Source organism: Streptomyces sp. CA-142005 (genome assembly GCF_050942335.1).
Lineage (GTDB): Bacteria > Actinomycetota > Actinomycetes > Streptomycetales > Streptomycetaceae > Streptomyces.
Window position 1 is genome coordinate 1,460,392 of record NZ_CP192078.1, and the last position, 56,559, is coordinate 1,516,950.

Annotated in this window: 48 protein-coding genes (2 of these 48 cut by a window edge); 10 read left to right on the top strand and 38 right to left on the bottom strand. The window is 73.6% G+C overall.

Annotated elements, in window-relative coordinates:
• The 7 genes from ACQPXS_RS07170 to ACQPXS_RS07200 form a co-directional block, all read right to left on the bottom strand.
• Positions 1–1,246, bottom strand: partial view of an extracellular catalytic domain type 1 short-chain-length polyhydroxyalkanoate depolymerase gene (locus ACQPXS_RS07170; protein WP_433448036.1) — the 5' portion only. It extends 11 nt beyond the left edge of the window; the window shows 1,246 of its 1,257 coding nt (coding positions 1–1,246); it begins with the start codon at positions 1,244–1,246; the stop codon falls past the left edge of the window.
• Between the two features lie 206 nt (positions 1,247–1,452).
• Positions 1,453–2,355 (bottom strand): universal stress protein, encoded by a 903-nt coding sequence (locus ACQPXS_RS07175; protein ID WP_433448038.1) that lies wholly within the window; start codon positions 2,353–2,355, stop codon positions 1,453–1,455.
• 162 nt (positions 2,356–2,517) lie between these two features.
• Positions 2,518–2,760 (bottom strand): DUF397 domain-containing protein, encoded by a 243-nt coding sequence (locus ACQPXS_RS07180; protein WP_433448041.1) that lies wholly within the window; start codon positions 2,758–2,760, stop codon positions 2,518–2,520.
• A gap of 82 nt (positions 2,761–2,842) precedes the next feature.
• Positions 2,843–4,009: a thiolase domain-containing protein gene (locus ACQPXS_RS07185; RefSeq protein WP_433448043.1), complete on the bottom strand. Its 1,167-nt coding sequence runs from the start codon at positions 4,007–4,009 to the stop codon at positions 2,843–2,845.
• On the bottom strand, positions 4,006–5,055 hold the full coding sequence (locus ACQPXS_RS07190; protein WP_433448046.1) for a thiolase domain-containing protein: 1,050 nt from the start codon (positions 5,053–5,055) through the stop codon (positions 4,006–4,008). Before ACQPXS_RS07190 ends, ACQPXS_RS07185 begins: the two co-directional genes overlap by 4 nt.
• The gene (locus tag ACQPXS_RS07195) at positions 5,052–5,993 is read right to left on the bottom strand and encodes a Zn-ribbon domain-containing OB-fold protein (protein ID WP_433448049.1); all 942 of its coding nucleotides are present in this window, start codon (positions 5,991–5,993) and stop codon (positions 5,052–5,054) included. The genes ACQPXS_RS07190 and ACQPXS_RS07195 overlap by 4 nt, the downstream gene beginning before the upstream one ends.
• A gap of 44 nt (positions 5,994–6,037) precedes the next feature.
• Complete coding sequence (locus ACQPXS_RS07200) at positions 6,038–6,838, bottom strand: crotonase/enoyl-CoA hydratase family protein (RefSeq protein WP_433448051.1); 801 nt, start codon at positions 6,836–6,838, stop codon at positions 6,038–6,040.
• Between the two features lie 199 nt (positions 6,839–7,037).
• Here ACQPXS_RS07200 and ACQPXS_RS07205 point away from each other — a divergent pair, with 199 nt between their 5' ends.
• A complete protein-coding gene (locus tag ACQPXS_RS07205; RefSeq protein ID WP_433448053.1) occupies positions 7,038–8,654 on the top strand; it encodes an acyl-CoA synthetase in 1,617 nt (538 codons plus the stop codon).
• Positions 8,655–8,909: 255 nt separating this feature from the next.
• On the top strand, positions 8,910–10,811 hold the full coding sequence (locus tag ACQPXS_RS07210; protein WP_433448055.1) for a sulfatase: 1,902 nt from the start codon (positions 8,910–8,912) through the stop codon (positions 10,809–10,811).
• Between the two features lie 68 nt (positions 10,812–10,879).
• Here the strand turns inward: ACQPXS_RS07210 and ACQPXS_RS07215 are convergent, their stop codons facing one another.
• Positions 10,880–11,584 carry an alpha/beta fold hydrolase gene (locus ACQPXS_RS07215; protein WP_433448057.1) on the bottom strand — a complete coding sequence of 235 codons (705 nt, stop codon included), beginning with the start codon at positions 11,582–11,584 and terminating at the stop codon, positions 10,880–10,882.
• A gap of 10 nt (positions 11,585–11,594) precedes the next feature.
• The gene (locus ACQPXS_RS07220; RefSeq protein WP_433448059.1) at positions 11,595–12,488 is read right to left on the bottom strand and encodes an alpha/beta fold hydrolase; all 894 of its coding nucleotides are present in this window, start codon (positions 12,486–12,488) and stop codon (positions 11,595–11,597) included.
• Positions 12,489–12,733: 245 nt separating this feature from the next.
• Between ACQPXS_RS07220 and paaK the strand changes: the two genes are divergently transcribed.
• The 3 genes from paaK (at position 12,734) to ACQPXS_RS07235 (ending at position 15,805) form a co-directional block, all read left to right on the top strand.
• A complete protein-coding gene (gene paaK, locus ACQPXS_RS07225; RefSeq protein WP_433448062.1) occupies positions 12,734–14,032 on the top strand; it encodes a phenylacetate--CoA ligase PaaK in 1,299 nt (432 codons plus the stop codon).
• Positions 14,033–14,468: 436 nt separating this feature from the next.
• A complete protein-coding gene (locus ACQPXS_RS07230) occupies positions 14,469–14,801 on the top strand; it encodes an ArsR/SmtB family transcription factor (RefSeq protein WP_433448065.1) in 333 nt (110 codons plus the stop codon).
• 101 nt (positions 14,802–14,902) lie between these two features.
• Positions 14,903–15,805 carry a TIGR03620 family F420-dependent LLM class oxidoreductase gene (locus ACQPXS_RS07235; protein WP_433448068.1) on the top strand — a complete coding sequence of 301 codons (903 nt, stop codon included), beginning with the start codon at positions 14,903–14,905 and terminating at the stop codon, positions 15,803–15,805.
• On the opposite strand, the gene ACQPXS_RS07240 is transcribed toward ACQPXS_RS07235, so the two are convergent.
• From ACQPXS_RS07240 to ACQPXS_RS07275, 8 genes are all read right to left on the bottom strand, one after another.
• The gene (locus tag ACQPXS_RS07240; RefSeq protein WP_433448071.1) at positions 15,802–17,298 is read right to left on the bottom strand and encodes an acyl-CoA synthetase; all 1,497 of its coding nucleotides are present in this window, start codon (positions 17,296–17,298) and stop codon (positions 15,802–15,804) included. The two genes, ACQPXS_RS07235 and ACQPXS_RS07240, sit on opposite strands and share 4 nt — an antisense overlap.
• A gap of 168 nt (positions 17,299–17,466) precedes the next feature.
• A complete protein-coding gene (locus ACQPXS_RS07245) occupies positions 17,467–19,020 on the bottom strand; it encodes an acyl-CoA synthetase (RefSeq protein WP_433448073.1) in 1,554 nt (517 codons plus the stop codon).
• Positions 19,017–20,126 (bottom strand): NAD(P)H-dependent flavin oxidoreductase, encoded by a 1,110-nt coding sequence (locus ACQPXS_RS07250; protein ID WP_433448075.1) that lies wholly within the window; start codon positions 20,124–20,126, stop codon positions 19,017–19,019. Before ACQPXS_RS07250 ends, ACQPXS_RS07245 begins: the two co-directional genes overlap by 4 nt.
• A gap of 82 nt (positions 20,127–20,208) precedes the next feature.
• Positions 20,209–21,774, bottom strand: a complete 1,566-nt coding sequence (locus tag ACQPXS_RS07255; protein ID WP_433448077.1) for a phytoene desaturase family protein — start codon at positions 21,772–21,774, stop codon at positions 20,209–20,211.
• Positions 21,775–21,977: 203 nt separating this feature from the next.
• On the bottom strand, positions 21,978–24,065 hold the full coding sequence (locus ACQPXS_RS07260; RefSeq protein WP_433448080.1) for a tetratricopeptide repeat protein: 2,088 nt from the start codon (positions 24,063–24,065) through the stop codon (positions 21,978–21,980).
• Positions 24,066–24,181: 116 nt separating this feature from the next.
• A complete protein-coding gene (locus ACQPXS_RS07265) occupies positions 24,182–25,024 on the bottom strand; it encodes an oxygenase MpaB family protein (RefSeq protein ID WP_433448082.1) in 843 nt (280 codons plus the stop codon).
• Between the two features lie 9 nt (positions 25,025–25,033).
• Positions 25,034–26,248, bottom strand: a complete 1,215-nt coding sequence (locus tag ACQPXS_RS07270) for an acyl-CoA dehydrogenase family protein (RefSeq protein ID WP_433448085.1) — start codon at positions 26,246–26,248, stop codon at positions 25,034–25,036.
• 99 nt (positions 26,249–26,347) lie between these two features.
• Complete coding sequence (locus ACQPXS_RS07275; RefSeq protein WP_366487203.1) at positions 26,348–26,719, bottom strand: ferredoxin; 372 nt, start codon at positions 26,717–26,719, stop codon at positions 26,348–26,350.
• A 157-nt stretch (positions 26,720–26,876) separates the two neighbouring features.
• Between ACQPXS_RS07275 and ACQPXS_RS07280 the strand changes: the two genes are divergently transcribed.
• Positions 26,877–27,242, top strand: coding sequence for a DUF6479 family protein (locus ACQPXS_RS07280; protein WP_356316033.1), 366 nt, complete (start codon positions 26,877–26,879; stop codon positions 27,240–27,242).
• Between the two features lie 115 nt (positions 27,243–27,357).
• Here the strand turns inward: ACQPXS_RS07280 and ACQPXS_RS07285 are convergent, their stop codons facing one another.
• The 15 genes from ACQPXS_RS07285 to ACQPXS_RS07355 all read right to left on the bottom strand — a co-directional run bounded on the left by ACQPXS_RS07285 (position 27,358) and on the right by ACQPXS_RS07355 (position 43,017).
• Positions 27,358–27,810 carry an RpiB/LacA/LacB family sugar-phosphate isomerase gene (locus tag ACQPXS_RS07285; RefSeq protein WP_351809105.1) on the bottom strand — a complete coding sequence of 151 codons (453 nt, stop codon included), beginning with the start codon at positions 27,808–27,810 and terminating at the stop codon, positions 27,358–27,360.
• A 135-nt stretch (positions 27,811–27,945) separates the two neighbouring features.
• On the bottom strand, positions 27,946–29,475 hold the full coding sequence (locus ACQPXS_RS07290; RefSeq protein WP_433448088.1) for an ANTAR domain-containing protein: 1,530 nt from the start codon (positions 29,473–29,475) through the stop codon (positions 27,946–27,948).
• 121 nt (positions 29,476–29,596) lie between these two features.
• Positions 29,597–30,055, bottom strand: coding sequence for an STAS domain-containing protein (locus ACQPXS_RS07295; protein WP_351809111.1), 459 nt, complete (start codon positions 30,053–30,055; stop codon positions 29,597–29,599).
• A gap of 115 nt (positions 30,056–30,170) precedes the next feature.
• Positions 30,171–31,079 (bottom strand): glycosyltransferase family 2 protein, encoded by a 909-nt coding sequence (locus ACQPXS_RS07300; RefSeq protein ID WP_433448090.1) that lies wholly within the window; start codon positions 31,077–31,079, stop codon positions 30,171–30,173.
• A gap of 14 nt (positions 31,080–31,093) precedes the next feature.
• Entirely contained in the window at positions 31,094–32,017 is a 924-nt protein-coding gene (locus ACQPXS_RS07305; protein WP_433448092.1) for a glycosyltransferase family 2 protein, read from the bottom strand.
• Entirely contained in the window at positions 32,007–33,002 is a 996-nt protein-coding gene (locus ACQPXS_RS07310) for a glycosyltransferase family 9 protein (RefSeq protein ID WP_433448094.1), read from the bottom strand. The genes ACQPXS_RS07305 and ACQPXS_RS07310 overlap by 11 nt, the downstream gene beginning before the upstream one ends.
• A 112-nt stretch (positions 33,003–33,114) precedes the next feature.
• The gene (locus ACQPXS_RS07315) at positions 33,115–34,536 is read right to left on the bottom strand and encodes a PfkB family carbohydrate kinase (protein ID WP_433448096.1); all 1,422 of its coding nucleotides are present in this window, start codon (positions 34,534–34,536) and stop codon (positions 33,115–33,117) included.
• On the bottom strand, positions 34,533–35,234 hold the full coding sequence (locus ACQPXS_RS07320) for a D-sedoheptulose-7-phosphate isomerase (protein WP_433448098.1): 702 nt from the start codon (positions 35,232–35,234) through the stop codon (positions 34,533–34,535). Before ACQPXS_RS07320 ends, ACQPXS_RS07315 begins: the two co-directional genes overlap by 4 nt.
• Positions 35,231–36,463: a glycosyltransferase gene (locus ACQPXS_RS07325; RefSeq protein ID WP_433448101.1), complete on the bottom strand. Its 1,233-nt coding sequence runs from the start codon at positions 36,461–36,463 to the stop codon at positions 35,231–35,233. The genes ACQPXS_RS07320 and ACQPXS_RS07325 overlap by 4 nt, the downstream gene beginning before the upstream one ends.
• Positions 36,460–37,422 (bottom strand): glycosyltransferase, encoded by a 963-nt coding sequence (locus ACQPXS_RS07330; protein ID WP_351809123.1) that lies wholly within the window; start codon positions 37,420–37,422, stop codon positions 36,460–36,462. Before ACQPXS_RS07330 ends, ACQPXS_RS07325 begins: the two co-directional genes overlap by 4 nt.
• Positions 37,419–38,429: a glycosyltransferase family 9 protein gene (locus ACQPXS_RS07335; RefSeq protein WP_433448103.1), complete on the bottom strand. Its 1,011-nt coding sequence runs from the start codon at positions 38,427–38,429 to the stop codon at positions 37,419–37,421. The genes ACQPXS_RS07330 and ACQPXS_RS07335 overlap by 4 nt, the downstream gene beginning before the upstream one ends.
• On the bottom strand, positions 38,426–39,355 hold the full coding sequence (locus ACQPXS_RS07340) for an HAD-IIIA family hydrolase (protein WP_433448106.1): 930 nt from the start codon (positions 39,353–39,355) through the stop codon (positions 38,426–38,428). Before ACQPXS_RS07340 ends, ACQPXS_RS07335 begins: the two co-directional genes overlap by 4 nt.
• Complete coding sequence (locus tag ACQPXS_RS07345; RefSeq protein ID WP_433448108.1) at positions 39,352–40,347, bottom strand: glycosyltransferase family 2 protein; 996 nt, start codon at positions 40,345–40,347, stop codon at positions 39,352–39,354. Before ACQPXS_RS07345 ends, ACQPXS_RS07340 begins: the two co-directional genes overlap by 4 nt.
• Positions 40,344–41,978, bottom strand: coding sequence for a carbamoyltransferase family protein (locus ACQPXS_RS07350; protein ID WP_433448110.1), 1,635 nt, complete (start codon positions 41,976–41,978; stop codon positions 40,344–40,346). Before ACQPXS_RS07350 ends, ACQPXS_RS07345 begins: the two co-directional genes overlap by 4 nt.
• A 31-nt stretch (positions 41,979–42,009) precedes the next feature.
• Positions 42,010–43,017: an NAD-dependent epimerase/dehydratase family protein gene (locus tag ACQPXS_RS07355; RefSeq protein WP_433448112.1), complete on the bottom strand. Its 1,008-nt coding sequence runs from the start codon at positions 43,015–43,017 to the stop codon at positions 42,010–42,012.
• Positions 43,018–43,343: 326 nt separating this feature from the next.
• On the opposite strand from ACQPXS_RS07355, the gene ACQPXS_RS07360 reads away from it, so the two are divergent.
• Positions 43,344–44,237, top strand: coding sequence for a polysaccharide pyruvyl transferase family protein (locus ACQPXS_RS07360; RefSeq protein WP_433448114.1), 894 nt, complete (start codon positions 43,344–43,346; stop codon positions 44,235–44,237).
• A gap of 102 nt (positions 44,238–44,339) precedes the next feature.
• On the top strand, positions 44,340–44,903 hold the full coding sequence (locus ACQPXS_RS07365) for a hemerythrin domain-containing protein (RefSeq protein WP_433448116.1): 564 nt from the start codon (positions 44,340–44,342) through the stop codon (positions 44,901–44,903).
• Between the two features lie 1,261 nt (positions 44,904–46,164).
• Here the strand turns inward: ACQPXS_RS07365 and ACQPXS_RS07370 are convergent.
• Positions 46,165–46,509, bottom strand: a complete 345-nt coding sequence (locus tag ACQPXS_RS07370; protein WP_433448118.1) for a DUF3040 domain-containing protein — start codon at positions 46,507–46,509, stop codon at positions 46,165–46,167.
• Positions 46,510–46,771: 262 nt separating this feature from the next.
• Here ACQPXS_RS07370 and ACQPXS_RS07375 point away from each other — a divergent pair, with 262 nt between their 5' ends.
• Positions 46,772–47,098, top strand: a complete 327-nt coding sequence (locus ACQPXS_RS07375) for a hypothetical protein (RefSeq protein ID WP_433448121.1) — start codon at positions 46,772–46,774, stop codon at positions 47,096–47,098.
• A gap of 110 nt (positions 47,099–47,208) precedes the next feature.
• Here ACQPXS_RS07375 and ACQPXS_RS07380 read toward each other — a convergent pair whose 3' ends face one another.
• Together ACQPXS_RS07380 and ACQPXS_RS07385 are read right to left on the bottom strand one after the other, a co-directional pair.
• A complete protein-coding gene (locus ACQPXS_RS07380) occupies positions 47,209–47,349 on the bottom strand; it encodes a hypothetical protein (protein ID WP_433448123.1) in 141 nt (46 codons plus the stop codon).
• A gap of 157 nt (positions 47,350–47,506) precedes the next feature.
• Positions 47,507–52,084: an HAD-IC family P-type ATPase gene (locus tag ACQPXS_RS07385; RefSeq protein ID WP_433448125.1), complete on the bottom strand. Its 4,578-nt coding sequence runs from the start codon at positions 52,082–52,084 to the stop codon at positions 47,507–47,509.
• A gap of 179 nt (positions 52,085–52,263) precedes the next feature.
• Between ACQPXS_RS07385 and ACQPXS_RS07390 the strand changes: the two genes are divergently transcribed.
• Positions 52,264–52,707 carry a hypothetical protein gene (locus ACQPXS_RS07390; protein WP_433448127.1) on the top strand — a complete coding sequence of 148 codons (444 nt, stop codon included), beginning with the start codon at positions 52,264–52,266 and terminating at the stop codon, positions 52,705–52,707.
• 205 nt (positions 52,708–52,912) lie between these two features.
• Here the strand turns inward: ACQPXS_RS07390 and ACQPXS_RS07395 are convergent, their stop codons facing one another.
• The 3 genes from ACQPXS_RS07395 to ACQPXS_RS07405 all read right to left on the bottom strand — a co-directional run.
• Positions 52,913–54,121, bottom strand: coding sequence for an IS110 family transposase (locus ACQPXS_RS07395; protein WP_433448129.1), 1,209 nt, complete (start codon positions 54,119–54,121; stop codon positions 52,913–52,915).
• 634 nt (positions 54,122–54,755) lie between these two features.
• On the bottom strand, positions 54,756–55,859 hold the full coding sequence (locus ACQPXS_RS07400) for a sugar ABC transporter substrate-binding protein (RefSeq protein ID WP_433448131.1): 1,104 nt from the start codon (positions 55,857–55,859) through the stop codon (positions 54,756–54,758).
• Positions 55,846–56,559: the final stretch of a SpoIIE family protein phosphatase gene (locus ACQPXS_RS07405; RefSeq protein ID WP_433448134.1), read on the bottom strand. Its footprint extends 1,827 nt past the window's final position; the window shows 714 of its 2,541 coding nt (coding positions 1,828–2,541); the start codon falls outside the window, past its right edge; its stop codon occupies positions 55,846–55,848. Before ACQPXS_RS07405 ends, ACQPXS_RS07400 begins: the two co-directional genes overlap by 14 nt.

Here is a 56,559-nt window from a genome sequence, read left to right on the forward strand (position 1 = left end):
CGCTGTCGGCGATGGTGTAGTAACCCGTGGGTGACTCCTTCAGGGTGTGGGTGACGAACGTGTTGTAGAGGCCCATGTTCTGCTGGGATCCCTTGGCGTAGGTGTAGCCGCCGCTGGTGGTGGCCCGTCCGGCCTGCACCTGGGCGTAGTTGCTCGCCGTCCAGCAGGCGGCGCCGCTGCCGCCACCGCCGGTCCCACCGCCGCCCGGATCGGAGGTGTCCAGGCCGAAGAACCGGGCGATCCAGTAGCTGGAGCAGATGGAGGCGGCGAAGTAGGGCGCGCCGGTGCTGCCGCACTGCTGGGTGCCGGTGCCCGGGTCCACCGGGGTGCCGTGCCCGATGCCGGGCACCCGGTCGACCTCGACGGCCACCGTGCCGTCGGCGGCCAGGTACTGGTCCTGCCGGGTGGCGTCGGGGCCGATGGTCGCGGTGCGGCTCGGGGTCTGGGACAGGCCGTGCAGGGCCGTCCACTGGTCGCGCAGCTCCGTGGCGTTGCGCGGGACGACCGTGGTGTCCTGGTCGCCGTACCAGACGGCCGTACGCGGCCAGGGCCCAGTGTACGAGGGATAGGCGTCCCGTACCCGCTGGGCCCACGCGTCCGGGCTCAGGTCGACGCCCGGGTTCATGCAGGTGTAGGGGCTGTTGTCCTTGGTGCAGTCGTAGGGCAGACCCGCGACGACCGCGCCGGCGGAGAAGACCTCGGGGTAGGTGGCGAGCATGACGGCGGTCATGGCGCCGCCGGCGGACAGGCCGGTGACGTAGACGCGCTGGGGGTCGGCGCCGTAGGCGGTCACGGCCTGGCTCACCATCTGCCGGATGGAGAGCGCCTCGCCCTGCCCGCGCCGGTTGTCCGTGGTCTGGAACCAGTTGAAGCACTGGCTCGCGTTGTTGGCCGAGCCGGTCTGCGCGAGCACCAGCAGAAAGCCATCGCGGTCGGCGAGTTGGGGCAGGCCGGAGTTGTCGGCGTAGACCTGCGCGTTCTGGGTGCAGCCGTGCAGGGCCACGACGACCGGCGGGTGCGCGGGCAGGGACGCGGGCCGGTACACGTACATGGTGAGGGCGCCCGGGTTGGATCCGAAGTCGCTCACCTGGGTGAGCGTCACGGAGGCCCGGGCGGCGGGCAGGGGACCGGCGAGCGCGGTGCCGAGGACGACGGCGACGACGGCGAGCAGACGGGTCAGGAAACGGGGCAGGACGCGGGCGCGGGGCGGCGCTCCGGCTGCTCCTGCGAACGGGGGCGGTGACATGGGCGGCTCCTTCGCGAAACGCGTGTCCCGGCCGCTCGTGCGCAAGGCTGCGGGCACGGCGCCGGGCGTGGCGGAACCGTATGTACGCGCGGGGGCCGCCACCATGGCGCGGGACACCACAGCCGTGACCACGCCCGTCGACAGCGCGCGCATTGCGGGGCCCGGTGCGGTCTGCTACGCCGTCCAGGCCTCGGTCCGCCCGGCGCTCACTCCTCCGGCGTCACCGGGGGCACCACCGCGATCGGGCTCGCCGCGTGCAGCAGGACCGCCTGGGTGACCGAGCCCATCATGCGGGCCGGTGCGAGCAGGCGTCGCCGGTGCCGGCCGACGACGACCAGTTCGGCGCCCTTGGACGCGGCGACGAGATGGCCGGCGGCATCGCCGGGCAGCGCCTCGGCGTCGGCGCGGACCTCGGGGTGCCGCTCGCGGTGCGGGGCGAGGAAGCCCTCGGCGAGGGTGCGGGTCTCGTTCTCGACGGCGCTCTGGTCGATCTGGGGCGGCACCAGCTGGCCGGGGGCGGACCAGGTCTGCACCGGCCACGGGTAGGCGGCGATCACCTGCACGCGGGCGCCGCGCAGGGCGGCCTCGGTGAAGGCGAGGGCGAGAGTGGCCTCGTCGGGGCTGTCGGCGTGCAGGCCGACCACCACCCGGGGGCCGGGCTCGGCCGGACCCTCGCCGTGCACCTGCCGGCCGGGCCGGGGCACGACGACCACCGGGCACTCGGCGTCCCGGGCGGCGGCGAGCCCGTTGGAGCCGAGCAGCAGGCTGGCGAAGCCGCCGCGGCCCCGGGAGCCGAGGACCAACAGCTGGGCGTCTGCGCCGAGTTCCGGAAGCACGGCGCCCGGTACGCCCTCCAGGGCGACGTACTCGACGGCGGGCCCCGCGCCGCGCCCCGCGAGCCGGGAGCGCACGTCGTCCAGCACCGGATCGCCCTCCACCTCGGGCTGTGCGGCGACCAGCACATCGGCCTGGCCCCAGGCGGCGTACTGCCGCACGTGCACCACCCGCAGCGTCGCGGCACGGCGGCGGGCGGCGTCGAAGGCCCACTCCAGCGCGCGCAGGCTGTCCTCGGAGCCGTCGACCGCGGCGATGACCGGCGCAGTGCTCATCGTCCCTCACCTTCCGGAGCACGACCTTCCCCTTGCTGGGGCCAGCCTGACGCAGGCATCCGTCCCAGCGGGGTCCTGCCGGTCGCGTGTCCGGAAATCCGCGCGGAACACCCCCGGTTCGGCTGTGACCTCCGAGCCGTGCCGTTTCGGTGCGGGGCCGGCTCAGGTGAGGTCGAACTCCCCTTCACGCGCCCCCGAGACGAAGGCACCCCATTCCGCCGGCGTGAAGATCAGGGATGGGCTCTCCGGACGGCCGCTGTTGCGCATCGCGATGAAGCCCTCGACAAAGGCGATCTGGACATCGCCCAGACCTCGGCTGCTGGACTGCCACTGGGCCTTGCTGAGGTCCAGCTCCGGCTTGTCCCAGCCCGCGAGCGGCTTGTGCTGGGTGGTGGTCTCGGCCACGTCCGTGCTCCTCCCGGTTCGTCGTCCGCGGCTCAGCCTAGCGACCGCTCACGATGCCCAACAGGCCACGTGGGGAGGACTTTCAGGTCTCCGGTGGCCGCGCTCCCACGAGCCACATGGAGAAGAACTGCGAGCCGCCTCCGTAGGCGTGCCCGAGCACCCTGCGGGCGCCGTCCACCTGGTGTTCTCCGGCCTGGCCGCGCACCTGGAGGGCGGCCTCGGCGAAGCGGATCATGCCCGAGGCGCCGATGGGGTTGGTGGAGAGCACTCCGCCCGACATGTTGACGGGCAGGTCCCCGTCGAGTTCGGTCACCCCGGACTCGGTGAGCTTCCAGCCCCCGCCCTCCTCCGCGAAGCCCAGGTTCTCCAGCCACATGGGCTCGTACCAGGAGAACGGCACGTACATCTCGACGGCGTCGATGTCCCGGCGCGGGTCGGAGATGCCGGCCTGCCGGTAGACGTCGGCGGCGCAGTCCTTGCCGGCCTGCGGGGAGACGAAGTCCTTGCCCGCGAACAGGGTCGGCTCGCTGCGCATGGCGCCGCCGAGCATCCAGGCGGGCGGGCGGGGTGCGCGGGCGGCTCCGACGCGGTCGGTGAGGACCATCGCGCAGGCGCCGTCGGAGGACGGGCAGGTCTCGGAGTAGCGGATGGGATCCCACAGCATGGGCGAGGCCTGGACCTTCTCCAGGGTGATGTCGTGCTCGTGCAGGTGGGCGTAGGGGTTCCTCAGCGCGTTGCGCCGGTCCTTGTAGGCGACGAGGGAGCCGATGGTGTCGGGGGCGCCGCTGCGCCGCATGTAGGCGCGCACATGGGGGGCGAAGAAGCCGCCGGCGCCGGCGAGCAGGGGCTGCTGGAAGGGGATCGGCAGGGACAGGCCCCACATGGCGTTCGACTCGGACTGCTTCTCGAAGGCGAGGGTGAGCACGGTGCCGTGGACCCGGGCGGCGACCAGGTTGGCGGCCACCAGCGCGGTGGATCCGCCGACCGAGCCGGCGGTGTGCACCCGCAGCATGGGCTTGCCGACGGCACCGAGGGCGTCGGCCAGGTACAGCTCGGGCATCATCACGCCCTCGAAGAAGTCGGGCGCCTTGCCGATGACCACGGCGTCGATGTCGGCCCAGGTCAACTCGGCGTCGTCCAGCGCCCTCAGTGCCGCCTCGCGGACGAGTCCGGCGATCGAGACGTCCCGGCGGGCGGCGACGTGCTTGGTCTGGCCGACGCCGACGACGGCCACGGGCTCCTTGCTCATCGCGGATCCCCTTCGAGTACGGCGACCAGGTTCTGCTGCAGGCAGGGGCCTGAGGTGGCGTGGGCGAGGGCGCGGTCGGACGCGCCGCGGTGGATACGGGCGGCGGCCTCGCCGATGCGGACGAGTCCGGCGGCCATCACCGGGTTGGCGGCGAGGGCGCCTCCGGAGGGGTTGACGCGCACGTCGTCGCCGAGGCGCAGTGCCCGGCGCAGGATCAGCTCCTGCGAGCTGAACGGGGCGTGCAACTCGGCGGTGTCGACGGGCCGCTCGAAGGCGCCGGCCTTTTCGGCGGCGAGCCGGGTGGACGGCGAGTCGGTGAGGTCGCGGACGCCGAGGCCGTGGGCCTCGATGCGGTGGTCGACGCCGCGGATCCAGGCGGGCCGCGCGCACAGCCGGCGGGCCCGCTCCCCCGCCGCGAGGATCACGGCGGCGGCGCCGTCGCCGACGGGCGGGCAGTCGCCGGTGCGCAGCGGCCGTACGACGTAGTCGCCGTGCGGCATGGGGCCCTTGAGCTGGGCGTGCGGGTTGGCTTCCGCGTCCGCGCGGCTGCGGGCGCCGACGGCGGCGAGCGCGGGTTCGTCGGTGTGGCCGGCGTCGATGAGGGCCTGCGCCTGGAGGGCGGCGAGGGCTACGGAGTCGGGCCACAGGGGGGCGACGTAGTAGGGGTCGAGCTGGCGGGTGAGGACGTCCCGCACGGAGCCGGGCGAGCACTTGCCGTAGGAGTAGACGAGCGCGGTGTCGGCGTCGCCGGTGAGCAGTTTGGTCCAGGCCTCGTACAGCGCCCAGGCGCCGTCCATCTCGACGTGTGACTCGGAGATCGGCGGCCAGGCGCCGACGCCGTCGAGGGCGAGGGTGAAGGAGAAGGCACGGCCGGCGAGGTAGTCGCTGGACCCGGAGCAGGTGAAGCCGATGTCGGCGGTTCGCAGGCCGGTCTGTGCCAGCACCTCGTGCAGGACCGGCATGAGCATCTCGACCTCGGAGGACTCCTCGGTGGAGCGCCGGTGGTCGGTCTGGGCGAAGGCGACGACCGCGATCTCCCGTGTCACAGCAGCTCCTTGTAGGTGTCGTAGTCGGCGTCGGGTTCGCCGGTGGGCCGGTAGTGGTCGGGGTAGCGGGCGCCCTCGGTCCACACCGGCTCCACGCGCAGGCCCATCCGCACCTGGTCGTAGGGGATGCCGCCGATCCGGGCGTGCAGGGCGAGGTCGGCGCCGTCGAGGGCGATGTGTGCGTAGACGTAGGGCACCTCGATGTCGAGGTTCTTCGCCTTGATGTTGACGATGCAGTAGGTGGTGACGGTGCCACGGGGACCCACTTCGACCTGTTCCGCTGTGGCCACGCCACATGTGGGGCACGCACCCCTCGGGGGGACGTACACCTTGCGGCAGGAGGGGCAGCGTTCGCCGACGGTCCGCTGTTCGGACAGGGCGCCTATGTAGGCGGACTGGGCGCGGCCGGGTGAGTAGGTGTAGTCGAGGCGGGCGGGGGCGACGATGCCGGTGAGCGGGTTGCCGAACTCGCCGGTGTGGCCCACGGGTTCTTCGGGTTCTCCGTCGTACGGCTCGAAGCAGGCGATGTCGGTGATGGCGCCGGTGCGCTCGGCGGCCCAGCGGATGCGGACCCGCATGCCGGTGTGCAGGGAGCCGGGGCCGGGTGCGTCGAGGGCGTGCAGCAGGGCGGTGTCGGCGCCGTCGAGCCGGACGAGGACCCAGGCGAAGGGCGCGGCGAGGGGCTGGCCGCGGCGCGGTTCGTGGTTCCACGCCCAGGTGGTGACGGTGCCGGTGGGGGCGACCTCCACCAGGTCGCGGAGTTCCCCGGCGGTGACGGGGTCGTACTCGACGGGCGGGACGAGGGTGCGTCCGTCGGTCGTCTTCACGCCGAGGACGACGCGTTCGCGCAGGCCGGTGAGGAAGGCGCTCTGGACGGGGCCGAGGGAGCGGGTGAAGGGGAATTCGACGACGAGGGGTGCTTTGAGGACTTCGGGCATCGGGGCTTGCCTCCTTGGCAAGGGCGGCGAGGTCGCGCCCAGCGCTACGCGCGCTTGTAGACGGGGGGCCGTTTCTCCGCGAAGGCGCGGGCGCCTTCCTTGGCGTCGGCGGTGTCGAAGAGGGGCCAGCCGCGCGCGAGTTCGGCCGCGAGCCCGTCGGTCTCCGTCATCTCGGCGGTCTCGTACACCGACGCCTTGACGGCCTCGACGGCGAGCGGGCCGCAGGCGTTGATCCGCTCGGCGATCTCCAGGGCTTCGCCGAGGGCGGTGCCGTCGGGGACGACATGGCCGATCAGGCCGATGTCCGCTGCCTCCCGGGCGCTGTACGGCCGTCCGGTGAGCAGCATCTCCAGGGCGTGGGTGCGCGGGATCTGGCGTTGCAGCCGGACGGTGGAGCCGCCGATCGGGAAGAGCCCGCGCCTGACCTCGAACAGGCCGAAGGTCGCGGACTCGCCGGCGACCCGGATGTCGGTGCCCTGGAGGATCTCGGTGCCGCCCGCGACGCAGTATCCCTCGACGGCGGCGATGACCGGTTTGCGCGGGCGATGGTGGCGCAGCATCGCCTTCCAGTGCAGGTCGGGATCGGCCTTGAGCCGGTGGCGGTACTGCTCCCCTGCCATCCCCTTCCCGGCCAGGGCCTTGAGGTCCATTCCGGCGCAGAAGGAGCCGCCGGCCCCGGTGAGCACGATCGAGCGGATCTCGTCGTCCGCGTCGGCCTCGCGCCAGCCGTCGTACAGGCCGACGAGCATGGGAAGCGAGAGCGCGTTCCTGGTGTCGGGCCTGTTGAGCGTGAGCACGAGTGTGGCGCCCTCGCGCCGCACGGTGAGGTGTTCCGTCCCGCCCATGGGCTTGTCTCCCCTCGGTGAGAACGAGAACAGGTTGCAGTAGGCGACGAGGCACTTCAAGGGAGCTTCAGAGGTTTTCTGACGAGCAGTCAGATTTATTTGGTGCGGCCCTTCACAGTTGCCGCGCGCTTTGCTCTGATGACCGGCGTACCGGCCGATGCGCCTTTGTTCGCCAGGACGTCCGGGGTCAGGAGGAGCGGTGGAGTACAACCTTGCCGACCTGTTCGAGTCGGTCGTCGACGTGGTCCCGGACCGCGAGGCGCTCGTGTACGTCGACCGTCCCGGCACCGGCGCGGAGCGGCGCCTGACCTACGCGGAGCTGGACGCGGCCGCCAACCGGGTCGCCCACCACCTGATCGACAGCGGAATACGGCCCGGCGAACACCTCGGCCTCCACCTGTACAACGGCGTCGAGTACCTGCAGACGGTGCTGGCCTGCCTGAAGGCGCGGATCGTCCCGGTCAACGTCAACTACCGCTATGTCGAGGAGGAGTTGGTCTATCTCTACCGGGACGCCGATCTGGTCGCGCTGGTCTTCGACGCGGAGTTCGCGGACCGGGTCGCGGCGGCGCTGCCGCGGGCGCCGAAGCTGCGGCACCTGCTGCGGGTGGGCCCGGAGGCGGGCGGGGTGCCCGGTGCGGTGCCGTACGCCGAGGCGGAGGCATCCGGCTCGCCGGCCCGGGGCTTTCCGGCCCGCTCCGCCGACGACCAGTTCATCATCTACACCGGTGGCACGACGGGCATGCCCAAGGGTGTGATGTGGCGCCAGGAGGATCTGTTCTTCGCCGGGCTCGGCGGCGGGGCGCCGACCGGGGAGCCGGTGAAGACACCGCAGGAGCTGGCCGAGCGGGTCGCCGCCGGAGGCTCCGGGATCACCTTCTTCCCCACTCCCCCGCTGATGCACGGCACCTCCACGCTGACGGCGTTCATCGGCTTCAACTTCGGCCAACGTGTCGTACTGCACCGCAAGTTCGTGCCGGAGGAGGTGCTGCGGACCGTCGAGAAGGAGAAGGTCACCGCCGTGTCGCTGGTGGGCGACGCGATGCTCCGGCCGCTGATCGACGCGCTGAGCGGACCGCTCAAGGGGACGGACTGTTCGACCCTGTTCAGCGTGTCCTCGTCGGGTGCGGTCATGTCGGAGACGGTGCGCAGGCAGTTCCGGGAGCTGGTCCCGAACGCCGTGCTGCTCAACAACTTCGGCTCCTCCGAGTCCGGTTTCAACGGTACGGCGACGGAGGACTCGGGCCCCGAGCGGGGCTTCCGCCTGCGGGTCAACTCCCGTACCCGCGTGGTGGATCCGGTGACCCGCGAGCCGGTCCGGGCCGGTGAGACCGGCCGGGTCGCGCAGTGCGGACACGTCCCGCTCGGCTACTACAACGACCCGCGGAAAACCGCCGAGACGTTCTTCGAGAAGGACGGGCAGCGCTGGGTGCTGCTCGGCGACATGGCGACGGTCGACGAGGACGGCGTGGTCACCGTGCTCGGCCGGGGCTCGCAGTGCATCAACACCGGAGGCGAGAAAGTCTATCCGGAGGAGGTCGAACAGGCGCTCAAGGCGCATCCGGACGTGTACGACGCGCTGGTCGCCGGGGTCCCGGACGCCACCTGGGGCAACCATGTGGCGGCCGTGGTGCAGCTGCGCGAGGGAGCCTCGCACCCCTCGCTGGCCGACATCCAGAGCCACTGCCGTACCCGGCTGGCCGGCTACAAGATCCCCCGCCAGCTGGTGATCACCGACTCCATCCAGCGGTCCCCGAGCGGCAAGGCCGACTACCGGTGGGCCCGCGAGGTCGCGGTGGCGGCCGACCGGCGGTGACGCACCGGGGTGTCCCACCGCCCCCATCACCCGGTAGCACTACTCTGTGCGCACGATCGACCCCACTCGACTACTTTGGGTGACTGTCGGTGGGTCGAGTTGTGCCGGTCCCGGCCTTCCGCACGGGCATCGGGCCACGCACGGAAGGATCTCGGGGTGTCTCATCACACGCCTGGTCACCTGCCGGGGAGCACAGACGATAGGGACAGTGGCCCGGAGCGAGCCGGGGACCCTCCGACGGCCGGGGATCCGGCGATGGCCGGGGATTTCCCGACGGCCGGGGAGGCGGAGCCGGCCGGAGCACCCGGCCGGACCGGAATGCGCGCGCGTGTCGCGCGGGGCCTGGCGCTGGCGGCCAGGGCCGGCCGGCTCGGCGGGCGCGCCCACGGCAGGCGGGGCTCGGGAACCGGCGCCGGCTGGACCGACGGGCCCCAGCCTCGCCCGCAGGACACGGCCACGACGGCCGGCCGGCTCGTGGGGCGGGGACACATCGTGCGGGGCCTGGCCGCACTCGCCGGTCCCCCCGGCAGGCGGACCCGCATCGCTCGGTCCGTGGCCATGGGCTCGGGCGTCCTCGCCGTCGCCGTCCTGCTCGTGGCGCTGCTGCTGCCGAACCTGCCCGACCGGCTCACCCCGGCCGCATTCGCGCGTCTGCCGGCCGAGGGCATCCTGCTCGCCGCCGTGCTGCTCGTGCTGCCGCCCCGGGCGAGGCGGGCCGGGGCGGCGGCCTTCGGCCTGCTGATCGGGCTGGTCACGCTCCTCAAGTGCCTGGACATCGGCTTCTACTCGGTGCTGTACCGCCCCTTCGACCCGGTGCTGGACTGGGGTCTGCTGGGCAACGCGGCGGACTATCTGCGGGAGACCTCCGGCCGGGCCGGTGAGCTGCTCGCCATCGCCGGTGCCGTGCTCCTCGCGGTCACCGTCCTCGCCCTGACCGCGGGGGCGACGGTCCGCCTGGCCACCCTGATGGCCCGGCACCGCGCCCGGTCCGTCCACGTCGTCCTGGTGCTGAGCACCGCCTGGATCACCTGTGTCGTACTCGGACTGCAGACGGGCGCCGGGCCCGTCGCCTCCACGCTCGACGCCGGCCTCCTCGGCCAGCGCGCCAAGCAGGTCCGCGTCTCCCTCGCCGATGCCCGGCTCTTCCAGCGCCAGGCCTCCCACGACGCCTTCGCCCACACCCCCTCGGACCAGCTGCTGACCGGCCTGCGCGGCAAGGACGTGCTGTTCACGTTCGTCGAGAGCTACGGCCGTTCGGCGATCGAGGACCCGGCGATGGGCCCGCGGATCGGCACGGTCCTCAAGGAGAGCGACGACGCCCTGAAGGCCGCCGGGTTCCGCGCCCGCAGCGGCTGGCTGCGCTCACCGGTGACCGGTGGCGGCAGCTGGCTGGCCCACTCCACCTTCCTGTCCGGCCTGTGGATCAGCAACCAGCAGCGGTTCCGCAGTCTCACCTCCAGCGACCGGACGACCCTCACCGGCGCGTTCCGCAGGACCGGCGCCTGGCGCACGGTCGGTGTCGTGCCGGGGGTGCTGGTGGCCTGGCCGGAGGGCCGCTTCTTCGGCCTGGACCACGTCTACGACGGCCATCACCTCGACTATCATGGCCCGGCCTTCGGCTGGTCGCAGGTGCCGGACCAGTTCACCCTGCAGACGTTCCAGCGGCGGGAGTTCGGCAAGCGGGGCCGGGGCCCGCTGATGGCGGAGATCATCCTCACCTCGAGCCACTACCCCTGGGCGCCCGTGCCCCGGATGGTCGACTGGGCGAAGCTGGGCGACGGGTCGGTCTTCCGGCAGATCAGGCGTGAGGGCAAGTCGCAGGAGGAGGTCTGGAAGAACGCGGAGAGCGTGCGCACCGAATACCGCACCTCCATCGAGTACTCGCTGAACAGCCTCGTCGGTTTCCTGCGGCGCTACGGCAACGACAACACGGTCCTGGTCTTCCTGGGCGACCACCAGCCCGTGCCGACCGTGACCGGGAACAGCCCCCGCAAGGACGTGCCGGTCACCGTCGTCGCCCGGGACCCCAAGGTGCTGGACCGGATCTCCGGCTGGGGCTGGACCGAGGGCCTGAAGCCCGCCGCCAACGCGCCCATCTGGCCGATGGACGGCTTCCGCGACCGGTTCCTGAAGGCGTTCGGACCACAACCGGGCTGAAGCCACGGGTGAGGACGGTCATCGGCCGCGTCCGTGCGGGTGGTCGTCGACCGCTTCCCTGTGGGCGGTCATCGGTCGAGGAACTCCCGTACCACGGCGAGGAACTCCTCGGGGCGGGTCTCGTGCACCAGGTGTCCCGCGTCCACCGTCACCAGCGAGGCGTCCGGGATCAGGCCGGCGAGCTGCGCGACCTGGTCCTGCGGGATGAGGCTGGTGGGGCCGCCCCCGATGACCAGCGTCGGCGCGGTGATCCGGTCCATGTGGTCCCACCACACGGGATCGGGTGCGTTGCGCTGCTCGTCGGTGGCCCGCACCATCGCCCAGTCGAACGGCAGCTCTCCCGCGGGCCGTTCGGCGGGCGGCCGGGGCGGGTCGAGCGGCACGGGTGCGCAGACGTCCTCCAGTACCAGCCTTCGTACGGCACCGGGATGACGCTGGGCCAGCAGACAGGCGACGAGGCCGCCCAGCGAATGACCCACGACATCGGCTCCGCCGAGGCCGAGGGCGGTCAGCAGGGCGAGGACGTCGTCGCTCATCGCCTCGGCCCGGTAGTCCCCCGGCCAGTCGCTGTGTCCGTGGCCGCGCAGGTCGGGGGCGTACACCCGGCGCGGCCGCGGGGGTGCCGCGAGCCGTTGGGCGATGTGCGTCCAGTCCGCGCCGTCCGCGCCCCGGCAGTGCAGCAGCACGACGGGCGGGGCGTCCGCCGGCCCCCAGGACCGGCAGGCCAGGGTGATGCCGTTCGCCTCTACGGTGTACGGCGCAGCGGTCTCCATGCCGGGCACGCTAGCGGGGCGGCTCGGTCCCGGCCGCCTGCTCTGCCGAGGGCAGAGCGGCGCCCGCCGGCCGGTCGAGGAAGGCGAGGGTGCGTTTCAGGAACCACTCCGGGTCGTCCAGCCAGGGGTAGTGACCGGCGCCCGGCTGGACGGCGACCTCGGCGTTCGGGAAAGCCTCGGCGGCGCGGCGGACCAGATCCGGGCGGGGGCCGCCGTCGAGTTCCCCGGCGTGGAGGAGGACCGGGGCGGTCAGTTCGGCGAGGGCGGTGCGGGTCGCGTCCGGGGTGAAGGCACCGTCGGCGAAATAGCGGTCCGCCGCCTGCTCGTTGGTCTGCTGTACTTCGGCGTCCGTGTGCGCCCGGGCCGCGTCGTCCCAGCGGCCGTAGAAGAACGGCAGGAACACGTCGTCGAAGACCGCCTCCCCCGCCAGCCAGGCCCGGAATGCCGGGAACGCCTCCGCGAACCACGGCTCCTGCGCGCGCAGCCGGGCCGCGGACAGCCGGTCCTCGGGGGTCGCCCGCAGGCCCAGGGCGGACGGGTTGGGCGTGATGAGCAGCAGCCGCCGTATCCGCTGCGGGTGGCGGGCCGCGTAGAGCATGGCGAGGGCCGCGCCCGCCGAGTGGGCGAGCAGATCCATGTGTTCCAGGCCCATGTGCGCACGCCACACCTCGACGTCCTCGACCATGCGGTCGCACCGGTACGACGCCGGGTCCTCCGGCGGCGCGGAGTCCCCGGTGCCTCGCAGGTCCAGCAGGGCCAGGCGGCGGTGCGCGGTGAGCCCCCCGAGGTCTCCGAGGTAGGCGGAGGCGCGCATGGGGCCGCCGGGCAGGACGGCGAGGGGCTCGCCGGCGCCCCGCAGGTGGTAGGCGAGCCGGGTGCCGTCGGGTGTGGTGAGGGTCGGCATGGTCTTGATCATGTCGCTCGGCCCTGGAGCGGCGCAACGTTGTACCGTCCGGGGCGCGGTTCACCAGCGCCGCTTCCTCGCGCGGTTGCCTTCGCGGCTCCACGTGCCCATTCTCCGGTGCGAGCGGCGCAGAAAATCTTCGCAGCCCTCTTGCCTGGGGCCGCATGGCCTGAATTACTGACCCCGAACGGATCGACCGAATGATCGGTCGTCCGGTATGTGAGTGCGGCGAGGGAGACGACTCGATGGCGGATGCGACGGACCTGTTGGACGCGGGCGAACGGCTCGGGCCCGGGGAACTGCGGGAGCTCCAGCTGGAGCGACTGCGCACCTCGTTGCGGCATGCCTACGACAACGTGCCGTTCTACCGGGAGTCCTTCGACAAGGCCGGCGTCCGCCCCGAGGACTGCCACTCCCTCGCCGATCTGGCTCGCTTCCCCTTCACGACCAAGGCCGACCTCAGGGAGAACTACCCGTACGGGATGTTCGCCGTGCCGCGCGAGCGCATTCGCCGGCTGCACGCCTCCAGCGGCACCACCGGACGGCCCACGGTGGTCGGCTACACCGACAACGACCTTTCCATGTGGGCCGACATGGTGGCACGGTCGATCCGGGCGGCCGGCGGGCGGCCCGGTGACATCGTGCATGTGGCCTACGGCTACGGGCTGTTCACCGGCGGTCTGGGCGCCCACTACGGTGCCGAGCGCCTGGGCTGTACGGTCGTCCCGGCCTCCGGCGGTATGACGGCCCGGCAGGTGCAGCTGATCCAGGATCTTCAGCCGGCCGTCATCATGGTCACCCCGTCCTACATGCTCACGCTGCTGGACGAGTTCGAGCGGCAGGGCGTGGATCCGCGCGGCACCTCGCTGCGCGTGGGCGTCTTCGGGGCCGAGCCCTGGACCGAGCAGATGCGGCGCGAGATCGAGGAGCGGTTCGCGATCGACGCCGTGGACATCTACGGGCTGTCCGAGGTGATCGGCCCGGGTGTGGCGCAGGAGTGCGTGGAGACCAAGGACGGGCTGACGATCTGGGAGGACCACTTCTATCCGGAGGTGGTCGACCCGATCACGGGTGAGGTGCTGCCGGAGGGCGACCAGGGCGAGCTGGTGTTCACCTCGCTCACCAAGGAGGCCATGCCGATCATCCGGTACCGCACCCGGGACCTCACCCGGCTGCTGCCCGGCACGGCCCGGGTGTTCCGGCGGATGGAGAAGATCACCGGGCGAAGTGACGACATGGTGATCCTGCGCGGGGTCAACCTCTTCCCGACCCAGATAGAGGAGATCGTGCTCCGCACGCCCGGCGTGGCGCCCCACTTCCAGCTCCGGCTGACCCGGGACGGCCGGCTGGACCGGCTGACCGTCCGGGCCGAGGCCCGCCCGGACGCGGGCCCGGAGGCGCGCGACGCGGCGGCCCGGTCCATCTGCGCGGCCGTCAAGGACGGGATCGGGGTGTCCGTCGACGTGGAGATCGTGGAGCCGGAGTCCCTGGAGCGCTCGGTCGGCAAGATCCGCCGGATCGTGGACCTGCGGCCTCGGACCTGAGAGCGCGGGCCACCGGATACGGGTGCGGCGGCGAGGGCAGGCCGTGGAGTACCTCCTCCGGACCCTGCGCCGCCCGGGCACGGCCGAGGCGGTGGAGGAGCTGCCTGACGCCGAGGCAGTGCGACACCTGCCCCGCACAGCTCCGCGACGCGACAGCCGGCCTGGCGCGTACGGCACAGGAGCCGCGCGAGGCGATCCACCGAACGATCAGTGCCGCACGCGCCGGCCGTACCCCCGATGCACCGCCGCGGGCCCGGGTCAGCCAGGCCGTGGCACACGCCGTGCCGGTGCCGACCCTCGCCCTCCGTGGGCGGCCGGTCCGGCACGCCGAGGGCTTGCGCCCGAGCGGATTGCGGGGCGCTCTTCCCGGCCACCTCCCGGCGTGGGTCGTATCGACGTACCCCGAAACATCGGTGCGGCCGTATACTCCGAACCCATGACGGACACCGCCCCCACCCCGGACCCCGACCTGGTCAACGCGCTGCGGGCGCTGTCCAATCCGATGCGGCTGCAGATGCTGCGCTGGCTGCGCGAGCCCGAGCGGCACTTCCCGATGGAGACGGCCATCGCCGATCCGACCGAGGTGGGTGTGTGCGTGAGCCACATCCAGGCCAAGGCGGGCCTGGCCCAGTCGACGGTGTCGGCCTATATGGCGGAACTCCAGCGCGCGGGCCTGGTCCGGGCCACCCGCGTGGGCAAGTGGACCCACTACAAGCGGGACGAACAGCGCATAGCCGACCTGGTCGCGGAGCTGGGGCGGTCGCTCTAGCCCACCCGGCATCACCCGCGCCGGCCGCGCCTTGCATTTCATATCGAGAATCTGCGATATTTCGAAACATCGCACCGAGCCGACGCGTAGGGAGAGACACGATGGCGGTGAAGAACGGCCTGGACCTCGGCACGTTCGGGATCTACACCTTCGACTTCGAGCACCAGCCGGCCGCGCGGATCCGGGACTCGGTCCAGGAGCTGGAGGATCTGGGCTGGCGGGCCGTCTGGATCCCGGAATTGCTCGGGCGGGACGCGTTCACGCACGCCGGGTTTCTGCTCGCTTCGACGCGGCGGCTCGGGGTCGTGAACGGCATCGCCCAGATCTGGTCCCGGCAGGCGACCTGGGCACAGGGTGCCGCCGTGCTGCTCGCGGACGCCTATCCGGGGCGGCATGTGCTCGGCCTGGGCTTCGGCGGGCAGCCTCGCCCGGGGGTCAAGCCCCTCGCCGCGATGGCCGGATACCTCGACGAGATGGACGCCGTGCAGACGCCCAACCCCCGCCCGGCACAGCCCGTCCGGCGCCTGCTGGCCGCCTACGGCCCCAAGATGCTGGAGCTGGCCCGCGACCGCGCCGAGGGGGCCCAGACCTACCACGTGAACACGGCCCACACCGCGCAGGCGCGGGAGGTCCTCGGGCCGGACGCCTTCCTGGCCGTCGAGCACGCCGTGCTGTTCGAGACCGACCCGGACCGGGCCCGCGCCCTCGCACGCCGGCACCTGCAGGGCTACCTCGAAACCCCCTACAACATCGCCAAGTTCCGCCGGCTCGGCTACACCGAGGACGACCTCTCAGGCAGCGGCAGCGACCGGTTCGTGGACGACCTCGTGTTCTGGGGCGACCCGGACACGGTCGTACGGAAGCTGCACGGGCATGTGGAGGCGGGCGCCGATCACGTCGCCGTACAGGTGATCGGCGTGGAGCCGGGCGAATCGGCGCTGCCCCAGTGGAGGTCGCTGGCCGACGCCCTGCTGCCGTCGAAGACCGCCGACGGCCTCGGCTAGCCGCTGAAGCGGTCCCGCAGTTCGCGCTTGAGGATCTTCCCGCTGGCGTTGCGCGGCAACTCGTCCACGAACAGCACCCGTTTGGGCGCCTTGAAGGGCGCGAGCTTCTCCTTCACGTGGGCGATGAGCTGATCCTCCGTCACCTCGCCGCGCAGGACGACGACCGCCGTGACGGCCTCGATCCACCGTTCGTCGGGCAGGCCGATCACAGCGGCCTCGGCCACCGCCTCGTGGGTGTACAGGGCGTCCTCGACCTGGCGTGAAGCCACCAGTACACCCCCGGAGTTGATGACGTCCTTCACGCGGTCCACGATCGTGAAGTAGCCGTCGGCGTCGCGCACCGCGAGGTCCCCGGAGTGGAACCAGCCGTCCCGGAAGGCCTCGGCGGTCTCCTCGGGCTTGTCCCAGTAGCCCTCGCACAACTGCGGTGAGCGGTAGACGATCTCGCCGGGCGTGCCGGCGGGCACGTCCTGGCCCTGCTCGTCCACGACCCGTGCGTCCACGAACAGCACGGTCCGTCCGCAGGAGTCCAGCCGGCCCTCGTGCTCGTCGGGGCCGAGGACCGTGGTCAGCGGGCCGATCTCGCTCTGCCCGAAGCAGTTGTAGAAGGCGAGCCTCGGCAGGCGCTCGCGCAGCCGCCGCAGCACCGGGACGGGCATGATCGACGCGCCGTAGTAGGCCTTGCGCAGGCCGTCGAGCCGGCGGGTGGCGAAGTCGGGCCGGCCCGCCAGCGCGATCCACACCGTGGGCGGCGCGAACAGGCTGTCCACGCGGCCCGCCTCGACCAGGTCGAGCAGCCGGTCCCCGTCGGGCGCGTCCAGGATGATGTTGGTCGCGCCGACGGCGAGGTACGGCAGCAGGAACACGTGCATCTGCGCCGAGTGGTACAGCGGCAGCGCGTGCACCGGACGGTCACCGGCGCTCAGGTCCAGAGCGGTGATCGCGCTCAGGTACTCGTGGACGAGCGCCCGGTGGGTCATCATCGCGCCCTTGGGCAGGGCGGTCGTACCGGAGGTGTACAGCAGCTGCACCAGGTCCTCGGTGCGTGGTTCGGGCCCGTCGTACGGCGGTGCGTCCGCCAGCCGGGCGAGCAGCGAGCCGTCGGCGTCCCTGAGCGGCACCACCCGTACGCCGTCCGGGAGCCGGCCGGCCAGGTCCGGGTCGGCGAGGACCACGGTGCTGCCGGACTGGCCGACGAGGTAGGCCAGGTCGTCGCCGGTCAGGTTCTGGTTGACCGGCACATGGACCAGGCCCGCGCGGGCGCAGGCCAGGAAGCCGATCAGGTAGGCGTCGGAGTTGTGGCCGTAGGCGCCGACCCGGTCGCCGGGTGTGAGGCCCTCCGCGAGGAGCACCGAGGCCGCGCGGGAGACGGCGTCGTCGAGTTCCTCGTACGTCCAGCTGCGCTCGCCGTACTCCACCGCGCGGCGGGCCGGGGTGCGCCGGGCGCTGCGGCGCAGCACCCCGTCGACCGTGCTGCCGTGTCCCTGGGTCATGGCTCATGATCCTGGGTCCGCCGCGGAGGCAGGTCAAGGTCCCCGCCGGCGCGGACCGTATGGAGGCGCCGGCGGACCGGCGGCACTCGATCTGTACGCGGAGACCGCCGGTCCCGTGGCGGTGGCCGCCGAGGAGACGCACCTCAGCGGCCCCGTTTCGCGCCCAGGTCACACCGGCCGCGTGCGCCCCTCCCAGTACGGGTCCCGCAACCGCCGCTTGTAGAGCTTGCCGTTGGGGTCGCGGGGCATCTCGGCGATGAAGTCGACGCTCTTGGGCCGCTTGTAGCCGGCGAGCCGCTCGGCGCAGTGGTCGAGGAGGGCGGCGGTGAGGGCCGGGCCCGGCTCGTGGCCGGGGGCGGGTTCGACCACTGCCTTGACCTCCTCGCCCCAGTCGTCGTGCGGGATGCCGAAGGCGGCCGCGTCGGCGACGGCCGGGTGGGACAGCAGCACGGACTCGATCTCGGCCGGGTAGATGTTGACCCCGCCGGAGATGATCATGTCGATCTTGCGGTCGCGGAGGAAGAGATAGCCGTCCTCGTCGAGGTAGCCGAGGTCGCCGACGGTGAAGAAGTCGCCGATGCGGTTCTTGCGGGTCTTGGCCTCGTCCTTGTGGTACGAGAAGCCGCCGGTGGTCATCTTCATGTAGACCGTGCCGAGCCGGCCGGGCGGGAGCCGGTTGCCGTCGTCGTCGTAGACCGCCAGTTCGCTGATGGGCCAGGCCTTGCCGACCGTACCGGGCTTCTTCAGCCAGTCCTCGGCGGTGGCGAAGGCGCCGCCGCCCTCGCTGGCCGCGTAGTACTCCTCCACACAGTGCCCCCACCAGTCGATCATGGCCCGTTTGACGTGGTCCGGGCAGGGGGCGGCGCCGTGGATGGCGTGCCGCATGGATGTGACGTCGTAGCGGGCCTTCACCTCGTCCGGGAGGGCCAGCAGCCGATGGAACTGGGTCGGGACCATATGGGTGTGCGTGCACCGGTGGGTCTGGATGAGGCGGAGCATCTCCTCGGGGGTCCACTTGTCCATCAGGACCAGGCGGTGGCCTATGTGCAGGGACGCGCCCGCGAACTGCAGGACGGCCGTGTGGTACAGCGGTGAGCAGACGAGGTGGACGTTGTCGTCGAACGGCTTGATGCCGAAGATCCCGAGGAATCCGCCCAGATAGGCCTCCTCGGGGGCCTTGCCGGGCAGTGGGCGGCGGATGCCGCGCGGGCGTCCCGTCGTACCGGAGGTGTAGTTCATGACCCAGCCGAGTTCCCGGCCCTCGGGCGCGAACCCCGGTTGCCCGTCGAGCAGTTGGGCGTAGGGTCGGAAGCCGTCGGCCTCGCCGACCGCGTACCGGTGGGTGGGGGGCAGACCCGCCTCGTCGGCGGCGGAGCGCGCGGCGGCGGCGAATCGCTCGTGGGCGATGAGCACCTTGGCGCCGGAGTCGGCGACGATCCAGGCGATCTCGGGGCCGACGAGGTGGTGGTTGACCGGGACCAGATAGAGGCCGGCCTGGGTGGCGGCCAGGTAGGCGGTGACGAACTCGACGCCGCCCGGCAGGACGACGGCGAAGGCGTCGCCGCGCTCCAGGCCGGCCGCGCGCAGCCCGTGGACGAGCCGGTTGGCGGCGCCGAGCAGCCGTCCGGCGGTCCACTCCTCGCCCTCGGGGGCGACGAGGACCGGGCGGTCGGGGTTCTGCGCGGCCTGCGCCCAGAATCCGGCGGGAGGCGTGCTGGTCACGTGCCGCTCCTTCCGGCGATGCGGTTGATGCGGTCCACGGCCTTCTCGAAGCCGCGGGTGAGGTCGTCGAAGACGGCCTGGACGCTGCGTTCGCTGCTCATCCGGCCGACGATCTGGCCGACCGGCGTGCCGAGCAGCGGCTCGACCTCGTACTTCTGGATCCGGGAGACCGCGTCGGCCACGAGCAGCCCCTGCAGCGGCATGGGCAGGGTGCCGGGTCCGGCCGGGTCGTCCCAGGCGTCGGTCCACTCGGTGCGGAGCTGGCGTGCGGGCTTGCCCGTGAGGGCACGGGAGCGGACGGTGTCGCCGGACCCGGCGGCGAGCAGCTTGCGGGTCAGGGCGGTCGAGTGCAGATCCGCTTCTGTGGTGGTCAGCCATATGGAGCCCAGCCACACACCCTGAGCGCCGAGGGTAAGGGCGGCCGCCACCTGCTGTCCGCTGCCGATGCCGCCCGCGGCCAGGACGGGCAGCGGGTCGACGGCGTCCACGATCTCGGGGGTGAGCACCATGGTGGCGATCTCGCCGGTGTGGCCGCCGGCCTCGTAGCCCTGGGCGACGACGATGTCGATGCCCGCCTCCCGGTGCTTGCGGGCGTGCCGGGCGCTGCCCGCGAGCGCGGCGACCTGAACGCCGCGGTCGTGGGCGCGGGCGACGACGTCGGCGGGCGGGGAGCCGAGGGCGTTGGCCAGCAGCTTGATCGGATAGCCGAAGGCGACGTCGAGCTGGGTGCGGGCGACCTGCTCCATCCAGCCGGTGATACGCCACCCGGACGCCTCTCCCTCGGCCAGCTCGGGGACGCCGTACCGGGCGAGGGTGTCCCGGACGAACTGCCGGTGCTCCTGCGGGATCATCGCCTCGACGTCCGCCTCGGTCACCCCCTCGACCTTCTTCGCGGGCATGACGACGTCGAGCCCGTAGGGCCGGCCGCCGGCGTGCGTGTCGAGCCAGTCGAGGTCGCGTTTGAGGTCGTCGGGGGCGGTGTAGCGGACCGCGCCGAGCACGCCGAAGCCGCCGGCCCGGCTGATGGCCGCGGCGACGGCGGGGAACGGCGTGAAGCCGAAGACGGCGTGCTCGACTCCCAGTTTCCTGCTCAGCTCCGTCTGCATGGGCGCAGGATGCCGCAGCCGGCCGGACGACGGAAGAGCTTTTCTGACGTTCCGTCAGATTCTTTGAGGGCTTCGGCGTCGGTTACGCGGTGGCCTCCAGCACCGCCATCGCCGCGTTGTGTCCCGGCACCCCGCTCACCCCTCCCCCGCGCACCGCGCCCGCGCCGCACAGCAGGACGTTCGCGTGCGGGGTCTCCACGCCCCAACGGCCCGTGCCCTCCTGGGCGTACGGCCAGGACAGGGCGCGGTGGAAGATGTTGCCGCCGGGCAGCCTGAGGTCCCTCTCCAGGTCGAGCGGGGTCTTGGCCTCGATGCAGGGGCGGCCGTCGGCGTCGGTGGCCAGACAGTCGGTGAGGGGTTCGGCGAGGTGGGCGTCGAGCTGGGCGAGGGTGGACTTCAGCAGCTCCTCGCGCACGGCGTCGTTGTCCCGGTCGAAGAGGCGGGCCGGCGTGTGCAGACCGAACAGGGTGAGGGTCTGGTAGCCGCGCTCGGCGAGGTCGGGGCCGAGGATGGTGGGGTCGGTCAGGGAGTGGCAGTAGATCTCCGAGGGCGGCACGGCGGGTAGTTCACCGGCGGCGGCCTGGGCGTGGGCGGTGGCGAGCTGCCGGTAGCCCTCGGCGATGTGGAAGGTGCCGGCGAAGGCCTCCCGCGGGTCGACGGCCGGGTCGCGCAGCCTGGGCAGCCGGGTGAGCAGCATGTTGACCTTGAGCTGGGCTCCCTCGGCGGGCTCGGGTGCCGGGTCCCCCGTCAGGCCGGCCAGTTCCTGCGGGGAGGCGTTCACCAGGACGTGCCGGGCGGCGGCGACGCCCTCGCCGTCGGCCGTGCGGTAGGTGACCTCGGCGGTGTGTCCGTCGGTGGCGATCCGGACCGCCTCGTGCCCGGTCGCGAGGACCGCGCCCGCCGAACGGGCCGCGGCGGCCAGGGCGTCGGTGAGGGCGCCCATGCCGCCGACGGGCACGTCCCAGGCGCCGGTGCCGCCGCCGATGACGTGGTAGAGGAAGCAGCGGTTCTGGGCGAGGGAGGGGTCGTGGGCGTCGGCGAAGGTGCCGATCAGGGCGTCGGTGAGCACCACGCCCCGGACCAGGTCGTCCGTGAAGTTCTCCTCGACGGCGACACCGATCGGCTCCTCGAACAGGGTCCGCCAGGCGGTCTCGTCGTCGATGCGGCGGCGCAGTTCGTCGCGGCTGGGCAGGGGCTCGGTGAGGGTCGGGAAGACGCGTTCGGCGACGCGCGTGGTCATGCCGTAGAAGCGCTGCCAGGCCTGGTACTCGCGCTCGCCGCCGGTCAGCCGGGCGAAGGCCTCCCTGGTGCGCTCCTCCCCGCCGCCGACGAGGAGTCCGGTGGGCCGGCCCTCCCGCTCCGCCGGAGTGTACGAGGAGATGGTGCGGGCGCGGACCCGGAAGTCGAGCCCGAGATCGCGCACGATCTTCTGTGGCAGCAGGCTGACCAGGTAGGAGTAGCGCGACAGCCGGGCGTCGACGCCGGCGAAGGGGCGGGTGGAGATCGCGGCACCGCCGGTGTGGTCCAGCCGCTCCAGCACCAGCACCGAACGGCCGGCCCGGGCCAGATAGGCGGCGGCGACCAGACCGTTGTGTCCTCCGCCGACGATGACGGCGTCGTATGTGCGGGTGTGCTCGTTGGCAGGCATGGTTCTTCGTAACACGTGGTGATCCATTACGGCCAGAGGTACGCCCCGGCCGGGCGGCGGGTGCCGTCCGGCGGCCGGGGGGCGTCGGCTGGAGGGGGGCGTCTTGGGGGGGCCGGGTGGCTTCGGCGCTGCCGGGGCGACGGGCCGGGGGCGGGCGGTAGCGGGCGGGGGGCATCGGGCCGGGTGCGGGCGGCATCGGGACCTCAGCCCCCGCCCGACGCATGCCGGCGGTGGATCGCCGCGACTCTGCGGTACAGCTCGCCGGCCTCGGTGCCTCGGCCGAGGCGCTCCAGGCAGTGGGCCTCGTCGCCGCGCGCGGTGAGGGTGTCGGGGTGGTCGGGGCCGAGGGTCTGCTCACGGGTGGCGGCGACCTGCCGGTACTCGGTGAGGGCCTGCGCCCAGCGGCCCAGCCAGCCGAGGGCGACCGCGATCTCGCGGCGGCTGACGAGGGTGTCGGGGTGGGCGGGCCCGAGGACCTGCTCGCGCAGCAGACAGACGTCCCGGGCCTCGGTCAGGGCGTCCTCCCAGCGGCCGAGCCGGCCGAGGTTGACCCCGAGGCCGTGCCGGGCGCGCAGGGTCTCGGGGTGGGTGGGGCCCTGGACGCGGGTGCGGTCCTCGATCAGCTCGCGGTACAGGCGCAGGGCGTCCGCGCTGCGGCCCAGGCGGCCGAGGCTGAGGGCGGTCTCGTAGCGGGCGGCGAGCGTGTCGGGATGGTCGGCGCCGAGCACGCGCGCTCTGGCCTCGGCGACCTCGCGGTAGAGGCGCAGCGCCTCCTGCCATCGGCCCGACTGGCCCTGGACGTAGGCGACTTCGCAGCGCGAGACCAGGGTGTCCGGGTGGTCGGCACCGAGCACCCGGGCCCGGGCGGCGGCCACCTCCAGCGCCGTACGGCAGGCGTCGTCCAGACGGCCGAGCCGGCCGAGGGTGCAGGCGAGGTTGTGGCGGCAGCGCAGGGTGTCGGGGTGGTTGGGGCCCATGGTGCGCACCCGGGCGGCCAGCACCTCCGCGTACACCTGGTGGGCCTCGAAGTGGCGGCCCAGCCGGCTCAGCGCGTAGGCCGTCTCCTGGCGGGCGGCGAGGGTGTCGGGATGGTCGGCGCCGAGCACGCGGGCTCTGGCCTCGGCGACGTCCGTGTAGGCGGCCAGCGCCTCGGCGACCCGGCCGGCGCGGACGAGGGCGAAGGCCGCCTCGTAGCGGCCGGTCAGGGTCTCGGGGTGGTCGGGGCCGAGGAGGGCGGCTCGTTCGGCGGCCACGGCCCGGTGCGCCTCGCCCGCCTCGGCCCACCGGCACGACAGCATCGCCCCCGAGACCGGCGGCAGCGGGCCGAGGCCGGTGCCGAGCGCCTTGGGGCCGGTGGTCATGCCGTGGGTCCAGGCCGGAGACCGGCGCCGGCCCCCGGCGTCCGGGAGCGTGGATTCGACGGCCCCGGGAAAAGCGCCCGTTGTGCGCCCGCCCCGGAGTCGGCGGACCAACTCCCCGGCGTCGTACGGACGTTCCTCGGGCCGTTTGGCCAGCAGGTCGAGGATGATCTGCTCCAGGTGACCGGGCAGTTCCGGGCGGTGTTCGCGTGGGGGCCGCGGCGGGGTGTCGCGGTGGCCGATGAGGATCGCCCAGGCGTCCTCCAGGTCGAACGGCGGTGCCCCGGTGGCGATCTCGTACAGCACGCAGCCCAGTGAGTACAGGTCGCTGCGCTGGTCCACCGCGTCGCCGCCGATCTGTTCGGGGGACATGTAGTGCGGGGTGCCCAGCGCGACGCCGGTGCCGGTCAGCCGGGCGGTGAAGCCGATGTCGTCGCCGAGGCGGGCGATGCCGAAGTCGCAGATCTTCACGGTCCCGTCGGTCAGCCGGACAACGTTGGCGGGCTTCAGGTCACGGTGGACGACGCCCTGTCGATGGGTGTAGGCGAGAGCGGCGGCGACCTGCGCGGCGATGTCCTCCACGTCCTCGACCGGCAGCGGATGACCCTTGTTGTCCCGCAGCAGCCGGCTGAGGTCGCGGCCCTCCAGGAACTCCATCACCAGATAGGGGACCCCGTCGGACTCGCCGAAGTCGTGGACGACGGTCACCCCGCGGTGCGAGAGGCCGGCGGCCACCCGGGCCTCGCGGCGGAAGCGCTCGCGCAGGACACGGGCGAGGGACGGATCGTGGTACGGGCCGAGCGGCTTGAGGCACTTCACCGCGACCTGCCGGCCCAGGGACTCGTCCCGGGCCCGCCACACCTCGCCCATGCCGCCGCGCCCGATCACGTCGAGCAGCCGGTACCGGCCCTGAACCAGCCTGTTCTCCCCCATAGCGATCCGCCGCCCCCGTCGCCGTCCGCCCCGCCGCCGGGAGGCCGGCTCCGGACCGCGCCCCACCGCGCCGGCCCGATCCGCGCCACACCCCCCTGCTCGTCCAGTATGGCGGCCTATCGCCCGACTTTGTACGGTGCCGGACGTGCCCCCGGTCCGAGCCGCGCCATGGCCCGCAGGATGTGTTTGGGCGGCAGCTGCCAGCGCACACGTGCGGGAACGCACCGCAGCAGCGCGCCCGTCGCCCGCAGCCGGCGGGTGACGACGGCGGGTGCGGGAGCCGGCCTGCCGTACAACTCGTGGGCGTACGGCGGCAGAGCGGCGTACGCCAGGTGCGCCACGCGCCGCCACAGCACCTCGCGCGCCGGGACCAGAACGGGATGCGTCGGCGGCCGGAGCAGGAAGTCGTCCACCTCGCGTGCCTCGGGTCCCGCTGCCAGCTCCGGCCGCACCTTCTCGAAGTACGCGGCGAGTTGGTCCCGGCTCGCCGGCACGGTCTCCGGGTCGAGGCCCACCAGGCGGGCGCTCGCCCGGTGTTCGGCTATGTACCGGTCGGCCTGGGGATCGGTGAGCGGGAAGCCGGAGCGGCGCAGGACGTGCAGATAGGAGTCGATCTCCGCGCAGTGCACCCAGAGCAGCAGCGCGGGTTCGTCGACGCCGTACCGCTCGCCGGTGTCCGGGTCGGTCGCCGTCAGCATGCTGTGGATCTTCCGCACCCGGGCGCCGGCCCGCTCGGCGGCCTCGGTCGTGCCATACGTCGTCGTCCCGACGAAGTTCGCGGTGCGCATCAGCCGGCCCCAGGCGTCGCGACGGAAGTCGGAGTTCTGCATGACGCCGCGGACCGCGCGGGGATGCAGGGCCTGGAGGTACAGCGCGCGGACGCCGGCGACCCACATCATGGGGTCGCCGTGCATCTGCCAGGTCACGGAGTTCGGCGTGAACAGCCCGGGGTCGCCCATGCCCGCAGGCTAGCGCCGCACCCTCGGCATCCCCAGGCCGATCCAGGAGATGATCTCGCGCTGGATCTCGTTGTTGCCGCCGCCGAAGGTGAAGATGACCGCCGAGCGGTAGCCGCGCTCCAGTTCGCCGTGCAGGACGGCTCCCGCCGAGCCCTCCTTCAGCGGGCCCGCGGCCGCGACGATCTCCATGAGCCAGGCGTAGGCGTCCCGGCGGGCCTCGGAGCCGTAGACCTTGACGGCCGAGGCGTCCTGCGGGGTGAGCGTGCCGTTCTCGACGGCGCCGACCATCTGCCAGTTGAGCAGCTTCAGCGCGTCGAGCCGGGTGTGGGTGCGGGCGAGCAGCCGGCGCACCCAGGGCAGGTCGGCAACCCGGCGGCCGTCGGCGAGCTTGGTCTCCATGGCCCAGCGCTGCACGTCGTGCAGGGCGCGGATGGCCATGGTGCCGTGCGCGGCGAGGGTGACGCGTTCGTGGTTGAGCTGGTTGGTGATCAGCCGCCAGCCCTGGTTCTCCTCGCCGACGCGGCGGGAGACCGGGACGCGGATGCTCTCGTAGTAGCTCGCGGTGGTGTCGTGCGAGGCGAGCGTGTTGATGACGGTGCAGGAGTAGCCCGGGTCCGAGGTCGGCACCAGCAGCATGGTGATGCCCTTGTGCGGCGGGGCGGCGGGGTCGGTGCGGGTGGCCAGCCAGACCCAGTCGGCGGTGTCCCCGTTCGTCGTCCAGATCTTCTGGCCGTTGACCACGTACTCTCCCCCACTCTCGGCTTCGCTCGAGCGGGAGGTGCCCCCATCCTCCCGTACGGCCCGGGTCTTCAGGGCGGCGAGATCGGTGCCGGCGTCGGGCTCGCTGTAGCCGATCGCGAAGTCGATCTCACCGGAGAGGATGCGCGGCAGGAAGTAGGCCTTCTGCTCCTCGGTGCCGTACCGCATGAGCGTCGGGCCGACCGTGTTCAGCGCCATCAGCGGCAGCGGTACGCCGGCCTGCGCGGCCTCGTCGAAGAAGATGAACTGCTCCATCGCCGTCATGCCGCGCCCGCCGTACTCCTCGGGCCAGCCGACGCCGAGCCAGCCGTCGGCGCCGAGCCGGCGGATGGTGTCGCGGTAGAACCGCTTCTGCGCGACCGGGTCGGCGTACCGGGCGTAGGCGTTGTCCGGGACCAGCTGTGCGAAGTAGGCGCGCAGTTCGGCGCGCAGTCGCTGCTGCTCGGGCGTGTGGTCGAGGTGCACGGCGCCTCCAGGCTCCCCAAGGGCGGTCCTGACGGCGCACACCGTAGAACGTGTTTCAGAAATAGGGAATGACGCGCCCCGGGGGAATTCCGCCGACGATCACACGAGGCTGTGCAGGAACTCCGAGCAGGCGTCTGCGCAGGACCGGCACGTGGCCGCCGCCGACTCGGCGCCGGGCTGCTCGTCGAAGGCGCGGGCGCACTCCAGGCAGACCGAGCGGCACCACTCCAGCCGGACCCGGATCTCACCCTCGTCCTGCCGGCTCTCCTCACACAGCACGTGGCACGTCGCGTCGCACACCTCGGCGCACATGATGCCCAGCCTGCGCACCCGCTCATGGCGCTCGGTGCCGTCGGGATCGACCAGGCTCGCGCGCACCGCGCAGGCCCGGGCGCACTCCGTGCACGCCTGGGCACAGGCGAATCGGTCCTCCAGGAACCGGTAGAGCTGCTGCGAAGTAGGCGTTGTCACACCGTACGGGTAGCCGGGGCGCAGGCCCACAAACCACCGTGCGGCACCGGATGGCGCCCCGGTATGCGTGTCCGGCAGGGGCCAGGTTGCCGTGCGTGCGTCACCGGTCACGGACGGCGTCCGGTTCGTCCGGTTCTGACCGGGGTATTCCTGTTCTATGGATACCGCATCGATGCAGCTGGCCGCAGCGAGCGGCCTCATGAGCCTCGTCCTGTTCGTCGTGGCCGTGGGCGTCCTGGCGCTGCTCGCCGGCGGCTTCTGGATGACCTCCCGCGTCAAGTACCGCGAGTCCCCTCGGCCGCGGCCCGAGGAACAGCCCAAGCTGCCGCCGGACGGCCCGGTGCGCGAGGTGCGGCAGAACAGGGACTACGAGGAGGTCCCCGAGACCCCCAAGGGCGGCCGGCCGCTCACCCCGTACGACCTGAGGAACCAGGACTCCCGGCCGAGTGCGACGAAGGAGCGTCCGCGCTGGAGCCGGGGTTCCAGCGGCTCCTTCGGCGGCGGCGGACTCGGCGCCCATTGATCCCCTCCGGAAACGACCGACTTCCCCACCCGCTCGACACCCGTCGACCACCGAAACCGAACACCGCGACGCTCCGGTCGGCCCGCGCCGGTCCGCCGTACGCCCCTAGGGATTCCTAGGAATTCCGGGTGGCGTCCAGGCGGCCGACGCGGGCCACGTTCTGCCGGTCCTCGGGGTCCTGGCTGGGCTCGCCGGCGAACCAGGCGTCGAGGATCTCCTTCAGCAGCGGTCCGGAGGTCAGGCGCAGGCTCAGCGCGAGCACGTTGGCGTCGTTCCAGCGGCGGGCGCCGTCCGCCGTGACGGCGTCCGTGCACAGGGCCGCGCGCACGCCGGGCACCTTGTTGGCCGCGATGGAGGCGCCCGTGCCGGTCCAGCAGCACACCACGGCCTGATCGGCGACGCCCTCGGCCACGTCCCGGGCGGCCGCCTCCGAGCAGGCCGCCCACTGTGCGTCGGCCCCGGGCCGCAGCGCGCCGTGGGTCCGCACGTCGTGGCCGCGCCGCCGGAGGTCTTCGACGAGTGAACGGGCCACGGGTTCGTCCATGTCGGAGGAGACGGAGATCCGCATACCGGTGAGGTTAGTGCCTGCGGCGTGGTGAGCGCCCACGCGTCCCAACGGAAGGGGCGCGGGGAACTGCGCCGTCAGCCGCAGCTCACCCGCACCCGGGATGCGGCCCTGCGCCCCGAGCTGTGATCCGTGCGGTCAGGGGTGCTCCGGCCGCTGCGCCGGAGGCACGCCTCCGCCTTCGCCGCCGCCCTTCTCGCCCTTGTCCGAGCCGTGCGGGCGGCCGCCCGCGGCGCGCTCGGCTTGCTGCCGGGCCTTCATCTGGCCACTGTCCTGCGGGGTGGCGCCCCCCTTGTCACTGCGCCGCTGTTCGGGCTGCTGCGGATTCGACATGCGCCGGACTCCCTCCGGGTGGTGCCTGGTGCCTACGGGCTCCGGGTTCCCAGGCCGGCGCGGGTCACCCGCCCCGTCCTCGACGGGCACGGCTGAGCCGGTCACCGTCCGGTGGAGGTGTTCGAGGGCGTCCAGGAGCACCGTGCGGTGGTACCAGCTCAGCCAGGCCGCCGTGTCGGAGGCCAGCAGACCGAGGGCCTCGGCCTGGGCGGCGGTCGGCCGGCGCCCGGCGTCCGGCCACTGCAGGGTGATCACGCCGGTGCAGGAGCCGGCCGAGGACAGCACGGGAACGCTCTGCAGCGCGCCGGTGCCCGTGCTCAGCAGGACACGCCGGGCCTCCTCGGAGAGCAGTGCGTCGGCGGACACGTCGGGCACGCTCACCCGGCGTCCGCGCAGCCGGGCGAGCGCGTCGGCCGTGCCCTCGTCCCGGCCGCGCACGAGCAGGTCGAGAAACGTGTCCGCGCAGCCGTAGTGGGTCTCCAGCATCAGGGCGTTCACCGCCGGGTCCACGAACCGTACGTATCCGGCCGGCGCCCGCCCGATGGCCAGCGCCTCGTGCAGCACGGCGTCGATCATCTGCCGCCGGTAGCGGGGGTCGCGGCCGTCGCGGGCCAGGATCCGCAGCGGTGGCACGGGCAGGGAGCGGCGGCCCGGGAACCACACCTCGCCGTCGGGCGGCCGGGCCACGACCACGGCGGAGACGAGGACGCGCAACGGCACGTTGAACCGCTGGGAGGCCTCGCGCAGCGCCCGGAAGGCGGTGCCGGAGTCCGGCAGCCCGTAGCGGACCATGAGCACGCCCTGCGCCATGCCGATGACCGGCGCCGTACGTACCCGGGCGCGCAGCGCGCGGACCTCCTTGCCCAGGTCCTCGTAGCTCGGCCGCAGCGGGTCCGCCATCTGCGACCGCCAGGCCGGCAGCTCGTCGACCCGGGAGGCGGCCCGGGCCAGCTCCCGCATCGCCTCGTCGAGGGTGGCGTAGAGCTGGACGCCGTGCAGCCGGGCGAGGTGCACCGCCTCGCGCACCCCGGGCCGGGCCCGGACGATGATCAGGTCCGGGCGTCCGGTGCGTGCCCGGGTCGCCTCGCTGAGCGTCTGCAGCACCGCGGCGCCGCCGAGCTGCACATGGGCCATGTCCAGGACGGGCCGCAGCCCGGCGCGGTCCGCCTGTTCGAGGTGGCCGCGCAGCTCCGCCGACCAGGCCTGGGCGCCCGCGGCGTCGAGGCTTCCGGACATGCGCAGCAGCAGCGCGGCCTCGGCGGGCAGCCCGTCGACCACGGAGGACTCGATGACGAGCGGCGCCGGGGCGGCGGACGGGTCGGAGGAGGGATTCATGGCATCACCCGGACAAGACGGCATGACGAACTCCGGCGGCCTCTTCCTGACCTGTGTGCACGGTAGGGGCGCGGCCCTCGGCCGCGCCCTCCACCGCGCCGGCCGGGGCGGGCCGGTGTGCTCACCAACCGGTGCCGCCGGGCCGTGGGCCGGCCCGCCTGCGGGCCTCCAGGGAGTTCAGGGCGGACGCCATGGTGGCGTGCACCCGGACACCGGGCAGTCCCGCGGCGCGCAGCGCCTCCCGCACATGGGGCCGGGGCTGTACGACGGGCAGGGTACGGCCGGAGAAGGCCAGGACCCCGGTGGCCCGGTCCACGGCCCGCACCGCGGCCGCGCAGGCGAGGTACACCTCGGTCATGTCCAGCACGGCGTGCTCGTCGGCCCGCTCGGCCCGGGCGATGTGCTCGGCGAGCGTCTCGGAGAACTCCATCGCGTTGGTGGCGTCGACGGTGCCCCGGGCCTTCAGGACGCTGACGGTGCCGGCCTCGGGCCGGTGCTCGTGCAGGGTCTGCAGGAGCAGCGGGGCCGGGCCGCCGGGGCGGACCCGGGCGCGGGACTGCTGACCTTTTTCCATGGGCATCGGGCTTCCTGGGCGCAGAAGGATCAGCCAGCCGCGTCTTGACCGGGAAGTTCACTCTGCCCCCGCCCCACGCGTGACGCAACGATTCTCCAAGGGCGTGTCGCACCGGGGCCGGTCAGCCGACATACCGCCGGGCGGGTGAGGTTCGGCGGGCCCGCTCCAGCGCCGCCAGCCGCCGCTCCAGCTCGGGCGGCACCGGGTCGCGCTGGCGCAGCACCCACGGCAGCCCGGCGGTGGCGTGGGCGAAGGCGCGCGCGGAGGCGATGTCCCGGGGCACGGTGCGCATCAGATGCCCGCTGCGGCGCAGGGCGGGCAGCAGGGGGCGGCGCAGCCAGGTGAACCACAGGGTGTTGCGGATCCCGAGGACCCGGCGGGCCGTGCTGTCGCGCAGCCGGGAGGCCTGGTGGTGGACGGTGAGGTCCTCGGCGTAGGCGAGCCACCAGCCCTGTCGCTGCAGGTCGCAGGCGAGCAGTTCCTCCTCACCCCCGAGCCACAGGCCGGGGTGGAAGCCGCCGCCGGCCCGGAAGGCGTCGGTGCGCAGCACGGAGGCGCCGGCGAGGAAGGAGCCGAGGGCCGGTCCGGGGAGCCAGTCGGGTCCGCGCAGCGGGGACTCGCGCAGCTCCCGTACGACGGGATCCTCGGTGCCGTCCGGTTCGACCACGATCCGCGCGGTGAGGGCGGCGAGCCGGGGCCGGGCGTCGAGCAGGTCGGCGGCGCGCCGCAGGCTGCCGGGCTCCCACCAGGTGTCGTCGTCGCAGAAGGCGACGTACGGCGTGCGCACGTGCCGGACGGCGAGGTTGCGGCCGACGGCCCTCAGGTTGCGGTGCGGACACAGCAGCGTCACCTCGGGGAAGTCGCGGGCGACGGCCTCGGCGGTGCCGTCGGCCGAGGCGTTGTCGGTGACGATCACGCGGGGGCGTTCGGGCAGCCGGCGCAGCAGCGCGAGGGTGCGCAGCAGTTCGGCGCGGCGGTCGTGGGTGATCACGACGACGGTCGTACGGTCGTCGGGCCTGGTCCCGGTCATCGCGCGGGGCCTTCCTACGGGCGTCCGGCCGCCTGCCGGTCGAGCAGGCGGGCGGCGTGTTCGACGTGCGGGGGCAGGGTGTGGCGGCGGGCCAGGGTGGCCGGGAGCCGCAGGAGGGTCTCCTTCAGGGCCCGGCGCGCACCGGGACGGCCCGCCGCGGCCGCCGCGGCGAGGTCGGTGCCGGCCCGCAGGACGACGGGCCAGGGGCGGCGCAGACAGGTGGTCAGCACATGGTTGCGCCGGACGAGGAAGGGGCGGCCGGTGCGGCCGTCGGTCTCCGGGAGGTGGCGGGCGCGCAGGGCGGGTTCGTAGACGACGCCCCATCCCGCGGCGGCCAGGTCGTAGGCGAGCAGGGTCTCCTCGCCGCCGAAGAAGAGCAGCGGGTGGAAGCCGCCGGCATCGAGGAAGGCCTCCCGGCGGACCACACTGGCGCAGCCGAGGAAGCCGAGCACCGGGCGGCCGGGCAGGTCGGGCTCCGACGGCAGGGGCGACTCGGCGAGGACGGCGTTGAGGGGGTCGTCGGCGGCCTCGTCGCCGACCAGGGTGCGGGCGGCGAGCAGACCGAGCCGGGGGTGGCCGTCGAGCAGGTCGGCGGCGCGGCCGAGGCTGCCCGGCTCCCACCAGGAGTCGTCGTCGCAGAAGGCGACGTAGGGCGTGCGGGCGTGCCGCACGGCCAGATTGCGGCCGAGGGCACCGGTGTTGGCGGCGGGTCGCAGCAGCCGGGTGAGGGCCGGGTGAGTGCGCACGGCCCTGCGGGTGCTGTCGTCGCGGGAGTTGTCGACGACGATGACCGGTGGCCGCTCGGGCAGTGCGGCCAGCGCGTCGAGCGTGCGCAGCAGGCTGGCCGGCCGGTCGCGGGTGATGACGGCGACGGTGATCCGCGCATCGCCCGCACCGGCGGCCCCGCGGTTGAGGCCGGTGGCGGACTCAGTGGACATGCGCCGCCTCCGGTCCCGCCGGTCGCGCGCCGCCTCGGACCGGCCGGAGCAGGGTCAGGCAGGCGGCGGCGACCTCCTCGGAGCGGATGCGCAGCAGCCGGGCGTCGGGGGTGCGGCCGTGCGGATCGCCGGGTGGGCCGGGCTTCCACAGGGCCAGGTGGCGGGGGTTCGGGGGTGGACCCCACAGGCGCGGGGAGACGGGGCCGAACAGGGTGACGGAGGGGGTGCCGTGGGCGACCGCGAGATGGGCCAGGCCGGTGTCGCCGCTGAGTACCAGGGACGCCTCGGCCACCAGCGCGGACAGCTCCTGGTAGGGAAGGCCGCCGGCGAGCACGTCGCCGGCGCGCTGTCCGCCGCGCTCGGCGACCGAACGCACCAGGGCCTCCTCGCCGGGGCCGCCGGTGAGCACCACGTGGTGCCCGGCCGCGCGCAGGCACCGTACGACGGCGGCGAACCGCTCCCCCGGCCAGCGGCGCGCGCCCGAGGCCGCACCGGGGTGCACGACCACGGCGCCCGGCGCCCGGGACCTGGTGCCGGGCCGGGGCAGACGCAGGTCCAGGGGGTCGGCCCGGATGCCGTAGGCGTCCAGGAAGGCGCACCAGCGGTCCCGTTCGTGTGCCCGGGCCTGCCACGGCGGGCCGTCCGGGCAGGCGTGGGCGAGCAGCCGGCGCGGGCGCACGGCGGCGAGCGCGTCGCGGCTCTCGGGGCCGTTGCCGTGCAGGTCGATCGCCAGGTCGGGCGGCGGGCCGGTCCAGTGCGTGAGGGAGGGCACCGCCCGTCCGGGCGCCTCGGCCGGGAACACGGCGTCGACCGCCCCGGTGGCGAGGGCCGGTTCGGTCAGGCCCGGGGGCTGGGCGAGCAGGATCCGGTGGCCGGGGAACGCCCGGCGGATGCCCCGCAGCGCGGGGACACCGGCCAGCAGGTCACCGAGGCCCAGCGCGCGCAGGACCAGCACGGTCGGGGGGTGGGGCGGGGTGTGGTTCACCGAGCGGGTTCCTCCCAGGGGTGTCGCGAGCGGGGCCGGACGGTGGGCGGGTACCACGTCGTGGCCGGGGAAAGCGTGCCGGGCGGGTGCCGGGCCGGGTGGGCGGCGGGGGTCACCGGGGGCGTCCTGCGGTGGGGGCGGGGGCCAGGGCGGCGCGGCGGGCCAGGCCCGTGGTGGAGCGGCCGTCGAGGTAGGGGAGCAGCAGGACCTGGCCGCCCCAGCTCTCCACCAGGGGCTGTTCGGGCAGTTCGGTGCGGGCGTAGTCGCCGCCCTTGGCCCAGATGTGCGGGCGGAGTTCGCCGAGGATGCGTTCGGGCGTGTCCTCGTCGAACACGGCGACCGCGTCGACGCACTCCAGGGCGCGCAGCACCCGGACCCGGTCGGCCGCCGGCACCAGGGGGCGGCCGGCGCCCTTGTGGCGGCGCACGGAGTCGTCGGAGTTCACGCAGACGATCAGGCAGTCGCCGGCCCGGCGGGCGGCCTGGAGGAGGGCGACGTGGCCGGCGTGCAGCAGGTCGAAGCAGCCGCCCGCGGCGACGACGGTGCCGCCCGCGGTCCGGACCCGGGCGGCCAGGCGCACGGCGTCGCCGGTGATGTCGCCGTCCGCCGGGGCGGGTTCGGGCGGGTCCGGCCGCTCCTCGGTGGCGACCGCACGGGCGCCGCCCTCGGCGACGTAGCGGGTCGCGGCGTGCACGGCGGCCTGTACGGCGGCCTCGGTGAGCGCGCCGTCGGCGAGTTCGCCGGCCGCCGCCGCGGCGAACCGGTCCCCGGCGCCGCAGGCGTCGCCCGCCACGGCGGCCGGGGTCGGTACCAGCAGCGGGGTCTCGCCGTGGGAGAGCAGTGCGCCGCGCTCGCCGAGGGTCACGGCGACGGCCTGCGCCTGCCAGGCCCGCACGAGGGTGCGGGCGTCCCGGGCGGCGGTGCGCAGGCCGGCCTCGTCGCCGGAACCGCCGGCGTCCAGATGCCGGGCGAAGGCGCGGGCCTCCTGCGCGGAGGGCGTGACCAGGCGGACGCCCGGGACCGGGGGCAGGCCGCGTACGTGGGGGTCCCAGACCAGGGGGGCCGTCGTCCGGCCGAGGGCGTCGCGCAGGACGTCGGCCGTGCCCCGGCCGTAATCGGCGACCAGGAGGCCGGCGGCACCGGTGACGGCGTCCTCGGCGGCCCCCGTCGCCGCGCGGGCGCGTCCGTCGCCGTCGTCCAGGCGGAGCAGCGGCCGGTCGCCGGCCATGACCCGGGTCTTGCTGCTCAGGGCACCCTCCAGCGGCACCTCCACCAGGTCCACGCGGCCGGCCAGCAGGCCCCGCAGGGTGTCGCTGGCGGTGTCGTCGCCGAGCGCGGTGACCAGCGTGACCGGGCGGCCGTCGGCGGCGGCGAGGCAGGCGGCCAGGGCCGCGCCGCCGGGGCGGGAGCTGCGCCGGGTGCCGTGCACCACCGGCACGGGGGCGTCCGGGGCCAGGCGCTCGGCCCGGCCGCACAGGTCGTGGTCGAGCAGTGCGTCGCCCACGACGACCAGCGGTGTGCGCGTGCTCGTCATGCGCGTCCCTTCCGGTGGACGACGGGCCCGCCGGGCGTGGACCGGCCGACGGTTCGGGCCCGGCCGACGAGCCGGCCGACGACGCCCGGCCTGCCGTCCACCGCCTCGCAGCCGGCCCGGTCGGCGTCCCCGCGTTCGACGGCCTGGTCGAAGGCCTCGCACAGCATGTGCACGGCCACCAGGTGGAGTTCCTGCACGGTGGCGGCCACCGGCGCGTCCACGCACAGCGCGTCGTCGGCACCGAGCTGAAGCGGGTTGGGCGCCCGGCCGGTCAGCGCCCACACCGTCATGCCCAGGTGGCGGGCGCGCTCGGCGGCGGTCAGCAGGTTGGCGCTCGCGCCGCTGGTGGACAGCAGCATGAGCACGTCTCCGGGGCGGCCGTGGGCGACGGTCTGCCGGGCGAAGATCTCCTGGACGCCGTAGTCGTTGGCGATCGCGGTCGTGGAGGAGGTGTCGGCGTGCAGGGCGACCGCGGAGAACGGCGGCCGGTCGTCGCGGTAGCGGCCGACGAGTTCGGCCGTCAGGTGCTGTGCCTGGGCGGCGCTGCCGCCGTTGCCCGCGACGAGCAGCCGGGCCCCGGCGCCCAGGCGGCGGGCGAGTTCGGTGCCCCACCGTTCGATGAGGGAGCCGTGGTCGCGGAAGGCGTCCAGGGCCTTGGCGAGGTCGTCGCAGTGCGTGGCGTCGCCGGCGGGCTTCATCGCATCACCCCCGAGAGCCAGGGGGCCGAGGCGACGGCGCCGTACACCCCCGCCACTCCGTCCGCCACCCGGTCCCAGGTGTAGTGGCTCAGCACCCGCTGCCGGCCCGCGGCTCCGTACCGGGCGAGCCGGTCGGGGTCGGCAAGGAGCCCGCGCACGACCGCACCGAGGTCGTGGTCGTCGTCGGCCGGGACCAGGACGCCGGTGGTGCCGTCCACGACCGTGTCGAGCTGGCCGCCGACCGCGGTGGCGACGACCGGCGTGGCGCAGGCCATGGCCTCCAGCGGGACGATGCCGAACGGCTCGTAGCGGGGCAGGGACAGGACGAGGTCGGCGCCGGCCATCAGCCGGGGCATGCGGGCCCGGCCGACCCCGCCGAGCAGGGTGACGCGGTCGGCGACGCCGTACTCGCCGGCGACGGCGTAGAGGCGCCGGGCCTCGGGATCGGTGCCGAGCAGATCGGCCTCGGGGCCGCCGGCGACGATCAGTTCGGCGTCGGGGATGTCGGCCAGGGCGCGGATGGCGCGGTCGAAGCCCTTGCGGGGGACCAGCCGGCCGACGGACAGCAGCCGCCTGCGCGCGCCGGCCGGGCGGGTGCGGGCGGCGGGCGCGAACTGGTCGGGGTCGACCCCGCAGGGCACGACACTGATCCGGTCCTCGTTCAGGCCCATGGCCTTCAGTTCGGCCACCTCGTCGCTGCAGGTGGCGATGATGCGGGCGCACTCGTGGCCGACGGCCTCCTCGATGGCGAGGCGCTGCGGTGGGCTGGTGTCGGCGGCTCCCTGGTAGCGCTTCTTCACCGTGCCCAGCGCGTGGTACGTCTGCACGACCGGGATGCCGAGCCCCCGGGCGCCGGACAGGGCGGCCAGGCCCGACATCCAGAAGTGGGAGTGCACCACGTCCGGTGGGCTCAGCGACCACTGGCGTGCCAGGAAGGTCCCGAACTCGACCATGTGGGGCAGCAGTTCGTCCTTGGGGACGGGTACGGGCGGCCCGGCGGGCACGTGCACCACCTGTATGCCGTCGATGAGGGTCACCCGGTCCGGCAGGCCCGCCGAGTCCCGCCGGGTGTACACCGTGACCCGGTATCCCTTTCTGGCGAGCTGCCGGGCGACCTGGGCCACGTACACGTTCTGGCCGCCGGCGTCCGGTCCGCCGAGCGCGGCCAGCGGGCTGGCGTGCTCGGAGACCATGGCGATGCGTCCGGCCGTGTGCGTAATGCGGCTCATCGGGTGACCTCCTTGATCAGGCGCTCCCAGTCGTCCAGGAAGCGCCGTTCTCCGTAGCGGGCGTGTGCCGCGGCCCGGGCGGCCGCGCCGGTGCGGCGGGCGAGTTCGGGTTCGGCGAGGAAGGCCCGGACGGCGTCCTCCAGTACGTCGAGGCGGTTCGAGACCACCCCGGCGCCGTCGGGTACCGCCTCGCGCACCTCGGTGGTGTCGAGGGCGACCACCGGCATGCCCAGGAACATCGCCTCCAGCAGCGACAGCCCGAGCGAGGTCCAGCGCACCGGGTGCAGATAGAGCCGGCAACGGGCCATCTCGCGGTGCAGTTCGTGCTGGGGCAGGTCGCGGGTGCGGCAGCGTTCGGGCTGCAGGCCCAGGTGTTCGGCGAGTCCTTCGGTGCGCATGCCGAAGACGTCCAGCGGCGCGGACCGGGCGAACCGGGGCAGCAGGTCGGTGCCGGTCGTACGGCCCCGGCGCAGGGGCTCGTTGACCACGACGGCCGCGCGGCGTTCGGTGCCGGTCCAGCGGTGGCCGGGGTCGACGATGCCGTGTTCCACGACCTCGGTGGGGGCCTGGCCGCTGTCCCACATCAGCCGGTTGAAGTGGGTGACGTGCACGATCGGGATCGCCGACTGCCCGGCCAGCGGGTGGAGTTGACGCTCGGGGGACTCGTCGGGGCTGTTGTGCTCGACGTACACGGCGGGCACGTCCACGCCGGGACGGCGGCCGGTCCAGCGCAGGGCGAGGTCGAGTTCGTGCGGCCGTTGCAGCACCATCAGGTCGATGTCGCAGTCCCACAGCTGCTTCGGGGTCCGCTCCTGGACGGTCTGCGGCCAGTCCCAGGTCACGGCCCGGCCCAGCCCGTCGGGTCCGCGGTCGTCGGTGACCGGGACGAGGTAGGTGTGCGGGCCCTGCACGAAGGCGGTGAGCCACGATCCGTGCACGTGCCAGACGAGGATGTTCATGTGTGCCGCTCCTGGATGAGCTTGTGCACCGCGCGCACCACGTCCTGGCCGGTGACCTCGTCCAGACAGGGGTGTCCGGGCACGGGGCAGGTCAGCGCCCGGGTGTTCGCGCACGGCGCCGACTGGTCGCCGAGCAGGATGGTCGGGACGCCGTACGGGGCCCAGCGCTCGGCCGGGACCACGGGCGCGAAGAGGGACACGACCGGCGTGCCGACGGCGGCGGCGAGATGGGCGGGCCCGGTGTTGGCGCTGATGACGACGTCGGCCATGCGGAGGACCCCGGCGAGGGTGCGCGGGCTCGTCCGCCCGCCGAGATCGACGCCCGCGTCCCCACTGACGCACCGGGTGAGCACCCGCTCGTGCGGGCCGCCGGTGACGACCACGCGGTGCCCGGCGTCGGCGAGCAGGGCCACCGCGTCCGCGCAGCGCCGTGGATCCCAGGCGCGGGCGGGGGCGCTGGCTCCGGGGTGCAGCACGACGTACGGGCCGTTGCCGGTCAGGCCGCTGGTGTCCGGGGGCGGCAGGACGCGCAGCCGGCCCTCGTCCCCGGGGGGCGGCCGGAAGCCCATGGCGGCGGCGGTGTCGAGGGCCGCCTCCACCTCGTGGCGGCCCGGCAGCCGCCGGTGCCGTACGTCCAGCAGCCGCCCGGGGTGGTCGACGCTGTCGGCGCCGATCCGGCCGATGCCGGCCAGCCGCAGCAGCAGTGCGGTGGGCAGGGGGCTCTGGTGGAAGGAGGTGAGGACGAGCGCGGTGTCGAAGGCCCCGGCGCGCAGCCGGCCGAGCAGGGCGTCGATGTCCGGCACGCTCACCTCGGGCGGGTCGAATCCCTCCCAGGGCGCCTCCCAGACCAGTACCTCGTCGACACCGGGCAGCAAGTGCGCGGCGTCGGCACCGCGCGGACCGCACAGCATGGTGACGTGCGTGCTGTGGGCGGCGACGGCACGCACGGCCGGACCGGCGAGCAGCACGTCACCGAAGCTGTCGAGCCGGACGACGAGGGCCTTCACGTCGACCGCCTCCTTCCGGGCCTCGGCCCCGCGAGGTGCCCTTGCGCCACCCACGCCGGCCACCGGTCCGCCAGGTCCCCCTCGGAGGACCACGCCCGACCCCGGACCACCGCGTCCAGCCGGGACGGCCACGCCCGGCCCGGCGCCGCCGGGTCCTGGCGGGACGGCCGCATCCCGGCCGGATCCCCCGCGTCCGGCGCAGGCGACCACGCCCGATCACCGACCGCCTCCCGCCAGGACGGCCGCACCTCGGCCGCGTCCCCCGCGTCCGGCGCAGGCGACCACGCCCGATCACGGACCGCCTCCTGCCAGGACGGCCGCATCCCGGCCGGGCCCGGCATGTCCAGTGGGGACGAGCAGTTTTGATCAGGGTTGGTCGCGCCCCCCGGCGGGATCCGCCTCCCCGTCCCCCCGAGCGCCCTGCGGACCGCGGTGAGCGGGTCGGGGGCGGTCCGGTGGGCGAAACGTGCCGCCTCCGCCGGGGCCGTGGCCTCGTTCGGTACGAGGATGCCGTGGGCGCCCGCCGCGCGGGCCGCCAGCACGTCCGCCGCGATGTCGCCGATCACCAGGCACGCGGCGGGCGGGACGCCGAGGCGCGCGGCGGCGGTGAGGATCAGACCGGGGCGGGGCTTGCGGCAGGCGCAGCCGGCGTCAGGGGCGTGCGGGCAGAACACCCAGGTGTCCAGGCCGCCCAGCAGGGCGTCGGCGCGCTCGTTGACCCGGTGTACGTCGTCGGCGGTGAGCAGTCCGCGTCCGATGCCGGACTGGTTGCTGATCACGCCGGTGGCCAGGCCGTGGGAACGTGCGAGCGCGACGGCCGCCTCGGCGCCGGGCAGGAGCCGGACGCGGTCGGGGTCGCCGTTGTAGGGCACGTCCTCCACGAGGGTGCCGTCGCGGTCGAACAGGACGGCGCTGAAGGGGATCACCCGGCACCCCCCAGGGGTTCGGCGTGCCGGTGGCGGACGACTCCGCGCAGCCAGTGCCGGACGGCGAGGGGCGGGATGAGCACGCTGGTGCCGAGCATCCCGGCGATCTCGCGGGCGGTACGGGGGCCGGGCAGGATCCGGGCGAGGGCGAACTCGGCGGTACCGAGCGTCCACAGGGCCGCGCAGACGGCCGCGGCACGCCGGCGACCGGTCGACGCACAGGCCGCCGCGGCGAGGGCGGCACCGGTCACGGCCAGGTGGCGGGGCAGCCGGCCCCGGGGGGCCTGGGCGCGGTCCCACCAGTCGCGGCCGTGCAGGCGGTTCATCAGCACGTCGTCGGCGTTGCCGCGCTGCGCGGGCAGCGAGGCCCACCAGTGGGCCGGGCGGACCGGGTGACAGGTCGTCCGGCGGCCCCGCCGCAGCGTCCAGCCGGCCCGCTGCACCCGCAGGGCGAGGTCTGCGTCCTCGCGGAAGGCGCGCGGGAAGCGTTCGTCGAAGCCGCCTGTCCGGGCGAGCGCCTCGGTGCGGTAGGCCATGTCGGCGGTGGCCCAGGCCGCGTTCTCCAGGCCCTTGGTGCCTCGTTCCCAGTCGGTGGGCCGGCGGTCCAGGGGCAGGGGGACACGCAGCTGTCCCTGGATGCCGCCGACGTCCTCTCCCGCCTCGTGCAGGTCCTGGGCGAGCAGCCGGGACCAGTCCGGGAGCACCTGGACGTCGTCGTCGAGGAAGACCGTCCAGGGGGTCGCGACGCTGCGCCAGCCGGCGTTGCGGGCGGCGGCCGGGCCCTTGCCGCCGGTGCGCAGGGTCCGTATTCGGTCCAGCAGGGGCCCGGCCGCCGCCAGCGGCAGGTCGCCGTCGCACTCGGGCCGGTCGTCCACGACGATCACCTCGTGCGGTGGGTGCCCTTCGGCTCCGGCGAGCGCGCGCAGGCACTCGGCGAGGCAGGGGCGGCCGATCGTCGGGACGACGACGGTGTAGGCGGGCGCGCCGGTCATGCGAACGCCTTCCCGCGGCGTATCGCGAACGGGCCGAGCACCAGCAGGTCCACGGGTGCGGACCCGAAGCACTCCAAGGCGTCCCTCGGGTCGTCGACCATGGGCCGACCGGCGGTGTTCAGGCTGGTGTTGACGACCACCGGCAGTCCGGTGCGCCGCTCGAACCCGTCGATCATCCGCGCGACCAGGGGCTCCTGGGCGCGGTCGACGGTCTGGATGCGGGCGGTGCCGTCGACGTGGACCACGGCCGGGATGCGGGCCTTCCAGTCGGCGGCCACCTCGTGCACGAAGAGCATGTGCGGGCTGGGCAGCGGTCCGTCGAAGATCCCGGCCGCGCGTTCCGCGAGCACCATCGGCGCGACCGGCCGGAACTCCTCGCGTCCCTTGACCGCGTTGAGCCGCTCCAGGTTCGCGGCGTTGCCGGGGTGGGCCAGCAGCGAGCGGTGGCCGAGCGCGCGGGGCCCGTACTCGCTGCGGCCCTGGAACCAGGCCACGATCCCGTCGGCGGCCAGCGCCTCGGCGGCCGTCTCGGCGATGTCGGCGGGCTCCTCGTACGGTACGGCCGCCCGCTCCAGCCACTGCCGCAGTTCGGTGTCGCTCCAGCCGCGGCCGAGCGCCGCGGTCCGCATCGGCTCCAGGGTGTCCTTCTGGCCGGCCACATGCGCGGCGGCGCCGAGAGCGGTACCGGCGTCTCCGGCGGCGGGCTGCACCCACACGTGCCGGAAGCCGCTCTCCCGCCACAGCCGGGTGTTGGCGACGCAGTTCAGCGCGACACCGCCGGCCATGGTCAGCGCGTCCTCGCCGGTGCGCTCGCGCAGCCACCGGGCCAGGGCGAGCATGGCCTCCTCCAGGCAGAGCTGGGCGCTGGCCGCGAGGTCGGCGTGGTCCCGGCTCCAGGCTCCGCCGGCCGGGCGGGCCGGGACGAGATCGGCCCAGGGGACCGGCCGGGCGCGGAAACCGCCCCGCTCGTCGGCGTGGACGTACTCCCGCAGGCGGTCGGCGAAGCGCGGGGTGCCGTAGGAGGCGAGCGCCATCACCTTGAACTCGTCGCTGCTGCGCAGGAATCCGAGGTGCTGGGTGAGGTCCTCGTAGAATAGGCCCAGGGAGTCCGGCAGTTGCTGGGTGCCGAGGACGGTCAGCTCGCGGTTGGTGTAGCGGCCGGCCAGGTGGGAGCCGCACTCGCCGCGGCCGTCGAGGACGAGGACGGCGCAGTCCGGGTAGGGCGAGACCGGCCCGGCGGAGGCGGCGTGCGCCACGTGGTGGGGGACGAACCGCACCTTGGCCGGATCGAGCCCCGGCAGGGCCTCGGCGAGGAAGTCGGGGGCCTGGCGGGCGTATTGCTGGCGCAGGTGGTCCCAGGGGTCGTCGAGGCCCATCCGCTCGGCGGGGCGGGCGAGCGAGGGATCGTAGGAGTAGGCGACGGCGTCCAGGTCGGACGGCGCGAGGCCGGCCTGTTCCAGGCACCAGCGCGCGGACAGCTCCGGCAGCTCCCACGCGGAGAAGGGAACGGGCCGCTTGCCGTGTTTGCGGCGCGTGAACCGCTCCTCCTCCGCCGCGGCCACGATCCTGCCGTCGGTGAGCAGGGCGGCCGCGGGGTCGTGGAAGAGTGCGTTGATACCGAGGACGTGCATGCGCTGTCTCCAGAACGCGGGCGGTCGGGGGTCAGGACTGCGGGGCCGGGTCCTCCTCGCGCCGTGGCGGTTGCGGGGGCTGCGCGGCGAAGTAGGCGATGGTCTGCTTCAGCCCCTCCTCCCAGGGGATCTGGGGCGACCAGCCGAGCAGTTCGCGGGCGAGGGTGGTGTCGGGGCGGCGCCGGCCGGGGTCGTCGACGGGCCGGTCGATGAACGCGATCCGGGACCGGGAGCCGGTGAGGGCGACGACCCGGCGGGCCAGGTCGGCGACGGTGATCTCGTCGCTGCCGCCGATGTTCACCGGTCGCACGGACCTGCTCGCGGCCACCCGCAGCACGCCGTCGACGGTGTCGTCCACGTAGCACAGCGAGCGGGTCTGGCTGCCGTCGCCGGTCACGGTGACGGGCTCGCCGGCGAGGGCCTGGCAGATGAAGGTGGGCACCGCGCGCCCGTCGTGGGCCCGCATCCGCGGCCCGTAGGTGTTGAACAGCCGCACGATCCCGGCGTCGGTGCTCCTGGTGCCGGCGTGCGCGGTGACGAGTGCCTCGGCGAACCGCTTGGACTCGTCGTACACGCTGCGCGGCCCGACCGGGTTCACATTGCCCCAGTAGCCCTCGTGCTGCGGATGCACCTGCGGATCGCCGTACACCTCGGAGGTCGACGCCAGCAGAAGACGCGCCCCGTCGCGTTCGGCGATCGCGAGCGCGTTGCGGGTGCCGAGACTGCCGACGTCCAGGGTCTCCAGGGGCAGGCGCAGATAGTCGGCCGGCGAGGCGGGGCAGGCGAAGTGCAGTACGAGGTCGTACGGCCCCGGCAGCAGGTCCACGCAGTCGGGCGCGGAAACGTCGAGCCGGACGAACCGGAAACCGGGCCGGTCCGCGAAAGCGGCGACGTTCGCACGCCGCCCGCACGCGAGATTGTCGGCACAGTCGACTTCGACCCCCGAATCCAGCAGCCTTTCGCACAGATGGGAGCCGAGAAAGCCGGCGCCTCCGGTCACAAGGGCGCGCCGCCAGGAAAACGGTGTGTCACCAGTCATGGGGGCTGTTCCTTCGTCCACGTCGTCGCGCCCCGGGAACGCTCCTGCCTGGGGCGTTCGGCGCGTACCGCGTCGCCGGGCCCGAACACGTCGGCCCCGCTGAGGAATGTGTGGGGAAATGAGGACAGGGCTCGGTCCCACTGGTCCGGAGGACCGCCCTGTTCGGCCGCCGCTTGCTGGACGGCACTGGCACTGTGTTCCCCTGCCAGTTGGTTTCACACGTTGCATTCTTATTGTCCGGAAGGCCGGGTACTCGCGCGACTTCAACGACGTCAGAGCAGGTGGAGCCGCCCGGCGGCGACGCCCGGAAAGAGCTGGAGACGGCCATGCACGACGAGGTCACCGCGGCACTGCTGTGTGCTCTGCGGCAGCCCGGCCGGTCTCCCGGACGCCTGCTGCTGACCGGTTGGTTCAGTTTCCGGGACGGGGAGGCGACGGCCGGGGACGTGCTCGCCCAGCGGCACGCGTCGGCCGAGCTGACCCGGGCGGGCATCCGGCACGACACCGCGTGGAGCCCGGGCTTCCGTCCCGGCGAGCTGTCGCTGGAGACGGCCCGGCCGGAGGCGTACGACACGGTGCTCTTCGTGTGCGGGCCGGTGCACGGACCCCAAGTCACCGCGCTGCATGCCAGGTTCAGGGCCTGTCGGCGACTCGCCGCCGGCGTCTCGGTCGTCGATCCGGCGGACCCCGCGGCCACCGGTTTCCACGAGATCATCGCCCGGGACGGCACCGCGGCCCCGGCCCGGCGCGACCTCGCGGCCACGGCCGCGGCGGGCCCGCTGCCGCCCGTGGCCGGGGTGGTGCTCTCCCGCGGACAGGGCGAGTACGGCGCCCGCCGCCGGCACGAGGAGGTCAACGCGCGGCTCACCGGCTGGCTGGCCGGCAAGGACTGCGCGCGCCTGTCGGCCGACACCCGCCTGGCCGCGGACGACTGGCGGCTGTGCACCACGGCCGAGCAGTTCCTGGCGCTGGTCTCCCGCTGCGACCTCGTCGTCACCACCCGGCTGCACGGCCTGGTGCTGGCGCTGCGCACCGGCACGCCGGTGATCGCCGTCGATCCGGTCGCGGGCGGCGCCAAGGTCGGCGCCCAGGCACGGGCGGTGGGCTGGCCGGCGCTGGTGGACGCGGGGGCGCTGAGCGAGGAAGTGCTGGACCACTGGTGGCGGTGGGCGCTGTCGGGCGCGGGCCGGCTGGCCGCGGCCCGGCACTCGGTGCGCTGATCCCGCGCGGATGCGCCGTGTAGCGCGGCGTGCGCGGGGCACTCGACGCGGCGACGGCAGGCCGCTCATGGGCCGCCGCGATGTCTCGCAGGAGGTGACGACATGGGTCACGGCGGAAACGTCATCCAGGAGTTGACGACCGATCACCGTGAGGTGGAGGAGATCTTCGGCCGTATCGAGGCGCTGCCGCCCGGTTCCAAGGACCGCAAGGATCTCGCCGACCAGGCGACGATCGAGCTGGTACGGCACTCGGTCGCGGAGGAGTCCTATCTGTACCCGGCGGTGCGCAAGCACATCACGGGCGGGGACGCCATCGCCGACAAGGAGATCGAGGACCACGCGAAGGCCGAGCGCATCATGAAGGACTTGGAGGGCCTGCAGGCGGACGACGCCCGGTTCGACACGCTCATGGCACAGCTGATGAGCGAGATCCGGTCCCATGTGATGGACGAGGAGCAGAACCTCTTCCCGAAGATGGAGGCCGTCTGCCCGGCGGACGCGCTGATGGACCTCGGCGACAAGGTGCGCCGCGCGAAGAAGATGGCTCCGACCCGTCCGCACCCCTCGGCACCGGACACTCCCCCGGCCAACAAGCTGCTGGCTCCGGGAGCGGGCCTGGTCGACAGGATGCGCGACGCGCTGTCGGGGCGGGGCAAGGAGAGCTGAGGGTAGGGCGGGGCGGGGGGCGGCTGGATCGGTTCCGCTGCGCCCAGAGCCCGGGGAGCGTGGTCGGCTGACCCGGCGCCTGAGCCAGGGTGCCTGGCCGGTCGTCCGGCCCGATCCGCCGGCCCCGGCGCCGCGCCCAAGGGCCGAGGCGCCGGGGCTTTGGCGCGCGCAGGGACCGGACGCTCCCCGCGCCTCCGGAACCGAACACCGGCGCTGATTGGTCGCACCGGGGGCGCCCCGACGCGCAGGGATCGGCCGCCCGCTCCCCCCGCCCCCACAGCCACACGCCGGCACTGGCTGATGGGGCCGAGGACGCCCGACGCGCACGGCCCGGACGCCCGCTCCCCGCCCCCCACACTCAACGCCAGCACTGGCTGATCGGGCCGAGGACGCCCGACGCGCACGGCCCGGACGCCCGCTCCCCACGCCCAAGCGCCAGCGCCGACTGATCGGACTGAGGACGCCGCGACACGCAGGGCCCGGACGCCCGCTCCCCGCCCCCCACAGCCAAACGCCGGCACTGGCTGATCGGGCCGAGGACGCCCGACGCGCACGGCCCGGACGCCCGCTCCCCACGCCCAAGCGCCAGCGCCGACTGATCGGACTGAGGACGCCGCGACACGCAGCGCCCGGACGCCCGCTTCCCGCCCCCCACAGCCAAACGCCGGCACTGGCTGATCGGGCCGAGGACGCCCGACGCGCACGGCCCGGACGCCCGCTTCCCACGCCCAAGCGCCAGCGCCGACTGATCGGACTGAGGACGCCGCGACACGCAGCGCCCGGACGCCCGCTTCCCGCCCCCCACAGCCAAACGCCGGCACTGGCTGATCGGACCGGCGCCCCGACAGCAGGGATCGGACGCCCGCTTCCCCTGTCTCCCAGCGCCACAACGCGGGTGCCGTGCCGGCTGGTCGTGCGTGGAGCGTCCCGACGCGCAGGGCCGGACTCCGCCGCATCCGCTTGGCCGTGACGGTGTCGGGCGCCGGGGGTCTGCACGACGGCATCGGGATCGTGTCCACGGCGTTTTTGGTGCGGGATCCGTGAACGGGATCGCCTCGCGCCGAGGCACGCCGTAGCACCGGATCACCAACGCGCCGACGGCTCGTCGGCCGAACCCCGCTCCGGTTACCAGCTCACCGCCAGCCGCCAGCCATACTTCAGAGCCGCAGGCCGGCCGGGCCACGAAGGGATCGGAGAACTGTTCTTCCGATCACCCTGCGACGCCCCCACATCACCGCACGTCCCCCCCGTCCCCGGCCCCTCAGAGCCATGACCGCACATTTTCCCCGGAGCGGCAGCGGGAACGGTGGCGGACCGCGCGGCACAGGAGGCGGAACGCCTGGAAGAGGGTCAGGGGCCAGAGCAACGCGAAGCAGCACAGCAGTGCGGGGTCCGAAGTGCGGACCCCCATGACCGCCACGAACGCCGAGGCGATGCCCAGCAGCAGCACCGCGACCGGCAGCCACACCTCTCGATGGGGGTCGCCCATGCGGCGCGCGAACCTGCGGTCCTGCCTGAGGGAGCTCTCGATCTGCAGCAGCGCGATCCGTTCGCGCGGCGACAGGCGTACCTCGTCGTGCATCTCCCACGTCTCCCAGTCGTCCACGGCAACGGCACCTCCTCCGCCCATCGGCGGTTTCCGTCTCCGGGCGCCCGGGTTCCCCGGCCGGCCGGGGACGATTCGTACGGAGGGCATGCCGCAGCCGCGGGCCACACACCGGACCGGGTCATGCGCTCACTCAACGTGCACGTTTCAGGACCCGACCCCTCGTTTCCACGGCAACGCCTTCCATCGCCGCACCCCGCCCGAACCGCGCGAGAATTGAAGAGGCACACCACACCGACTCCGATGAAGGGAGGAGGGGGGAATGGCCAAGACAGCGGAGACACCGCAACAGCAAACCCATGAGGGCGACGGCGCGGGCCTGCATCTGCGCATGCGCACGCTGCATCCTCCGGTGCCGATTCCGTACCTCACCAAGGAAGAGGTGACGAACACGGCCCGGGCGGCGACGGCGCGCATGCCCGGTGTGCCGTCGGTCAAGGATCTCGCGTTCTACGGCGGCCTCGGAGCACTGGCCGTGGCGGGGGCACTGGACTGGCCCGTCGCCATCGCCGTCGGCGGAGCCACCTGGCTGGTACGCAGTGGGCGGAAGGAGAAGGAGGAGAAGCAGGCAGCAGGCACCCAGACATAGGCGTCCGGACGTGGGGCGATCCGGGGCCCGGGCCGGTCGATCGGCGGGGAGGCTCTCCGGACGGGAACCAGTGGCGCACGGCGGCGTGAGCGCTGCCGGGCGCCGGGGCGTTACACGGCGGCGACCGGTGCGGAAGCCTTTCGCAGATAAGGCGAGTAAGCGGACCACAGCTGCCACACGAGGCGCAGGACGATCGCCTCGACGAGCGCAGCGAGAATCTTCGTTGCCACGGCTGCCAGTATCTCGGCCATGTTGGTTGACTTTCTGTTCTCGGATTGCGGATGTCCGAAACCAGACAATGCAGCCTTTTCCTGCGCCCCGGGTGCTCAGCAGGCGTACTTTCGATAGATCTCAGGTGAACAGATGGTGCGGCGCCGTGAAAACGGCCGCTCTCCTGGCGCGGCTCGACTAAATGCCACGCCCAGGAGCGAGGCGGGACAGCGCGCCGCTCAGCCAAGCGAGCGGGACGGCGGCGAGTGCCGCTGCGGCTGACGGCAGCGGCGCCGGCTCATCGGCCCCGGCCGCCGCATCGGCCGGGGAGGGGAGCCGGCCCATGTCGGCCAGGCGACACGAGAGCGGCTTCAGAGCGGGGTGGAGGAGGGTGGCGGTGGTGATGGCCGCCACGACGATGCCCCAGCCGACGGGGCCCAGGGGTGTGGAGCCGAAGAACCGGCTGACGCCCGGTGTCTGAATGATGCCGACGAGGACGGCGGCCGACCCGATCGTGGCGGCGAGCACCTGGCGGTCCGCGCCACCGCTGGTCAGTGTCTGAGCGAGCTGGGTACCGACCACGGCGGCCAGCGCCGCGGTGGCGGCACGGCGTCGGGAGCCGGTGAAGCGGGCGGCCGTCCAGGCCAGCCCCGCGCCGAGAGCCGTGGTGAGCCCGCGCTGCAGCGTCTCCTCGGTGAGCGCGGTGCCCAGCGACCGGTGGGGGCCCTCCTGGAGCAGCTGTTCCCCGGTGCTCTCGGCCGGAGTGCGTACGGCGATGGAGAGCGCGGGGGCGAGGTCGGTGAGGAGGTTGACCAACATGATCTGGCGGGCGCTCAGCGGTGAACCGCCGGCCAGCGCGGAGGCGAGGACGCTGAAGGTGACCTCACCGAGGTTCCCGCCGATCAGAATGGCCAGCGCGGTCCTGACCGAGGTCCACATCGCCCGGCCCTCGGTCAGGGCCGTGACGATCGTCTCCAGTCGGTCGTCACCGATGACCAGATCGGCGGCGGCCGTCGCCGCGGGAGTGCCACGCCGCCCCAGGGCGATGCCGACGTCGGCGAGGCGGATGGCGGGGGCGTCGTTGGCGCCGTCGCCGGTCATCGCCACGACCCGGCCCAGCCGCTGGAACGCCTCGACGATACGGACCTTGTGGCGCGGAGTGCACCGGGCGACCACACTCACCGTCGGCAGCAGCGCGTCCAGCGCGTCGTCGTCGAGCTCGTCCAACTCCGGCCCGGTGCACACGGTCTGCTCCGGCTCACCGGTCACCGAGACGGCGATGGCCTCGGCGGTGGCGGCATGGTCCCCGGTGAGCAGGAGTGTGCGCACCCCGGCCGCGCGCAGCCGGGCGGTGGCCGGCGCCGCCCCGGGGCGCACCGGGTCGGCCAGCACGAGGAAACCGACGAAGACCAGGTCCTGCACCGCGTCGTCGGCAAGCTCCTCGCCCGGACGCAGGGTTCGTTCGGCGACGGCGAGGACGCGGCGGCCGGCGGCGGCGAGCTCCTCGGTCGCCAGAGTGAGCGCATTGTGCCCCGCGTCGTCCAGCACGGTTTCCGCCCCGTCCAGTCGTCTGCGCCGGCAGCGGGCCAGCACCGTCTCGGGTGCGCCCTTGATGCTGAGCAGGGTCGAGCCGGCGGTGCGGCCCGCCGTCGCATGGTAGGCGCGGGACGGATCGAAGGGCAGGGTGCCGGTGCGCCGCCAGCGAGGCGCGCCGCGCCCGACCGACACCCGGGCCCGGCGGGCCCCCTCGTCCACCGCCCGGTCGGTCTGGTGGGCCAGGGGTTCTGACTGCCGGGCGGCGGGGGTGGCACGGAGCGCGGCGGCCAGGACCGCCCTTTGGCGCGGGCCGAGCCGGTCGAGAGGGAGGGTCCGCTCGCCGTCGCCGACGGCGACGAGCCGGAGATGGCCTTCGGTGAGGGTGCCGGTCTTGTCGAAGCACAGCACGTCAGCCCGGCCCAGCGCCTCGATGGTGCGCGGGTTGCGCACCAGCGCGCCGTACTCGGCCAAGCGGCGCGCGGAGGCCAGCTGTGCCGCGTTGACCAGGAAGGGCAGCCCCTCGGGAACCGACGCGACGGCCAGGTTGACCGCAGAGGTCAGGCTCTCCGCCAGTGGGCGCCGGTGCAGCAGCCCGGCCCCGACCACCGCCGCCGCGGAGGCCGTCGCCACGGGCAGACTGGCCCTGGTCAACGACGACAACCGTGCCTCGACCCCGGTCACGGGTGCCGCCTCCCGCGCACTGGCCATGGTGCGCCCGACCTCGGTGGCCGCCCCGGTGGCCACGACCACCGCGACCGCCTTCCCGGCCGACACGGTGGTGCCCTCGTAGAGCATCGAGCTGCGGTCGGTGAGCTGCGAGGCGACCACCGGAGCCGGGTCCTTGGGCACGGGCAGGGACTCGCCGGTCAGCGACGACTCGTCGACCTCCAGTCCGTCGGCCTCCAGCACGCGGCAGTCGGCGGGCACCACGTCTTCGGGTCCGAGCAGGACGACGTCCCCCGGCACCAGTTCCTCGGCGGTGACCAGCCGTACGCATCCCCCGCGTCGCACCCGTGCCCCGACCGCGGAGCGGGCGGTCAACTCGGCGAGAGCGCGCTCGGTCCTCACCCGCTGTACTCCGCCGACCAGCGCCGAAGCCGCGGTGATCAAGGCGACCAACACGGCGTCCGCGCTCGATCCCACGGCGGCCGCCAGAGCCGCCCCGCCGGCGAGCACCGGTGTCAGCGGGTTGGCCAGCTCTTCGATGAACGCCGACGGCAGGGTGATCTGCGGCGCGCTGTCTCGCCACGGACCCTTGGCCCGTGCCGCCGCCTCCTCCGGCAACCCGTCGCTGCTCGACCCCAGTCGGTCCAGGACCCGCGCGGACGGCATCAGATGCCAGGGCACCGTCTCGACGGAGGGAGTGAGGGGGCGGGAGCACAGCTGCCGGGCGCGCCAGGCCCCCAGGCCGAAGGCGATTCCCCCGGCGGTGTTGCACGCCGCCTGCCCGCGCGAGCACGCCTGGGCTGCCGGTGCCCGCATCGCCGCGACCGCGCCGATGCCGCTGCCGCTCGCGGCCAGCAGCGCACTCTCGCGGTCGACCCGGCGGGCCACGCCGACTCCGGCCAGGATCAGCGCGACCGAGTCCAGGTCGGTGCCGACGAGCAGGTGTGCGCCCCAGGCCGGCGGCTCCCCCTCCCGGTGGACCCCGATGCCGCAGTCGGACGCTCCCAGGGCATGGCGGTTCCCCGATACCAGCAGCACCACGGCGCCGTCCGCCTGCAACGCGCGCATCGACGCCACCAGGTGGCCCCCCGCAGGCACCATCGCGTCGACGAATCCGAGCTCAGGACAGGGCCGGTCGCCGGCGAGGACCACGCGCAGACCCGAGCGGCGGGCCGCCGCCGCCAGAGCCTGCGCGCCCGGAAGCGTCTGCATCCCCACCCCCACCACGGCGACCAGGCGGCGCCGGTGAGCCAGGCCCAGTACCCGTTCACCGCTCCCGGGCCGGAGCCGGTCCGCGGCCCGGCGCCCGGTGCTGGCGGTCGGATCCAGGTTCTCCAGCGGGCCGAGCACCCAGCCCTCGCCGTCGCGGTGGACCTGCGCCGGCGCGGCCGGGTCGAACAGGGCGAACAGCCGGTCGGAGACCTGCTCGGGTGCGGCGCCGTCGAGCAGCACCAGTTCGGTCAGTTCGTAGCGGCGGCTGCGCAGCACGTCCGCGTCCAGGACCACGGTGTCCACCTGTCCCAGACGGCGCAGCGCGCCGCGGTCCATGACCACCACGCCACGCAGGGCGAGGAACCGGCCCAGGCTCGTGGCGAAACCTTCCCGTCCGGCGTGCGGCGCCTTCGGCACGCTGGACAGGGCCACCGCGAGCGCACGCCGCGGCCCTGCGTACGGCGTGGTCAGGGCGCCTGCGGCCGCGCCGGCCCCCATGGCCCGTCTGGCATAACGCAGCGTCATGTCCTGGTACTCCTGCGGCCGTTCCACCACGATCGGCTCGGCCTGCGCGTGCTCCGGCCCCGGTACCAGCCGCGGCTCCGCCAGGGACCACGCCTCGAGTGCCGCGTTCGCCTCCCGCCACTGCGCCACGCGCTGCACGACGTCGAGGACCAGCCCTTCGCCGCGCGTGGCCACGCCCTGGATCATCGCGTTCAGTACCGGCAGAACGGACTCGGTGCGCTCATGCCCGGCGAGCGCCGATGTCGCCGACGTCGCCAGTCTGCGCACCCCCGGATGGCACAGGGCGGCACTGGCCAGCGCCCCGACCTCCGCCGGCAGCGGCGTCCACGGCGACAGGCGCGCGGCCGCCGTGAGCAGCAGCCCCGCGATGTCCGCCGCCAGGACCGGAAGCGCCGAGCGCCGGCGCGGCCCCTCACACGGATGGTGCGGTTGGGGACACCATTCGTCGAACGCCTCCGCCTCGGCGGTGCCGGCGACCGCATCCGCCTCCGCACGGGCGACGATCTCGATGAGCTCCCGCTGCGGCGGTGGCGGCGAGGCAAGCTCCACGACGACCCGATGCGCCGCGGCATTCACTCGCGCCCACAGCACACCGGGATGCGCCTCGAGTGCACGCTCCACGCTCCGCCCCACCCACGTCCCGCGCGGGCCCCGTACCCCCCGCACCTCGATGTGGCGACGCCCCGAACGGGACCACACGTCCCGCCGGTCCAGCCCGAGCAGCATGGCGGCCACACCGGCGGCCGCGCGTACACCTGTGGTCACCTGGCCCCCGAGCCCCCTGGTGATCGGCCCCGACAGCGGCAGCGGCAGACGCACCTCTGACAGCAGCGACATCCGCGTCCCACCTCCGGAGCAGGCCGATCCCTCGCCCCCTGCGAAAATCCTCACCCGTCCCGGACACACCCGCCCGCCATGTTGATCCGAACGGCTTCCGGCTCGCAGGGCCATGCGCCCGCCGGTAGCGTGTGCCGCGACGGGGGGCGAAGTCCCGGACCCACGAACGGATGTGAACCGTGACCACCCCGAAGACCGCTGCGAAACGCCCGAGCACACGGGCCACCGACCCGTCGCGCCCTGCCTCCAGGACCAACACGACGCAGCGGTCCGTCGCCGGGCCGACCACGAAACCACCGAAGACCTCCGCCGCGGCGTCCGGCGGACACACGATCACCATCACCCTGCCGGCGCTCGGCGAGGCGGCCACCAGGGTGATGACCGCTGCGACGGTCCCCGTGACCACAGCCCGCCGCCTGCTGCCCGCCAAAGACGGCCTGCCCCTGTACGCCGGCCTCGGCGTCCTGGCGGTCGTGGGCGCCCTCGAATGGCCGGTTGCGGCGGGTGTCGGCATCGGCTACGCCGTCCTCCGGTCCAGCGGCCTGCTCACACGGCCCGGCACACCGCATGGCCCCGCCAAGCCGCTCACGTCGACTCCGAGGGGCACCGACGCCAAGGCGTGAACCTCGGACATCTCGGAGTGCACCTGCGACAACCGGCCGTCATCGCCGGTCCCGTGACTTGTCCAAGCTGGGTGGCGGTTGCCGTTCGGCCCAATTGAGTTCGCCGTCCGGTGTGCGCGAGTTCCCCATCGGCGGGACGGCCGCGAGACGAGGAGGAATCCGCCCCCCGGGGGGTGCCTCTATGTCCTTCGTCAAGCTGAGCTGGTCATGCGGCGGCCAGCTCGGGGTCTCGTGGTTCGTAGAAGGTGCCGTCGCGGAGCATGGCGAAGAGCACGCTGATGCGGTGGCGGGCGAGGCGAAGGAGGGCTTGGGTGTGAATCTTTCCCCGGGCCCGGCATTTGTCGTAGTAGGTGCGGGACGCGGGATCGTGCAGGGCAGCGAAGGCCGAGAGGAACATGGCTCGTTTGAGCTGCCGGTTTCCGCCTCGTGGTGCGTGTTCGCCGTGGATCGAGGTCCCCGAGGACTTCGTTGTCGGGGCGAGTCCGGCGTAGGAGGCAAGGTGGGCGGCGTTGGGGAAGCTGGTGCCGTCGCCGACGGTGACCAGCAGAACTGCGGCGGTCCTGACCGCGACCCCCGGCATCGAGGTCAGGACCTTGGAAAGAGGGTGCTCCTCCAGCAGGGCTTTGATCTGGGCTTCCAGAGCTCGGCGCTGTTCGTGGACGGCGGCCAGGGAGCGGGCCAGGGACGGGATGACGACGTCGAGGGTGCCGGTGCCGGGAACGACGACGGTTTGTTCGTCGGGCGCGTCGAAGATCTCGTCGATCAGCCGGGTGGCCATGCGTGGGGCCTTGGGTCTGATCACCTCGACGAGTTTGCGGCGGCCGGCTTTCCGCAGCGCGGCCGGGGAGCCGTAGCGTTCGAGCAGCCAGGTGACGGCGGGGTGGTCCAGGCGGGGGCCGAGGACGCGTTCCAGCGAGGGGTGGAACTGAGTGAGCAGGCCGCGTATCCGGTTGGAGGTGCGGGTGGCCTCGGCCGCGAGGTCCTGGTCGAAGCCGACCAGCACGGTCAGTTCGGCGGTGATCTCGTCGGTGAGCTCCAGCGAGCGCAGCGTGTGCGGCATCGTGCGAGCGGCGTCGGCGATGACCGCGGCATCCTTGGCGTCGGTCTTCGCCTCGCCCGGGTAGAGATCGGCGATCCGGCGCATGGCGAGTCCGGGCAGGTAGGCGACCTGGCAGCCGGTGTCCCGTGCGACGGTGAGCGGGAGGGCGCCGATAGAGGCGGGCTGGTCGACGATGACGAGCACGGTGCCGAACTTCGCGGCCAGCTTGTCGAAGACGGCCCGCAGCTTCGGCTCGCTGTTGGGCAGCTGCTTGTCGAAGACCTTCTTGCCGGCCGGGGTCAGTCCGTGGCCATGGTGAGCGGTCTTGCCGACGTCCAGGCCGAGGAAGACGCCCACGTCGCCGATGTCGAACATCGTGCTCCCAACTGCTTCGCTGCGGTGCTGGCCAGGGAGTTGGCGCCGTACGCGCGCATCCACGTTATGCAGACCTGCCGCCCACGGGCGGCCGGGCATTGCGCCAGGCCAGGCGGTAGTCGGACCTCTCATCAGCGTCTCCAACGGCACCCCTCGGGCCCGGTGACACCACCCCCCAGGTCATCCGTTCGACAGGGGGGAACAGTCATGCCGGGCCCGGAGGCCAGCGGCCCTCTTGCAGGACCGCGAAGAACATAACGGGGGCCGCCCGCCATCAGTTCGGCCAAGGCGGCGCTCACCGCGCTCGGTGTCCACTTCGCCGCGCCTGAGAAGCGCCCGTCCGGCGGACCTGGTGACGCACTCAGCGATGCCGGTGCCGCCACAGGTGATCTTCGAGCCGCTGGGCGTGCGGTGCTCCGACCACGCCAGTTCCAGGAGTCGCCCCCGACGACGTCGCCGCCACCGTCGCCTTGCTCCTGTGGGACCGGACCGACCGGGTCACCGGCGCCGTCAGGGACATCGATGGCGGTGTCACGCCGGCGCCCATCGTCACGTGGATGCGCACCGAATCGGCGCAGGGACGGGCGTGCCGCGAATAGCCGGCCAAAGCCCCCTCACACCAATCCCCGCCCGCCTACGGAGTCAGCCCTGCCTTCGCACAAGTGGCCCGCAGTTGCGGTGTGCAGATCTGGGCGATGGTGTACACACCGTCCTTGATTAGGGTCTGCTTGATGTTGGCGGTGGTCACGGCGACCGGGGTGAGGAGCACGGACGGGATGTGCTGGGTGGTGGCGCTGTCGGTCGTCGTCGTGGCGATGCTGCGGAGCTTCTCGCCGCGGCCCAGGGCGACGGCCATGGCAGCGGCTGCTTCGGCTTCCGCGCGGAAGGACTTGTACACCGTCATGGACTGCTCGCCGTTGATGATGCGCCGCACGGCGTCGAGGTCGGCGTCCTGGCCGGTGACCGGCGGAAGGCGCCTGATGCGGGCGCTCTTGAGTGCGGAGATGACGCCTGTGGCGATGGCGTCGTTGGCGGCCAGGACGCCGTCGATCCGGCCCGAGCCCAGGGCCGAGATGGCGGCGGCCATGTTGGCGTGCGCGTTGTTCGTGCTCCAGCCCATGGTGTCGTAGGAACGGCCGATCCTCACCTTGCCCCGCAGAACGGACAGTGCGCCCTGCTTGAACGACGCGGCGTTGGAGCTGGTCGGGTCGCCGTTCATCATGACGATGGTCCTGTCCTTGGGCGGGGCGTGCATGGCCTTGAGGAGAGCCCGGCCCTGCAGCATGCCCACCTGTAGGCCGTCGAAGCTGACGTAGCCCGAGATCGGGCCGTCGGCGAGCCTGTCGTAGGCGACGACAGGGACGCCCGCGTCGTGCGCCTCCTGGACGGTAGAGCGCTGCGCCCTGTTGTCGGTGGCGCCGAGGATGAGGACCCTGACACCCTTGGTGATCATGGCCATCATCTGTTGCCGCTGGGCCGCTGAGTCGTTGTCGGCATTGGCATAGGTGACGTTGCAGTGCGGGCAGAGCTGTTTCACCCGTTGCTCGATCAGCGGCTTGTCGGAACCCTCCCAGCGTTGCGCCACCCGGCTCGGCAGCAGCAGGCCGACGGTGAAGCTGTCCGTGGTGCCTGTTCCGTCTCCTGTGCAGGCGGCCGAGGGCACGGTCAGCAGGCCCGCGACAACCACGCCGACGACATTCCGAGTACGGAGCGTTACGCAGTTCCTACGGTACGTCATGATCGGTCCCCGTCCCTGCGCCCGGTTCTGCGCCCACCGAAGCCGGTTCACGACGCGGTACCGCTATCTCGCTGCACACCTGCTTGCCGCCGGCCACCGGCACCGTGCCGAAGGACTCCGACATCGCCTCGACCAGGAGCAGACCCCGGCCGCCGGTCGACTCCCAGTCCACGATCACAGGCTTGGCGGGCGCCCGCGGAGAGGAGTCGCTCACGCAGACACGCACCCGGTCCCCGCGGAGCACCAGGTCGAGACGGATCGGGCCCTGGGTGTGCACCAAGGCGTTGGTGACGAGTTCGGACACGACCAGCAGCACCGGGTCGATGGCCTCTTCGACCTTCCAGCGGCGCAGCGTGCGCGCGGTGAACCGGCGGGCGTGCATGACGGCGTCGGGCAACCGCCACACCACCCAGCCCGACCGGATCGGCCGGATCTTCATCCCGTCGTAGCGCAGCAGCAACAGCGCCACGTCGTCCTCGCGAGGGCCGAAGGCGCCCAGCAGGTCGTCGGCCACCCGCTCAGGGTCGGACGGGTCGGCCGTGGCGAGGGTGGCGCGTGTGCGGCGCATGCCCTCGTCCACGGACAGGTCGGCGGCCTCGATCAGCCCGTCGGTGACCAGGGCGAGCATCGTGCCGGGCGTCAGTGCCACGGCCGTCATCGGGAATTCCGCCTCCATGGATATGCCCAGCGGAAGGCCGCC

What these genes read in the sequence shown, in the direction of transcription:
- ACQPXS_RS07175 (WP_433448038.1), bottom strand. Translation starts at nt 2,355, where the DNA reads ATGAGCACTGCGCCGGTCATCGCCGCGGTCGACGGCTCCGAGGACAGC.
- ACQPXS_RS07185 (WP_433448043.1), bottom strand. Translation starts at nt 4,009, where the DNA reads ATGAGCAAGGAGCCCGTGGCCGTCGTCGGCGTCGGCCAGACCAAGCAC.
- ACQPXS_RS07195 (WP_433448049.1), bottom strand. Translation starts at nt 5,993, where the DNA reads ATGCCCGAAGTCCTCAAAGCACCCCTCGTCGTCGAATTCCCCTTCACC.
- ACQPXS_RS07200 (WP_433448051.1), bottom strand. Translation starts at nt 6,838, where the DNA reads ATGGGCGGGACGGAACACCTCACCGTGCGGCGCGAGGGCGCCACACTC.
- ACQPXS_RS07210 (WP_433448055.1), top strand. Translation starts at nt 8,910, where the DNA reads ATGGCCGGGGATTTCCCGACGGCCGGGGAGGCGGAGCCGGCCGGAGCA.
- ACQPXS_RS07215 (WP_433448057.1), bottom strand. Translation starts at nt 11,584, where the DNA reads ATGGAGACCGCTGCGCCGTACACCGTAGAGGCGAACGGCATCACCCTG.
- ACQPXS_RS07220 (WP_433448059.1), bottom strand. Translation starts at nt 12,488, where the DNA reads ATGCCGACCCTCACCACACCCGACGGCACCCGGCTCGCCTACCACCTG.
- paaK (WP_433448062.1), top strand. Translation starts at nt 12,734, where the DNA reads ATGGCGGATGCGACGGACCTGTTGGACGCGGGCGAACGGCTCGGGCCC.
- ACQPXS_RS07230 (WP_433448065.1), top strand. Translation starts at nt 14,469, where the DNA reads ATGACGGACACCGCCCCCACCCCGGACCCCGACCTGGTCAACGCGCTG.
- ACQPXS_RS07235 (WP_433448068.1), top strand. Translation starts at nt 14,903, where the DNA reads ATGGCGGTGAAGAACGGCCTGGACCTCGGCACGTTCGGGATCTACACC.
- ACQPXS_RS07240 (WP_433448071.1), bottom strand. Translation starts at nt 17,298, where the DNA reads ATGACCCAGGGACACGGCAGCACGGTCGACGGGGTGCTGCGCCGCAGC.
- ACQPXS_RS07250 (WP_433448075.1), bottom strand. Translation starts at nt 20,126, where the DNA reads ATGCAGACGGAGCTGAGCAGGAAACTGGGAGTCGAGCACGCCGTCTTC.
- ACQPXS_RS07255 (WP_433448077.1), bottom strand. Translation starts at nt 21,774, where the DNA reads ATGCCTGCCAACGAGCACACCCGCACATACGACGCCGTCATCGTCGGC.
- ACQPXS_RS07260 (WP_433448080.1), bottom strand. Translation starts at nt 24,065, where the DNA reads ATGGGGGAGAACAGGCTGGTTCAGGGCCGGTACCGGCTGCTCGACGTG.
- ACQPXS_RS07265 (WP_433448082.1), bottom strand. Translation starts at nt 25,024, where the DNA reads ATGGGCGACCCCGGGCTGTTCACGCCGAACTCCGTGACCTGGCAGATG.
- ACQPXS_RS07280 (WP_356316033.1), top strand. Translation starts at nt 26,877, where the DNA reads ATGGATACCGCATCGATGCAGCTGGCCGCAGCGAGCGGCCTCATGAGC.
- ACQPXS_RS07285 (WP_351809105.1), bottom strand. Translation starts at nt 27,810, where the DNA reads ATGCGGATCTCCGTCTCCTCCGACATGGACGAACCCGTGGCCCGTTCA.
- ACQPXS_RS07290 (WP_433448088.1), bottom strand. Translation starts at nt 29,475, where the DNA reads ATGAATCCCTCCTCCGACCCGTCCGCCGCCCCGGCGCCGCTCGTCATC.
- ACQPXS_RS07295 (WP_351809111.1), bottom strand. Translation starts at nt 30,055, where the DNA reads ATGCCCATGGAAAAAGGTCAGCAGTCCCGCGCCCGGGTCCGCCCCGGC.
- ACQPXS_RS07300 (WP_433448090.1), bottom strand. Translation starts at nt 31,079, where the DNA reads ATGACCGGGACCAGGCCCGACGACCGTACGACCGTCGTCGTGATCACC.
- ACQPXS_RS07305 (WP_433448092.1), bottom strand. Translation starts at nt 32,017, where the DNA reads ATGTCCACTGAGTCCGCCACCGGCCTCAACCGCGGGGCCGCCGGTGCG.
- ACQPXS_RS07315 (WP_433448096.1), bottom strand. Translation starts at nt 34,536, where the DNA reads ATGACGAGCACGCGCACACCGCTGGTCGTCGTGGGCGACGCACTGCTC.
- ACQPXS_RS07320 (WP_433448098.1), bottom strand. Translation starts at nt 35,234, where the DNA reads ATGAAGCCCGCCGGCGACGCCACGCACTGCGACGACCTCGCCAAGGCC.
- ACQPXS_RS07325 (WP_433448101.1), bottom strand. Translation starts at nt 36,463, where the DNA reads ATGAGCCGCATTACGCACACGGCCGGACGCATCGCCATGGTCTCCGAG.
- ACQPXS_RS07330 (WP_351809123.1), bottom strand. Translation starts at nt 37,422, where the DNA reads ATGAACATCCTCGTCTGGCACGTGCACGGATCGTGGCTCACCGCCTTC.
- ACQPXS_RS07345 (WP_433448108.1), bottom strand. Translation starts at nt 40,347, where the DNA reads ATGACCGGCGCGCCCGCCTACACCGTCGTCGTCCCGACGATCGGCCGC.
- ACQPXS_RS07350 (WP_433448110.1), bottom strand. Translation starts at nt 41,978, where the DNA reads ATGCACGTCCTCGGTATCAACGCACTCTTCCACGACCCCGCGGCCGCC.
- ACQPXS_RS07355 (WP_433448112.1), bottom strand. Translation starts at nt 43,017, where the DNA reads ATGACTGGTGACACACCGTTTTCCTGGCGGCGCGCCCTTGTGACCGGA.
- ACQPXS_RS07360 (WP_433448114.1), top strand. Translation starts at nt 43,344, where the DNA reads ATGCACGACGAGGTCACCGCGGCACTGCTGTGTGCTCTGCGGCAGCCC.
- ACQPXS_RS07365 (WP_433448116.1), top strand. Translation starts at nt 44,340, where the DNA reads ATGGGTCACGGCGGAAACGTCATCCAGGAGTTGACGACCGATCACCGT.
- ACQPXS_RS07375 (WP_433448121.1), top strand. Translation starts at nt 46,772, where the DNA reads ATGGCCAAGACAGCGGAGACACCGCAACAGCAAACCCATGAGGGCGAC.
- ACQPXS_RS07380 (WP_433448123.1), bottom strand. Translation starts at nt 47,349, where the DNA reads ATGGCCGAGATACTGGCAGCCGTGGCAACGAAGATTCTCGCTGCGCTC.
- ACQPXS_RS07385 (WP_433448125.1), bottom strand. Translation starts at nt 52,084, where the DNA reads ATGTCGCTGCTGTCAGAGGTGCGTCTGCCGCTGCCGCTGTCGGGGCCG.
- ACQPXS_RS07395 (WP_433448129.1), bottom strand. Translation starts at nt 54,121, where the DNA reads ATGTTCGACATCGGCGACGTGGGCGTCTTCCTCGGCCTGGACGTCGGC.
- ACQPXS_RS07400 (WP_433448131.1), bottom strand. Translation starts at nt 55,859, where the DNA reads ATGACGTACCGTAGGAACTGCGTAACGCTCCGTACTCGGAATGTCGTC.